The sequence below is a fragment of the Paraburkholderia rhizosphaerae genome, from assembly GCF_004366595.1.
GTDB classification, from domain to species: domain Bacteria; phylum Pseudomonadota; class Gammaproteobacteria; order Burkholderiales; family Burkholderiaceae; genus Paraburkholderia; species Paraburkholderia rhizosphaerae.
Map to the genome: position 1 here is coordinate 57672 of NZ_SORE01000016.1, position 57671 is coordinate 115342.

Annotated in this window: 51 protein-coding genes and 1 other RNA gene (1 of these 52 only partly in view); 23 read left to right on the forward strand and 29 right to left on the reverse strand. The window is 63.2% G+C overall.

Features of this window, described 5'->3' with window-relative positions; all coding sequences use genetic code 11:
* Positions 1–164: 164 nt before the first annotated feature.
* Entirely contained in the window at positions 165–1655 is a 1491-nt protein-coding gene (locus BX592_RS20665) for a cobyric acid synthase (RefSeq protein WP_208327940.1), read from the reverse strand.
* Between the two features lie 198 nt (positions 1656–1853).
* Here BX592_RS20665 and cobU point away from each other — a divergent pair, with 198 nt between their 5' ends.
* The 4 genes from cobU to BX592_RS20685 are packed head-to-tail and all read left to right on the forward strand — an operon-like array spanning position 1854 to position 5491.
* Positions 1854–2429 (forward strand): bifunctional adenosylcobinamide kinase/adenosylcobinamide-phosphate guanylyltransferase, encoded by a 576-nt coding sequence (gene cobU / locus BX592_RS20670; RefSeq protein WP_134193959.1) that lies wholly within the window; start codon positions 1854–1856, stop codon positions 2427–2429.
* A gap of 2 nt (positions 2430–2431) precedes the next feature.
* A complete protein-coding gene (gene cbiB / locus BX592_RS20675; RefSeq protein WP_208327938.1) occupies positions 2432–3367 on the forward strand; it encodes an adenosylcobinamide-phosphate synthase CbiB in 936 nt (311 codons plus the stop codon).
* Between the two features lie 56 nt (positions 3368–3423).
* A complete protein-coding gene (cobD, locus tag BX592_RS20680; RefSeq protein WP_134193963.1) occupies positions 3424–4476 on the forward strand; it encodes a threonine-phosphate decarboxylase CobD in 1053 nt (350 codons plus the stop codon).
* 19 nt (positions 4477–4495) lie between these two features.
* Positions 4496–5491 carry a cobalamin-binding protein gene (locus BX592_RS20685; RefSeq protein WP_134193965.1) on the forward strand — a complete coding sequence of 332 codons (996 nt, stop codon included), beginning with the start codon at positions 4496–4498 and terminating at the stop codon, positions 5489–5491.
* A 67-nt stretch (positions 5492–5558) separates the two neighbouring features.
* Here BX592_RS20685 and cobC read toward each other — a convergent pair whose 3' ends face one another.
* From cobC to BX592_RS20710, 5 genes are all read right to left on the reverse strand, one after another.
* Positions 5559–6149: an alpha-ribazole phosphatase family protein gene (cobC, locus tag BX592_RS20690; protein WP_134193967.1), complete on the reverse strand. Its 591-nt coding sequence runs from the start codon at positions 6147–6149 to the stop codon at positions 5559–5561.
* Positions 6134–6892 (reverse strand): adenosylcobinamide-GDP ribazoletransferase, encoded by a 759-nt coding sequence (locus BX592_RS20695; protein WP_134193968.1) that lies wholly within the window; start codon positions 6890–6892, stop codon positions 6134–6136. Before BX592_RS20695 ends, cobC begins: the two co-directional genes overlap by 16 nt.
* A 108-nt stretch (positions 6893–7000) precedes the next feature.
* Positions 7001–8053 carry a nicotinate-nucleotide--dimethylbenzimidazole phosphoribosyltransferase gene (cobT, locus tag BX592_RS20700; RefSeq protein WP_134193970.1) on the reverse strand — a complete coding sequence of 351 codons (1053 nt, stop codon included), beginning with the start codon at positions 8051–8053 and terminating at the stop codon, positions 7001–7003.
* Positions 8054–8076: 23 nt separating this feature from the next.
* On the reverse strand, positions 8077–8952 hold the full coding sequence (locus tag BX592_RS20705; protein ID WP_134194141.1) for an ABC transporter ATP-binding protein: 876 nt from the start codon (positions 8950–8952) through the stop codon (positions 8077–8079).
* A complete protein-coding gene (locus BX592_RS20710) occupies positions 8949–9956 on the reverse strand; it encodes a FecCD family ABC transporter permease (RefSeq protein WP_134194143.1) in 1008 nt (335 codons plus the stop codon). The genes BX592_RS20705 and BX592_RS20710 overlap by 4 nt, the downstream gene beginning before the upstream one ends.
* A gap of 752 nt (positions 9957–10708) precedes the next feature.
* Here BX592_RS20710 and BX592_RS20715 point away from each other — a divergent pair.
* The 5 genes from BX592_RS20715 (at position 10709) to BX592_RS20735 (ending at position 13137) form a co-directional block, all read left to right on the forward strand.
* Positions 10709–11071 (forward strand): ATPase, encoded by a 363-nt coding sequence (locus BX592_RS20715; protein ID WP_134193972.1) that lies wholly within the window; start codon positions 10709–10711, stop codon positions 11069–11071.
* Positions 11068–11382, forward strand: a complete 315-nt coding sequence (locus tag BX592_RS20720) for a cell division protein ZapA (RefSeq protein WP_134193974.1) — start codon at positions 11068–11070, stop codon at positions 11380–11382. Before BX592_RS20715 ends, BX592_RS20720 begins: the two co-directional genes overlap by 4 nt.
* A gap of 47 nt (positions 11383–11429) precedes the next feature.
* Positions 11430–11611: non-coding RNA, 6S RNA (gene ssrS / locus BX592_RS20725), on the forward strand.
* A 128-nt stretch (positions 11612–11739) separates the two neighbouring features.
* Positions 11740–12210, forward strand: coding sequence for an EVE domain-containing protein (locus BX592_RS20730; RefSeq protein WP_134193975.1), 471 nt, complete (start codon positions 11740–11742; stop codon positions 12208–12210).
* Positions 12211–12405: 195 nt separating this feature from the next.
* Positions 12406–13137, forward strand: coding sequence for an SIMPL domain-containing protein (locus BX592_RS20735; RefSeq protein ID WP_134193976.1), 732 nt, complete (start codon positions 12406–12408; stop codon positions 13135–13137).
* A 175-nt stretch (positions 13138–13312) separates the two neighbouring features.
* On the opposite strand, the gene lgt is transcribed toward BX592_RS20735, so the two are convergent.
* Together lgt and BX592_RS34520 are read right to left on the reverse strand one after the other, a co-directional pair.
* Positions 13313–14227, reverse strand: a complete 915-nt coding sequence (gene lgt / locus BX592_RS20740; protein WP_134193979.1) for a prolipoprotein diacylglyceryl transferase — start codon at positions 14225–14227, stop codon at positions 13313–13315.
* 96 nt (positions 14228–14323) lie between these two features.
* Positions 14324–15496, reverse strand: coding sequence for a LysR family transcriptional regulator (locus BX592_RS34520; RefSeq protein ID WP_243849645.1), 1173 nt, complete (start codon positions 15494–15496; stop codon positions 14324–14326).
* Positions 15497–15662: 166 nt separating this feature from the next.
* On the opposite strand from BX592_RS34520, the gene ilvD reads away from it, so the two are divergent.
* Together ilvD and BX592_RS20760 are read left to right on the forward strand one after the other, a co-directional pair.
* On the forward strand, positions 15663–17336 hold the full coding sequence (ilvD, locus tag BX592_RS20755; protein WP_134193981.1) for a dihydroxy-acid dehydratase: 1674 nt from the start codon (positions 15663–15665) through the stop codon (positions 17334–17336).
* A 214-nt stretch (positions 17337–17550) separates the two neighbouring features.
* Positions 17551–17892: a c-type cytochrome gene (locus tag BX592_RS20760; RefSeq protein ID WP_134193983.1), complete on the forward strand. Its 342-nt coding sequence runs from the start codon at positions 17551–17553 to the stop codon at positions 17890–17892.
* 91 nt (positions 17893–17983) lie between these two features.
* On the opposite strand, the gene BX592_RS34525 is transcribed toward BX592_RS20760, so the two are convergent.
* From BX592_RS34525 to BX592_RS20775, 3 genes are all read right to left on the reverse strand, one after another.
* Positions 17984–18466, reverse strand: coding sequence for a DUF2486 family protein (locus BX592_RS34525; protein ID WP_134193985.1), 483 nt, complete (start codon positions 18464–18466; stop codon positions 17984–17986).
* A gap of 133 nt (positions 18467–18599) precedes the next feature.
* Positions 18600–19016, reverse strand: coding sequence for a DNA polymerase III subunit chi (locus tag BX592_RS20770; protein ID WP_134193987.1), 417 nt, complete (start codon positions 19014–19016; stop codon positions 18600–18602).
* Positions 19017–19092: 76 nt separating this feature from the next.
* Positions 19093–20604: a leucyl aminopeptidase gene (locus tag BX592_RS20775; protein WP_134193989.1), complete on the reverse strand. Its 1512-nt coding sequence runs from the start codon at positions 20602–20604 to the stop codon at positions 19093–19095.
* A gap of 134 nt (positions 20605–20738) precedes the next feature.
* On the opposite strand from BX592_RS20775, the gene lptF reads away from it, so the two are divergent.
* The 3 genes from lptF to BX592_RS20790 are packed head-to-tail and all read left to right on the forward strand — an operon-like array spanning position 20739 to position 23459.
* Positions 20739–21860: an LPS export ABC transporter permease LptF gene (lptF, locus tag BX592_RS20780; RefSeq protein WP_134193992.1), complete on the forward strand. Its 1122-nt coding sequence runs from the start codon at positions 20739–20741 to the stop codon at positions 21858–21860.
* Positions 21861–21863: 3 nt separating this feature from the next.
* Positions 21864–23012 (forward strand): LPS export ABC transporter permease LptG, encoded by a 1149-nt coding sequence (gene lptG / locus BX592_RS20785; protein ID WP_134193994.1) that lies wholly within the window; start codon positions 21864–21866, stop codon positions 23010–23012.
* Positions 23013–23042: 30 nt separating this feature from the next.
* Entirely contained in the window at positions 23043–23459 is a 417-nt protein-coding gene (locus BX592_RS20790; protein WP_134193996.1) for a sirohydrochlorin chelatase, read from the forward strand.
* 92 nt (positions 23460–23551) lie between these two features.
* Here BX592_RS20790 and BX592_RS20795 read toward each other — a convergent pair whose 3' ends face one another.
* From BX592_RS20795 to BX592_RS20810, 4 genes are all read right to left on the reverse strand, one after another.
* On the reverse strand, positions 23552–24928 hold the full coding sequence (locus BX592_RS20795; protein ID WP_134193998.1) for a DUF1996 domain-containing protein: 1377 nt from the start codon (positions 24926–24928) through the stop codon (positions 23552–23554).
* Positions 24929–25052: 124 nt separating this feature from the next.
* On the reverse strand, positions 25053–26177 hold the full coding sequence (locus tag BX592_RS20800; protein ID WP_134194000.1) for an aminotransferase class I/II-fold pyridoxal phosphate-dependent enzyme: 1125 nt from the start codon (positions 26175–26177) through the stop codon (positions 25053–25055).
* 148 nt (positions 26178–26325) lie between these two features.
* Positions 26326–28062 carry a flavin-containing monooxygenase gene (locus BX592_RS20805; RefSeq protein ID WP_134194002.1) on the reverse strand — a complete coding sequence of 579 codons (1737 nt, stop codon included), beginning with the start codon at positions 28060–28062 and terminating at the stop codon, positions 26326–26328.
* A 69-nt stretch (positions 28063–28131) separates the two neighbouring features.
* Positions 28132–29091, reverse strand: coding sequence for an AraC family transcriptional regulator (locus BX592_RS20810; protein WP_134194004.1), 960 nt, complete (start codon positions 29089–29091; stop codon positions 28132–28134).
* A gap of 36 nt (positions 29092–29127) precedes the next feature.
* Here BX592_RS20810 and BX592_RS20815 point away from each other — a divergent pair, with 36 nt between their 5' ends.
* Positions 29128–29484, forward strand: coding sequence for a carboxymuconolactone decarboxylase family protein (locus BX592_RS20815; protein WP_243849646.1), 357 nt, complete (start codon positions 29128–29130; stop codon positions 29482–29484).
* An 88-nt stretch (positions 29485–29572) separates the two neighbouring features.
* Here the strand turns inward: BX592_RS20815 and cobA are convergent, their stop codons facing one another.
* From cobA to BX592_RS20845, 6 genes are all read right to left on the reverse strand, one after another.
* Positions 29573–30349 carry a uroporphyrinogen-III C-methyltransferase gene (gene cobA / locus BX592_RS20820; protein ID WP_134194006.1) on the reverse strand — a complete coding sequence of 259 codons (777 nt, stop codon included), beginning with the start codon at positions 30347–30349 and terminating at the stop codon, positions 29573–29575.
* Positions 30350–30449: 100 nt separating this feature from the next.
* Positions 30450–31763, reverse strand: coding sequence for a sulfate adenylyltransferase subunit 1 (locus tag BX592_RS20825; protein WP_134194008.1), 1314 nt, complete (start codon positions 31761–31763; stop codon positions 30450–30452).
* Between the two features lie 21 nt (positions 31764–31784).
* Positions 31785–32747 carry a sulfate adenylyltransferase subunit CysD gene (gene cysD / locus BX592_RS20830; protein ID WP_134194010.1) on the reverse strand — a complete coding sequence of 321 codons (963 nt, stop codon included), beginning with the start codon at positions 32745–32747 and terminating at the stop codon, positions 31785–31787.
* 102 nt (positions 32748–32849) lie between these two features.
* On the reverse strand, positions 32850–33590 hold the full coding sequence (locus BX592_RS20835; RefSeq protein WP_134194012.1) for a phosphoadenylyl-sulfate reductase: 741 nt from the start codon (positions 33588–33590) through the stop codon (positions 32850–32852).
* On the reverse strand, positions 33587–34129 hold the full coding sequence (locus tag BX592_RS20840; RefSeq protein ID WP_134194014.1) for a DUF934 domain-containing protein: 543 nt from the start codon (positions 34127–34129) through the stop codon (positions 33587–33589). The genes BX592_RS20835 and BX592_RS20840 overlap by 4 nt, the downstream gene beginning before the upstream one ends.
* Positions 34130–34161: 32 nt before the next feature.
* Positions 34162–35841, reverse strand: a complete 1680-nt coding sequence (locus BX592_RS20845; RefSeq protein ID WP_134194016.1) for a nitrite/sulfite reductase — start codon at positions 35839–35841, stop codon at positions 34162–34164.
* 234 nt (positions 35842–36075) lie between these two features.
* Between BX592_RS20845 and BX592_RS20850 the strand changes: the two genes are divergently transcribed.
* The 3 genes from BX592_RS20850 (at position 36076) to BX592_RS20860 (ending at position 38664) form a co-directional block, all read left to right on the forward strand.
* Positions 36076–37017, forward strand: coding sequence for a CysB family HTH-type transcriptional regulator (locus BX592_RS20850; protein ID WP_134194018.1), 942 nt, complete (start codon positions 36076–36078; stop codon positions 37015–37017).
* 154 nt (positions 37018–37171) lie between these two features.
* Positions 37172–38344, forward strand: coding sequence for an ABC transporter substrate-binding protein (locus BX592_RS20855; protein WP_134194020.1), 1173 nt, complete (start codon positions 37172–37174; stop codon positions 38342–38344).
* 62 nt (positions 38345–38406) lie between these two features.
* Positions 38407–38664, forward strand: a complete 258-nt coding sequence (locus tag BX592_RS20860) for a hypothetical protein (protein WP_134194022.1) — start codon at positions 38407–38409, stop codon at positions 38662–38664.
* A 128-nt stretch (positions 38665–38792) separates the two neighbouring features.
* Here BX592_RS20860 and BX592_RS20865 read toward each other — a convergent pair whose 3' ends face one another.
* The 7 genes from BX592_RS20865 to BX592_RS20895 form a co-directional block, all read right to left on the reverse strand.
* Positions 38793–39932: a Gfo/Idh/MocA family protein gene (locus tag BX592_RS20865; RefSeq protein WP_134194024.1), complete on the reverse strand. Its 1140-nt coding sequence runs from the start codon at positions 39930–39932 to the stop codon at positions 38793–38795.
* Positions 39933–39991: 59 nt separating this feature from the next.
* Positions 39992–41041, reverse strand: a complete 1050-nt coding sequence (locus tag BX592_RS20870) for a sugar phosphate isomerase/epimerase family protein (RefSeq protein WP_134194026.1) — start codon at positions 41039–41041, stop codon at positions 39992–39994.
* A 73-nt stretch (positions 41042–41114) separates the two neighbouring features.
* Entirely contained in the window at positions 41115–42080 is a 966-nt protein-coding gene (locus tag BX592_RS20875; RefSeq protein ID WP_134194028.1) for a substrate-binding domain-containing protein, read from the reverse strand.
* 152 nt (positions 42081–42232) lie between these two features.
* The gene (locus tag BX592_RS20880; RefSeq protein ID WP_134194030.1) at positions 42233–43249 is read right to left on the reverse strand and encodes an ABC transporter permease; all 1017 of its coding nucleotides are present in this window, start codon (positions 43247–43249) and stop codon (positions 42233–42235) included.
* A complete protein-coding gene (locus BX592_RS20885) occupies positions 43230–44717 on the reverse strand; it encodes a sugar ABC transporter ATP-binding protein (protein ID WP_134194032.1) in 1488 nt (495 codons plus the stop codon). The genes BX592_RS20880 and BX592_RS20885 overlap by 20 nt, the downstream gene beginning before the upstream one ends.
* Positions 44718–44742: 25 nt before the next feature.
* The gene (locus BX592_RS20890; RefSeq protein WP_134194034.1) at positions 44743–45807 is read right to left on the reverse strand and encodes a LacI family DNA-binding transcriptional regulator; all 1065 of its coding nucleotides are present in this window, start codon (positions 45805–45807) and stop codon (positions 44743–44745) included.
* A 184-nt stretch (positions 45808–45991) separates the two neighbouring features.
* On the reverse strand, positions 45992–50992 hold the full coding sequence (locus BX592_RS20895; protein WP_166676410.1) for an RHS repeat-associated core domain-containing protein: 5001 nt from the start codon (positions 50990–50992) through the stop codon (positions 45992–45994).
* 775 nt (positions 50993–51767) lie between these two features.
* Between BX592_RS20895 and BX592_RS20900 the strand changes: the two genes are divergently transcribed.
* From BX592_RS20900 to BX592_RS20915, 4 genes are all read left to right on the forward strand, one after another.
* Positions 51768–52421 carry a protein-L-isoaspartate O-methyltransferase family protein gene (locus BX592_RS20900; protein WP_134194037.1) on the forward strand — a complete coding sequence of 218 codons (654 nt, stop codon included), beginning with the start codon at positions 51768–51770 and terminating at the stop codon, positions 52419–52421.
* Positions 52422–52486: 65 nt separating this feature from the next.
* Positions 52487–52810 carry a rhodanese-like domain-containing protein gene (locus tag BX592_RS20905; RefSeq protein ID WP_134194039.1) on the forward strand — a complete coding sequence of 108 codons (324 nt, stop codon included), beginning with the start codon at positions 52487–52489 and terminating at the stop codon, positions 52808–52810.
* Positions 52811–53004: 194 nt separating this feature from the next.
* Complete coding sequence (locus BX592_RS20910; RefSeq protein WP_243849647.1) at positions 53005–53475, forward strand: DUF2844 domain-containing protein; 471 nt, start codon at positions 53005–53007, stop codon at positions 53473–53475.
* Positions 53472–55037, forward strand: a complete 1566-nt coding sequence (locus BX592_RS20915; protein WP_243849648.1) for a DUF3443 family protein — start codon at positions 53472–53474, stop codon at positions 55035–55037. Before BX592_RS20910 ends, BX592_RS20915 begins: the two co-directional genes overlap by 4 nt.
* A 110-nt stretch (positions 55038–55147) precedes the next feature.
* Here the strand turns inward: BX592_RS20915 and aptA are convergent, their stop codons facing one another.
* Positions 55148–56476: an omega-aminotransferase AptA gene (aptA, locus tag BX592_RS20920; RefSeq protein ID WP_134194041.1), complete on the reverse strand. Its 1329-nt coding sequence runs from the start codon at positions 56474–56476 to the stop codon at positions 55148–55150.
* Positions 56477–56978: 502 nt separating this feature from the next.
* Between aptA and urtA the strand changes: the two genes are divergently transcribed.
* Positions 56979–57671, forward strand: partial view of an urea ABC transporter substrate-binding protein gene (gene urtA, locus BX592_RS20925; protein ID WP_134194043.1) — the 5' portion only. Its footprint extends 606 nt past the window's final position; the window shows 693 of its 1299 coding nt (coding positions 1–693); it begins with the start codon at positions 56979–56981; its stop codon lies off the right edge, out of view.

Sequence of the window (57671 nt, forward strand, 5' to 3'; positions counted from 1 at the left end):
GTCATCGCTGGAAACCGACTGTATTCGAACTGAATCGCACGAAAAATTGCGTCCAACGCTTAGATTATTTCCAACCAGGAATGAATCGGCGACTGATCACCGGCTGGCTGGAGTGGGTTTTGGCGTCGGATCCGCATCGCTCGCGGTGCTCAGCGCAACTCCGCTCAGCCCATCGCCCCGAACAGCTTGGACAAATCGAGATGCGCGGCGAGCGTGTCCGCGAGCCGATCGAGCGACGCTTCGCGCAGCGCGGGGTAATCGAGCGGCGGCGCGTCGGCAAGCCCCGCCCATTTCAGCAGCGCCGCACACGCGGCCGGCGTGTCGAACAAGCCATGCACGTAGGTCGCGAGAATCTGCCCGTCCGCTGACATTGCGCCGTCGGGGCGCGTGTCGCCGTCCGGCGTGTCAAGCCGCACCGCCGGCGACGCCAGCGCCGCACCGTCGGTCTCGCCCATATGAATTTCGTAGCCGGCCAATGCCGGCGCGCCCGACAGCGCGAGCCGGCCGGTCACGTTCTTCAGCGTTTTCTCGCGCGTGAGGGTCGTCGACAAATCGAGCCAGCCAAGGCCCGCCATGCTGCCGGGCGCGCCTTCGACGCCATGCGGGTCCGCGACCTCGCGGCCGAGCATCTGCATCCCGCCGCACACGCCGATCACGCGGCCGCCGTAGCGCAGATGCCGCTGCAGCACCGCATCCCACCCCTGCGCGCGCAGGAACGCGAGGTCGCCGCGTACGTTCTTCGAGCCCGGCAGGATGATCAGATCCGCGACAGGCGGCCGCGCGCCGGCTTTGACATAGTGGAAGTCGACTTGCGGATGCGCGCGCAGCGCGTCGAAATCGGTGTGATTGCTGATGTGCGGCAGCGCCGGCACGACCACGCGCAGGACCTGATCCGACGATGCATCGGCGCCGCGCGCATCGCCCGCGTCAGCCGCCGCGGCGCGCAATTCGCGCGGCAACATGTCTTCCGCGTCGAGCGTCAAGCCGTGCAGATACGGCACGACGCCGAGCACCGGTTTGCCGGTGCGCGCTTCGAGCCAGTCGAGTCCCGGTTTCAGCAACCCCGGATCGCCGCGAAACCGGTTGATGATGAAGCCGCGCACCCGCGCCTGCTCGCTCGCGGAAAGACACGCGAGCGTGCCGGTCAGATGCGCGAACACGCCGCCGCGATCGATATCGGCGACCAGCACGACCGGGCAGTCGACGGCTTCCGCGAAGCCCATGTTCGCGATGTCGCGTTCACGCAGGTTCACTTCGGCCGGGCTGCCCGCGCCTTCGACGAAAATCGTGTCGTACGACGCCTTCAGCCGCGCATACGACTCGAGCACCGCTTCGAACGCGACCGGCTTGTAGTCGTGATATGCGCGTGCGTCGAGGTTCATCCGCGCCTTGCCGTGGATGATCACCTGCGCGCCGCGGTCGCTGGTCGGCTTGAGCAGCACCGGGTTCAGATCCGTATGCGCGTCGATGCCGGCCGCGATCGCCTGCAATGCCTGCGCGCGGCCGATCTCGCCGCCATCGACCGTCACCGCGCTATTGAGCGCCATATTCTGCGGTTTAAAAGGCGCAACCCGCACGCCGGCGCGGCGCGCGAGCCGGCACAGGCCCGCGACGAGCGTGCTCTTGCCCGCATCCGATGTGGTGCCCTGGATCATCAGCGTGCCGCGCGGCACGGCAAGCGCGCCGGATTGGACCGGGGGCTGAGACTCGGACTGAGCCACCGACTGAACCTCGGGCCGAACGGATGAAGAAGAAGTGATTGCAGTCACGAAGCGACGGGCGCAACGTCAAGCGTCGCGCGCTAAAGGCGAAGCGAAGGCCGCATTATCCCATCGCGCCGGTACAATCACGCGATGATTTCACCCGACGTCACCTTTATCGTCGGCGGTGCGCGCTCCGGCAAAAGCGCGCACGCCGAACGGCTGGCGAGCGACAGCGCCCGCCCCGTCACCTACATCGCGACCGCGCGCGTCGCCGATCACGAATTCGCCGCGCGGGTCGCGCTTCACCGCGCACGGCGGCCCGCGCACTGGCGCGTGATCGAAGCGCCGGTCGATCTGGCCGGCACACTCGCGGCCGCGGATGCACCCGGCCACTGCATATTGATCGACTGCCTGACGCTGTGGCTCGCGAATCTGCTGTGCCCGCCCGACGATACCGCACCCACCGAAAGCTACCGACAGCATTTCGACGCATTCGATACGGCGCTGTCCGCCGCGGAAGCAAAAGTGATCGTCGTCAGCAATGAGATCGGCCTGGGCGTCGTGCCGCTCGGCGCCGCGACGCGCCTGTATGTCGATGAACTCGGCCGGCTCAACCAGCGCATCGCCGCGCGCGCGAATGCCGTGACGATGATGGTCGCGGGCCTGCCGCTCGTGCTGAAACCCGCCGCGCCAAACGCAGCGGCAACCAACGCGAGCGGCCGCTGATCATGCTGTCGATGCCCCTGATCGCTGCCTGCGCGACCGCCGGCATGGTTGTCGACCGCTGGTTCGGCGAGCCGCGCCGCCATCACCCGCTCGAAGCGTTCGGCCGCATCGCGATGCGGCTCGAGGCGCACTACAACACCGGCCGCCGCGGCCGGCCTGTCGGCCTGTTCGCATGGCTGCTCGCCGTCGTTCCGCCGGTCGCTGTGTCGTGGGTGCTGGTCGAGATTCTGCCGGTCACCCTCGCCTGCGTGCTGCACGTTGCGCTGTTGTGGTTCGCGCTCGGCGCGCGCAGCCTGCGCGAACATATCGCGCCGATTGCGCACGCGCTCGCGCGGCGCGATATCGATGAAGCGCGCGCGCTGACCGCGCGAATCGTCTCGCGCGAAACCGCGCATGCGGACGAAGCGGCGCTGTCACGCGCGGCGGTCGAATCGGCGCTCGAAAACGGTAACGACGCGGTGTTCGGCGCGCTCTTCTGGTTCGTGCTGCTTGGCGGCCCGGGTGCGCTCGCGTTCCGGCTTGCGAACACGCTCGATGCGATGTGGGGCTACCGGACGCCGCGCTACCTACGCTTCGGCTGGGCCGCCGCGCGTATCGACGACGTGCTTAACTGGGTGCCGGCGCGCCTGACCGCGACGAGCTACGCGCTGCTTGGCGACACGCGCACCGCGTGGCGCTGCTGGCGCGAGCAGGCGGCGCGTTGGGACAGTCCTAACGCCGGGCCGGTGATGGCCGCGGGCGCGGGTAGCCTGAATGTGCTGATCGGCGGGCCCGCGGTCTACAACGGCGAGATCGAGCGACGGCCGACGCTGGGCGCGGGTCAGCCAGCCACCGCCGCGCATGTGAATGCGGCGCTCGCGCTGGTCGAACGCACCGGCATTCTGTGGCTCGCAGTGCTGATCGTGCTCGCGCTGTTGAGCGTACCGCTCCAGGTATGAGATCCACGCATAAGCGCCGGAAAGCAACCCGGCCATCGACTACCTTGCATTCGCCCATGACCGACACCCCTGCTCACCCGATCACGCACGGCGGCAATCTGCACGAAGCCGCGCGTCTGTATCGCATTGCGCATGACCAGTGGCTCGATCTGTCGACGGGCATCAATCCGCACGGCTATCCGGTACCGCCAGTCCCGGCCGACGCATGGCGCTGCCTGCCCGACGACGGCGATGGTTTTGCCGCGCGGGCCGCGCGCTACTACGGCGCGCCGGATGAGTCGCACGTGCTGCCGGTCGCGGGCAGTCAGGCGGCGATTCGCGCGCTGCCCGCGTTGCTGCCGCGCGCGACAGTTGGAATCGCACCGCTCACGTACAGCGAATACGCGCCGGCGTTCGCGCGCGCCCGACACGAGGTCGTGCCGCTCGATGCGGCGCATGCGACGTTGCCCGAAACGATTACTCATGCGGTGATCGTCAACCCGAACAATCCGACCGCTGACTACGCGAGTGCTGACACGCTGCTCGATTGGCATGCGCAGTTGTCGGCGCGCGGCGGTACGTTGATCGTCGATGAAGCGTTTGCAGATGCCATGTCGGCGTCTACGTCTACGTCTGCGTCGCTTGCATCATTTGTCGCGCGGCCGGGGCTGGTCGTGCTGCGTTCGCCAGGAAAATTCTTTGGTCTTGCTGGAGTGCGAGCGGGCTTCGTGCTCGCGCAACCTGCGCTGCTCAGCCCGCTGCGCGACACGCTCGGCGCATGGACGGTCAGCGGTCCCGCGCGACACGCGGTGTCGGCGGCGTTTGCCGATACACAATGGCAACAGCAGATGCGCGCACGGCTTGCCAAAGAAGGCGAACGGCTTGCGACGTTGTTGCGCACGCAACGGTTCACCGCGCATGCCACGCCGCTGTTCGCGTGGACCGCCGATCCACGCGCACACGAGTTGCATCGCGCGCTCGCGGAGCGCGGCATCTGGACACGACTATTCGCGCAGCCGCAGCCCGCGAGCGTACGCTTCGGTCTGCCCGCATCGGAAGACGAATGGACGCGGCTGGAACTCGCGGTCGAAGAAAGTGTGGGCGCAATCGATGCGCATCGCGCACGTTAAGACCATGCGCGCGCATTACATGTTTTCCCTCGCCTACACCCACATCGCACGCATCTCACGCATCTCACGCATCTCACGCATCTCACGCATCTCACCCATCACGCGGCTCGCCTGCATCGCGTGTACCGCTGTCGCGAGCGCACACGCGTCGCTCGTCGCAGCGGCACCGATCACCGTCACCGACGACACCGGCGCCGCGGTCACACTCAACGCTCCCGCGCAACGCGTGATCAGCCTCGCGCCGCACACGACCGAACTGCTGTACGCGGCAGGCGGCGGCAAGAAGATCGTCGGCGCGGTCAGCTATAGCGACTATCCGCCGGCAGCGAAGCAACTGCCACGCGTCGGCGACAACAAGGCGCTCGATCTCGAGCGTATCGTCGCGTTGCGGCCGGATCTGATCGTCGTCTGGCGACATGGCAACGCAGCGCGGCAGATCGAACAGTTGCGCGATCTGCACGTGCCGCTGTTTTTCAGCGAGCCGCGTGATCTCGACGATATCGCGAGCACGCTGACGAAGCTAGGCAAACTCCTGGACACCACCGCCATCGCCGACAAAGCCGCAAGCGACTATCGGCAGCGCATCGCACAGTTGCGTGCGCGCTATGCGGGCAAGCCGCCAGTGAGTGTGTTCTACGAAGTATGGGACCGCCCGCTGATGACATTGAACGGCACGCATCTGATCAGCGATGTGATCGCACTATGCGGCGGACACAATGTGTTCGCACACCTGGAACCGCTGGTGCCCACCGTGTCGACCGAGGCGGTGCTGGCAGCGAACCCCGAAGCGATCGTCACCGCAGCGCCGGGCGCCACCGCGCCGAATACCGCATTGCCTCAGCTCGACAGTTGGCGCGAGTGGCCGGCCATCACCGCGGTCGCGCGCAACAACCTGTTTGCGATCGATGGCGACCTGATCAACCGGCCGACACCGCGACTCGCGCAAGGTGCCGCACGATTGTGCGAGGACTTCGACGTCGCGCGTTCACGCAGGCCAACTCCGCAGCGGCCGTAGACCGATCGGCGACGTGAGTCGAGGCGCGGGTAGAGGCGCAGGTCAAGCGCACATCAATGCGCAGCAATCACGCATTCCACCGCACGATCGCCCACTTCATCGTCGCGTCGTTGCGCCTGAGCCAGACGAGCGCACCCGAATCGAGCACCCACGGCAGACACGCATCGATGCCAAGCCCCAGCGTCAGCGCCGCGATCACCCGCATTACGCCCGCATGCGTGACGACATACGCGGGGCTCAACTCGCGCGTCTGCTCGAACACATCGAACCACGTACGCACACGCGACACAAACTGCGCAACGCTCTCGCCACCGTGCACCCGCGCGCCTTCGAAATCCTCGGCCCATGCATCGAGCAGCGCACGATCGATATCGTCCCAGCGCTGCAGTTCCCATGTGCCGAAGTGCATCTCTTTCAGGCTGTCGTCGCTGCTCACGCTACAACCGAAGTTGGCGGCCAGCGACGCGGCGACGGTCGCGCAGCGCGTCAGCGGACTCGTCAGCACGACACGCGGCGCGGGCACCTGCAAGGTCGCCAAACGTACCGCGAGCGCTTCGGCCGACACATCAGGCCCGGCTGCCAGTGGCACGTCACTGTCGCCGTAGCACACACCCGCATCGACGTTCACCGCCGGATGACGGATCAGGACCACATCCATGCGACCCCCGTCAGGTAGATAGCCAGTTCGAAGATCTGCTGCGCAAAGCCGAGGCAATCGCCGGTATAGCCGCCGATGCGGCGCAGAAAATAGCGACCCAGCGCGATACGCAGTACGAACAGTACGCCTGCGATCAAGCAACCTTCGCGCCAGTCAGGCCAGAACAGCCACGGCACGCCCAGCATCAGCGCGCACGCGAACGCGCTGTGCGTCATCCGCTGCGCGACCGGTTTGGCCTTGCCTTCCGCACGCACGTAATCGAACGTAACCAGGTAGCTGATCGCGCATGCACGGCTTGCCGCGTGTGCGGCCACCATCAGCCATGCCGCGCGCAGCGGCGGCAACACCGCGAGCGTTTGCCATTTGAGCGCGAGCGCGATCATCAGAGCGATCGCGCCGAAAGCGCCGATCCGCGAGTCTTGCATGATGCGCAATACATCATCGCGCGAATAGGCACCACCGAACGCATCGGCGCAATCCGCAAGGCCGTCCTCATGAAATGCGCCGGTGACGAGAAGCGTCGCCGCCATCGACAGCAGCACCGCAATGCCAGCAGGAAAGAAACGCAGCGCCGCGAGATAGACGAGCGCACCAAGCGCGCCGACCAGCACACCGACCAGCGGAAAGTAGCGCGCCGCGCCGTTCAGATAGTGCGGCTCGTAGCCGACCCAGCGCGGCACCGGCACACGCGTGAAATAACCGAGCGCAGTCAGGAAGTAACGCAATTCAGCGAGTGGGTTCATCGTCGCGCACCTTCGCATCCGTTCCAGCCGGTGCGAATGCGCACGCTGCGCGAACGTTCACTCGACTGCGCGTGCGCCCGTTGATGCAAGCACGCAACGTATGACGGTTCACGCATCGCGATTCGCCACGCCGGCCGCTTCGAAACTCGCCATCTCGTTGACGAACGCGACGGCTGCGCGCAGCAGCGGCATCGCGAGCGCCGCACCGGTGCCCTCGCCGAGCCGCAGATCGAGCGCCAGCAGCGGTTCGGCGCGCAGATGCTCGAGCATCCGGCGATGTCCGGTTTCGTTCGACGCATGCGCGAACACACAGTACTCACGCACGGCCGGCGCCAAAGCCAATGCGACCAGCAGCGCGGCAGTCGCGATAAAACCGTCGACCACGATCGTCATGCGCGCTTGCGCGGCAGCCAGATAAGCGCCCGCCATCATCGCGATCTCGAAGCCGCCAAAAGTGGCGAGCACGTCGAGCGGCTCGATCGCGTTCGTATGACGTTCGAGCGCGGCCGCGAGCACGTCGCGTTTCTTCGCGAGCCCGGCATTGTCGAGACCGGTGCCGCGCCCGACGCACGCATCGATCGGCAGCGCACAGAGCCGGCTCATCAGGCATGCGGCGGCCGATGTGTTCGCAATACCCATCTCGCCGAAGCCGATCACGTTCGTGCCGAGCGCCGCGTGATGCCGAACCCGCGCCGCGCCTGACTGCAATGCGCTTAGCGCTTGCTCGCGCGTCATCGCCGGCTCTTGCGCGAAGTTGCGCGTGCCGTTAGCGACCGGAATATCGACGAGTTGACCAGAGGCCGGCAGCGGCATTGCGACGCCCGCATTCACCACTTCGAGCGTCACGCCCGCGACGCCGGAGAACGCGTTGATCGCCGCGCCGCCCGCGAGAAAATTCACCACCATCTGCGCGGTGACCGCCTGCGGATATGGGCTCACGCCGGCCGCCGCGATGCCGTGATCGGCAGCGAACACGATGATTACCGGACGTTCGATGCGCGGGCGCGTCGTGCGCTGGATCAGGCCCATCTGCAGCGCGAGCGCCTCGAGTTGGCCGAGGCTGCCCGGCGGCTTCGTCTTCGTATCGATGAGGTGCTGCAGTTGGGCACGCATCGTCTGGTCGAGCGGTTCGATGGCGGGCAAGATGGTCGCGAGAGTCATTGGGTCAATTCGAGTCAGGATCGTCAACAGGATGAAGCCGGTGAGTCGCCATCGCGAGCCGGTGGTGGGTTCGAGCGGGTTACCGCATCAGGCCGTAGCGTGGGAATCAGCGCTTCGTGGTCGCCGTCGCGAATCAGCGCGAGCGGATAGCCGAACGCGCGGCTCGCCAGTTCCGGGGTCAGCACGTCGCGCGCCGGCCCCGTCCAGGTCGCGCCGCGGCCATCCAGCAGCAGCGCATGCGTCGCAAACCGCCGTGCGAGATTCAGATCGTGGCATGAAAACAGGACTGTGCGCGCGGCGTCGTTCGTCCGCTCGTGCATCCATGCGTCCAGCGCTTCGAGGCAACCGATCTGATGATGCAGATCGAGATGCGCGAGCGGCTCATCGAGCAATAGCAGCGGCGCGTGCTGGCACAGTACCGCGGCCAGCGCGACACGCTGGCGTTCACCACCCGATAGCGACAGCACGTCGCGCCGCGCGAAGTCCGCGAGACCGAGCCGCGCAAGCGCGGCCTGCGCGGCCGCGCGATCGGCCGCGCGCTCCCAGCCCCAACCGGTCAGATGCGCAAAGCGGTTCAGCAGCACGACATCGAGCACGCTGGCGCTGAACGCATCGTGCACGCTCTGCGGCATCAGCGCGCGCCGTTGCGCGAGCCGCGCGGGCGGCCAGTCGGAAGCGCGCACGCCGTCAAGCTCGACATGTCCGGCAGCCGGACGCAACAGCCCCGCGAGCGTCGCGATCAAGGTGGTCTTGCCGGCGCCGTTGGGCCCGGCGATGCACCAGCTCTCGCCGGGATAGAACGTGTGCGTGAAATCTTCGACAAGCGTGCGCGCGCCGGCGCGCAAGGTCAGATGATGTGCGCGCAGCGTGGCAGCCGCGCCGGATGCATGCGCGTTCACCCGCGCCGCCTGTGCAACAGCATCCACAGGAACACCGGCACGCCGGCGAGCGCGGTGATCACGCCGACCGGCAATTGCGCGGGCGCGATCACCGTGCGCGCGACGAGGTCCGCGCCCATTACCGCCGCGCCGCCGCCGAGCGCGGCCGCGGGCAGCAGCATCCGTTGGTCGTTGCCGAACGCGAGGCGCAGCATATGCGGCACAACCAGACCGACAAAGCCGATCGTGCCGCCGGTGGTCACCGCGGCAGCGGTCGCCAGCGATGCGACGAGGTACACGCGCAGACGCAAGCGCACGACCGGCACACCAAGCGCACGCGCCGCGGCGTCGCCACGCAGCAGCACGTTTAATTGCGGTGCGACGGGCACGATCATCGCCAGCGCGAACACGGCTGCCGCGAGCGCGGCCCATGGCAGCGTGCCGCCGTTCAGGTCGCCGGTCAGCCAGAACAGCATCCCGCGCAGACGGCTTTCCGGTGCGACGGTCAACAGCAGCGTGATGACCGCGCCCCAGCCGGCGGCAATCACCGCGCCCGTCAGCAATAGACGCGGCGACGTGTCCTGCGGCTCGCCCCGCCACAACTCGCCACGTGCGAGTCCGAGCACGACGAGGATCGACGCAAACGCGCCCGCGCATGCGCTCGCGTCGACGACCCACCATGCGCAGCCGGCGATCATCGCGAACAACGCGAATGTGGCGGCGCCGCCCGATACACCGAGCACATACGGTTCCGCAAGCGGATTGCGCAACAGCACCTGCAATAGCGCGCCGGCAAGCGAGAGCAACGCGCCGCACGCAAAGCCCGCGAGCGCGCGCGGCAGCCGCAGCGAGCGGACGATTTCGCCGGCGAGATCGTCCGGTCCGCCATGCGACGACGACACGAGCGCGGCGAGCACGCGCGCGGGCGCCACCGGCACGCTGCCGAGTGCAAGCGACGCGACGAAGACCGCGAGCACAAGCACGCCGAGCGCCGACCAGATCGTGGCCGCACGACGCGCGGTCATTGCATGCGCAACTTTCGTTGCGGGCCGGTTTATCTGCGCGAGTTCAGTCACCGCGGTTGCACGCATTGGGCGCGCGCCGTCTGGATTGTGGAGTCGGCTGGATCCGCAAGCCGGGCCCATGGTCGCTGCCGGTCCGCAAGCCAACGCGCGCGGCGCGTGCAAGTGCGGTATGTGAAGGCAGGTTCATCGTCATTGTCGAAGAGGTTTCATGATGTTGTGCCACGACAGATCGGACCAGCTTGCAGTCGCCTTCCAGGTGCGGCTGAAGATGCCCATAGCCGAGATAGTAACTGTTTGCCCCGCGGCCATTGGAATACCCACGAGTCGCTAATCTGGCTGCGCGAGAGGCTTGCTACGCATCTCGCCTGCCGTGTGCGAACGGGCAAACCATCGGTATATGACCGTGCCGATGGCGCGCGATGGCGGGTGATGAATGGAGGGGGTCCACCGTCCGGATAGATCGGCAGGCCGAACGGATCCGTACGATAGCCACGTCGCGCGGCCCGCGCTTTGCTGGTTCATCGTGCGTCGCCAAACGCAATCCTCTGTTCGATGTCACAGCGATCACACATTGCCCCCTGCAAAAAACACGTATACGTTGAGTGTTTTGCGCATCGCGCGTACTGCACCCGCGACGCCTGATACGCAATCACCCCCGTACAAAGCGCTGCTGTTACGTCTCGAAACGAGACAAATGCCCGTACGCCGGGCATTCCGCGCTAAAATGCCCGGGTCTTTAGAGGACGCAGCCCATGCTCACCGAACTCGAAACCCTGTCAAAGAACATCGGCCGCCTGATCCAGATCAGTCATCGCCATCAGGAAGCGCGCGCCACACTCGAGGCGCAGCTCGCGCAGTCGCGTGCCGAATGCGACGCCACGCGCGCGGAACTCGAGCAGCTTCGCGAAGAGCGCAATGCGTTGCAAGCCGAACGCGATACGCTGTCGGCCAAGATCGACGACGCGCAGGTGCGCCTTAACGCGATCCTCGAAAAGCTGCCGCGTGCTCGTGCGCAAGGCGAGCCGGACAACCAGCTCGACCTGCTCGCCCCTGAGCATCACGAAGAAGCGCACGAAAGCGCGCACGACGTGACCCGTCACGGAGAAAACGCATGACCACAAAGCAGATCGAAGTGTCGATTCTCGGCCAGTCATATCGCCTTGCCTGCTCGCCGGAAACCGAAGCCGACCTGCTCGAAGCGGTCGCACGCGTCGACGCCGAAATGACGAAAATCCGCTCGAACAGCAACGTGCGCGGCCAGGACCGGATCGCGGTCATGGCGGCCCTTTCGCTGGCATCGGAACTGCTTCAACTGCAAACGAGTGTTCGCCATGGGGAATCATTTCCCGCCGAAGAAATCCGGCGTACAATGGCGCAAATGAACGAGCAACTCGATGCAGTGATCGAGCAATACAGTGCCCACTAACGTATCTGCGAGCACCGTTCAAGTGGTTTGAGCTTCACCTGGTTTTAGCTTCCCTGCCTGGTTCGCCAAGGTCATATATTCCTTGAACCAATGCCATGTGCACGGTTGCGGAAATTTGTAGCACGGGCGTGCGCGTCACTCTGTCTGATGTACCCGAAGTGCTGCTAACTGCGACCAATTCTGAACCTCCGGTTCAGGATGCCGGCCTAGCGGCTATGGCGGGGACCTATATCAAACGGCATCGGACAATCGTCCGATGCCGTTTTTCATTTGGGTGTTGCAATCAGGGGGGTGCGATCACGGTGTTGTGATCGGTGCCGCCCCACGAGGCCCTTAACGTCACGTTCCCTTCGACTTATGCGCTACTGGCTAATGAAGTCCGAACCGGACGAAGCAAGCATCGACGATCTCGAGTCCGCGCCTCGGCGCACGCTACCGTGGACCGGCGTGCGCAACTATCAGGCGCGCAACTTCATGCGTGACGTGATGACGGTTGGCGACGGCGTGCTGTTCTATCACTCGAGCTGCCCTGAACCGGGTATCGCGGGGCTCGCCGAGGTGTCGTCGACGCCCTATCCCGACCCCACGCAGTTCGATCCGAAGAGCCCGTACTTCGACCCGAAGTCGTCGCAGGAAACACCGCGCTGGATGCTCGTCGATGTCGTGTTCAAAAAGAAGGTGCAGCTGATTCCGCTGGCCGCGCTGCGCGAGCACGGCGAACTCGCGGACATGCGTGTGCTCGCAAGAGGCAACCGCTTGTCGATCACGCCGGTGACCGACGCCGAGTGGAAATTCATTACGAAGCGGCTCGCGAAGCCTGCTGCATAACGGCGCGGTGCTCGCACACCGCTGTCCGGCATCGTCTGGCGCGTTATCGAGGACCAGCTCGAGCATCATTCGGGAACCAGATCGTCAAGGTTACCGCCTAACGGGATCGCAAGGGACCTGCAAGCTCGCATTAGCATGCATCACATCGCATCGCCGCGTCTGCGAGCGCCCTCGCCTAACCTAGGAGTCGAAGCCATGATCAAAAAAACCAGCCTCGCATGGACGCTCGCCGGAACCTGCGTCGTACCGCTGCTGTTTTCACTCGCGCCGATCGCTGCACACGCGCAAACCATCGTGCCGCCGCAGCCGTCCGGCGTGCTGTCGCTCAATGCACAAGCGAGCGCTGAAGTGCCGCAGGACGTCGTCAATATCACACTGTTCTTCGAACAGGAAGCAAGCGACCCATCGTCGCTGACGAACACGCTGAACCAGCGCGCGGACGCCGCGTTGCAAAAGGCCAAAGGCGTCGCCGGCGTGACCGCCCGCACAGGTTCGTTCTCAATCTTCCCATCGACCGATCGCGACGGCCGCATCTCCGCATGGCGCGGGCGCACCGAGGTCGTACTCGAGTCGCGCGATTTCGCGGCCGCGTCGAAGCTCGCGGGGCAGATGGCGCCGGGCATGCAGGTCGGCAACGTGCAATTCTCGTTGTCGCCGGAAGCGCAACGCACGGCAGAGCAGAAGCTGACCGGCCAGGCGATTGCGTCGTTCCGGCAGCAGGCCGCGTCGTCCGCACAAGCGTTTGGCTACAACAGCTATTCGATTCGCGAAGTCAACGTCGGCCAAAGTGGCCTGATCCAGCCGCGCCCGATGATGATGATGAACGCGCGCGCGATGTCCGCCGACGCGAAAGCCGCGCCGCTACCGCTCGAAGGCGGCATGTCGACGGTCACCGTGAACGTATCGGGCTCGGTGCAGATGAAGTAGTGAAGTGACGCGCGCTGTATGACACGTGGGCTCCGTTGCTACACGTGCATCGTGACAACGCCGCAACGGCAGCGGAAACAAGCGAAAACGCCACGGCATGCCGTGGCGTTTGTTCATCATGGCCATGCACGGCTATCGCCGCAAGCCGCACGCCAACCGACCCGTCGGGTCTGCGTCACGAACTTCCGCTCGCATTCACCGGCTGCTGCGCCTGCCGTCCCGCGCGCCGATACGACCATACGAGCATCACGATGCCCGCAACGATCATCGGCAGCGACAGCCACTGGCCCATCGAGAACCCAAGCGCCAGCAAGCCGAGAAAATCATCAGGCTCGCGTGCGAACTCGACAATAAAGCGCGCAAGACCATAGCCGATCAGGAACACCCCCGACACGGCGCCGACCGGCCGCGGTTTGCGCGAGAACAGGATCAGCACGAAAAACAGCGCGACGCCTTCGAGCGCGATTTCATAAAGCTCGGACGGATGACGCGGCAGCAGATGATATTGCGCGAACACTTCGTTCAGGTGCCATTGCGCGGCCTGCTGCGGATGCGCCGCGAGCCATGCGGCGTCGTCATTCGCGGCGCCCGGAAACAGCATCGCCCATGGCGCGGACGGATCGGTCACACGGCCCCACAACTCGCCGTTGATAAAGTTGCCGAGACGCCCAGCCGCAAGACCGGTCGGCACCATCGGCGCGACGAAGTCGGTCACCTGCATCCATGTGCGGTTGCGCTGCCGCGCGAAGATCGTCATTGCGATCACGACGCCGAGAAAGCCGCCATGGAACGACATGCCGCCTTCCCACACCTTGAAGATCTCGAGCGGATGCGCGAAGTAGAAGCTCGCCTTATAGAACAGCACATAACCGAGCCGGCCGCCGAGTATCGTGCCGAGCACGCCGTAGAACAGCATGTCGTCGATATCCTTGGCGGTCCAGCCCTGCGCGGCCACATGCGGCAGGCGCAGCCGCAGCCGCGCAACGACGATCGCCGCGATAAAGGCGACGAGATACATCAGGCCGTACCAGCGCACGGCGAGCGGCCCCAGGTGGATGGCGACGGGATCGAAATTCGGGTGAATAAGCATCGTGTGGATTATCGAAGTTCGGTTCTGGAAGATAGAGTCGGATGAAGGGACCGAGTTGTTGGACCTGAAGTTGGAGCCGGCCAGTTGCGCGGGCGTTCAATCGCGCCCCGAACCCGCCGCATGCGCACGCGCGATCTCGATGAAACCGGCCAGCACCGGACTGACCGCCTGGGTACGCCATACGAGCCCCGTTTCGATCGCCGGCACCGCCTCGGTCAACGGCCGGTACACCACACCGGTGCGCCGCAGATTACGCAGCGATTGCGGCACCAGTGCGACGCCCATGCCGGCCGACACGAGGCTTACGATGGTTTGCATCTGGATCGCTTCCTGCCCGATGCGCGGTGTGACGCCGGCGACGCCGTAGCAATCCATAATGATGTCATAAAAGCCTGGCGCCAAACGCCGCGGGAAGATGACGAGCGGTGCATCGGCCGCATCACGCAAACTGATCGGCGTGTCGCGCCATTCGGCGGGAACCGGCAACGGATGCTCGCCTCCGTTTTCCTCAGGCGCTCTACGGGCCGCCTGCACGCGGGCCTGCTGAGTGGCCTTCTGGATGGTCTTCTGGGTAGCCTTCGCGTCGAGTCGCCCAGTGGTCCGCGCACTGCGATCCTTTGTGCTCTTCGCGTTGCGTTCGTCAGCGACGTGCGCGCTGCGATCCTCTGTCTGTTTCGCGTTGCGCTCCTTAACCGCATCAATTTGGGCCTCGATCTGCGCCGCCATCTGCGCGGACATCGCGATCACCAGCGGCTCGCGCGCAATCGGCAGCCACGACAGCTGCGCGGCATACCGCGGCGGCAGCGGACCGATCACCAGCCCCGCGTCGATATGGCCCGCGACCAGTTCTTCGAACTGCACGTCGCTGGTCGCTTCGGCGAGTTGCAGCCGCACGCGCGGATGGCGCACGCCAAAATCGCGCAACAGCGGGGGCAGCAACCCGTAGTCGGCGGTCGACACAAACGACAGCGACAGCCCGCCCGATTCCCCGCGCGCGAGACTCTGCGCGAGCGGCCGCAACGCCTCCGCGCTCGCCAGCAGACGCCGCACTTCGGGCAGCAGATCGACACCGACCGGTGTCAGTTCGACCGAGCGCTTCGTACGGGCGAACAGTTCGACGCCAAGCGTTTCTTCGAGCGCGCGGATCGCCTGCGACAGCGGCGGCTGCGTCATCGACAGACGCGCCGCCGCGCGGCCGAAGTGCTTCTCTTCGGCGACCGCGACGAAATAGCGCAACTGCCGCAGATCCGGCATGACCGGGGTTGTCATCGATGGATCCTTTGATACGTTTTTCGACCTAATAAGCCATCAATAATATATTGGACATTCTTTCGTGAAAACTGCATTCTTGCGCGACGCGCGCGGCCTACACTGCATCTGACCTGTGCACGCAGCCGCCGGCGCACCGATCACAACAAACCGGATGGAGCTCCTCATGTCGTACAACCGTCGTTCGAAGAACATCACGCAAGGCGTCGCCCGCTCGCCGAACCGTTCGATGTATTACGCCATCGGCTACAAGAAGGATGACTTCGACAAGCCGATGATCGGCGTCGCCAACGGCCATTCGACGATCACCCCGTGCAACGCCGGCCTGCAGCGGCTGGCCGACGCGGCCGTTGCCGCGGTCAAGGGCGCCGACGCGAACCCGCAGATTTTCGGCACGCCGACCATTTCGGATGGCATGTCGATGGGCACCGAAGGGATGAAGTACTCGCTCGTGTCGCGCGAAGTGATCGCCGACTGTATCGAGACCTGCGTGCAAGGCCAGTGGATGGACGGCGTGGTCGTGATCGGCGGCTGCGACAAGAACATGCCGGGCGGCATGATCGGTCTCGCGCGCTCGAACGTGCCGGGCATTTACGTGTACGGCGGCACGATCAAGCCGGGCAACTGGAAGGGTCAGGCGCTGACGATCGTTTCGTCGTTCGAGGCGGTCGGCGAATTCACCGCGGGCCGTATGTCCGAAGCCGACTTCGAGGGCATCGAACAGAACTCGTGCCCGACCACCGGTTCGTGCGGCGGCATGTACACGGCGAACACGATGAGCTCGTCGTTCGAAGCGCTCGGCATGTCGCTAATGTACTCGTCGACGATGGCGAACCCGGACCAGGAAAAGGTCGACTCGGCCGCCGAATCGGCGCGCGTGCTGGTCGAAGCAGTGAAGAAGGACCTGAAACCGCGCGACATCATCACGAAGCAGTCGATCGAGAACGCGGTCACGCTGATCATGGCAACCGGCGGTTCGACCAACGCGGTGCTGCACTATCTTGCGATCGCGCACGCGGCGGAAGTGGACTGGAAAATCGAAGATTTCGAGCGCATCCGCCAGCGCGTGCCGGTTATCTGCGACCTGAAGCCGTCGGGCAAGTATGTCGCGACCGACCTGCATCAGGCCGGCGGCATCCCGCAGGTGCTGAAGATTCTGCTCGACGCAGGGCTGCTGCACGGCGACTGCATCACGATCACCGGACGCACGCTCGCAGAAGAACTGAAGGATGTGCCGTCGCAGCCGCGTAAGGATCAGCACGTGATCTTCCCGGTCGACAAGGCGCTGTACAAACAAGGTCACCTTGCGATCCTGAAGGGCAACCTCGCGGAAGACGGCGCAGTTGCGAAGATCACCGGCCTGAAAAACCCGGTGATCACCGGCCCGGCGCGCGTATTCGACGACGAGCAAAGCGCGATGGACGCGATTCTCGCGGACAAGATCAAGGCCGGCGACGTGCTGGTGCTTCGCTATCTCGGCCCGCAAGGCGGCCCGGGCATGCCGGAGATGCTGGCGCCGACCTCGGCGATCATCGGCAAGGGTCTGGGTGAATCGGTCGGCCTGATCACCGACGGCCGGTTCTCCGGCGGCACGTGGGGCATGGTGGTCGGTCACGTCGCGCCGGAAGCGTTCGTCGGCGGCACGATCGCGCTGGTGCAGGAAGGCGATTCGATTACGATCGACGCACACAAGCTGCTGCTGCAACTGAACGTCGACGACGCGGAACTGCAACGCCGCCGCGCCGCGTGGAAGCAGCCGAAGCCGCGTTATACGCGCGGCGTGCTCGCGAAGTTCGCGGCGCTCGCACAGCCGGCGCACAAGGGCGCGGTAACCGGCTAAGCGGCATTTCGGCGGGCGCCGCCGCGTGCGGCGCCGTTCGAATTCCGCGGTTTCACTGCCGGTACGCGCGGGTACTGCGTTACCCGAAAGCAAAGGGGCACACGACAAAAAAGTCGTGTGCCCCTTTGCTTTTATAATGCCGGCACCCGGTACGAGCAAAACGAACAGAACCGCGGGCACCCTAAGCCACGCGCCGTTGCCGGTGGAGACCACGATGAAATCGAAGGCGTATGCGGCAATGGGGTGGGCAGGCGCGTTGGCGTTGGCCGTGGCGTGGTTCGGACCGGCCGCGCGCGCTGAAGCGTCGCCGGGCCTCGCGCTCGCTCGGCAGGAAAACTGCCTGAGCTGCCATTCAGTCAACCGGCACGTGATGGGGCCGTCGCTGCACGATATCGCCGCGCGCTACGCGGCGCGCAGCGATGCGTCGCAATACCTGGCGCATAAGATTGTCGAAGGCAGCACGGGCGTGTGGGGCAAGGTGCCGATGCCCGCCAATACGCAGGTCACGCCGGACGAAGCCGCGCAGCTCGCAAGCTGGATTCTGTCGCTCAAGTAAGCTTAAGCAAGCTCGAGTAGGCGCAAATGAGCGCAAATAAGCGTCGTCGCAGCAGCCACGACAGCTTCGGCGCGCGGCGCTTGCCCGGTCGCTAGCTTGCGCCGCGCAGCTTCAGCTCTTCGCGAATGGCCTCGCGAATCCAGACCGCCATCTCCGTTTCCAGTGCAAACGCCACTTCGCGCGTGATCTGGTTGATGAGCCACGTCGTGTGGTCCTCGATCGCATCGCGGCAGCGTGCTTCGATCAACGTGCGCCCTTCTCCGGTCAGATAGCTTGCGAAACGGCCACGCAGCCGCTCGGCGATCAGATCGGCGTCGTAGTCCGGTGTGGAAGGCGCGGTGGGCGCAGTGGACGCGGCAGTTGCAGGCGCGCCAGAGGCTGGCGCGGCAGCGGATGCGGCAGGCGCAGTCTGCGCCTGCGCCGAGGCCGGCGGCGTCACGAATGCGGGCTCCTCCGACAAAACGTCGGAGAGTTCGGGCAAGTCACGCGCCTGCGCCGGATCGCCCTGTACGATCACCTCGCTCAGAACGGGAATCGCGGTCTCGGGAGAAGAAGGATCGTTGGGATGGGACATAGGTGCACTCCGTCGATAAGTCGGACGAACCGATGAGCCAGAACCAGGCCCGGCGGGAGAAGCCCGTGATGTGCTGCAGGTCGGGCGTGTCGTTGGTGCTTGCCTTCGTGCCCGCAATTCGCGGGCCTGCGGGCTAGCCGCCCTGCTTGTAGTTATTCAGAGCATAGCCGCGATCGCGGTAAAAGCGATACCGATCGCGACCGGCCGCCAGTTCGTCCGGCGCATTGCCGACCACTTCGAGCAACCGCTCGAAGCGCGCAAACTGCGCGGGAACCGTCGCGCCCAGGTTCAGCAGGATCTGATGATGCGGCGCTTCGTCGAGATTCGCGGCGAGCACGACCGGCGTATCGGCGGCCAGCGCGCTACCGGCGATGCAATGCGGCACGAAGTCGAGCGGCGAGAACGTCCACAACTGCTCGTCGAATGCGCGCAGCCGCGGCGGCTCGGCCAGCACCACGAGCGGCTGGCCGGCCTGATACGCCTTGCGCACAAGGCGGCACGCGTACAACAGCGAATCGCCGACGTTCGAATGGAAGTCGATGCGCGTCATGCTCGCCCTCGCCGTTCGCCCGCGCCGTCCAGGCTGCCCGACTGCGCCCGGACATGCGAAGCAACTGCGCGCTGCGTCATTGTGCGGCGCGGTCGATCAGGAACTGCGACAGCAGCGGCACCGGACGGCCAGTCGCACCCTTTGCCGCACCGCTTTTCCATGCGGTACCGGCGATATCGAGGTGCGCCCACGGATACGCTTCAGTAAAGCGCGCGAGGAAGCATGCGGCGGTCACACTGCCGGCCGGACGCCCGCCGATGTTCGCGACATCCGCGAAATTCGACTTCAGCAGGTCCTGGTATTCGTCGTCGAGCGGCATCCGCCATGCGGGGTCCGAGGCTTCCTTCGCCGCGTCGAGCAACTCACCGGCCAGTGCGTCGTCCTTCGCGAAGAGGCCGGTGTTGTGATGGCCGAGCGCGATGATGCAGGCGCCCGTCAGCGTCGCGATATCGATCACCGCGGCCGGCTTGAAGCGCTCGGCATACGTCAGCGCGTCGCACAGGATCAGCCGCCCTTCCGCATCCGTATTCAGCACTTCGATCGTCGTGCCCGACATGCTCGTGACGATGTCGCCCGGCTTCGTCGCATTGCCCGACGGCATGTTCTCGCAGGTCGGAATGATGCCGACCACATTGAGCTTCAGACCCATCTCGGCGACCGCGCGCAGCGTGCCGAGCACCGAGCCCGCGCCGCACATGTCGTACTTCATTTCATCCATCGAGTCGCCCGGCTTCAGCGAAATGCCGCCGGTATCGAACGTGATGCCCTTGCCGACCAGCACGACCGGCGCCGCCTTCGCCGCGCCGCCCTGGTACTGCAGCACGATGAACTGCGGCGGCTCGATCGAGCCTTTCGCGACCGACAGGAACGAGCCCATCTTCAGCGCTTCCATCTGCTTCTGGCCGAGCACTTCGACCTTCAGTTTCCAGTCCTTCGCGAGCTTTTTCGCGGCGCTGGCCAGATAGGTCGGCGTGCAGACGTTGCCCGGCAGGTTGCCCAGATCGCGCGTGAGGTCCATGCCGTTCGCGAGCGCCGCACCCTGCTTCGCGGCGACCTTCGCGAGCTTCTCATCGACCGGGTCGACCGTAAACACGATGCGCTTCAGCGCGCGCGCGGTCGTGTCCGGCTTGCTCTTCATCTGCGTGAACTTGTACGTGAGCTCACGCAATGCAAGGATCGCCGCGCGTACTGCCCAATCCGACGTGCGCTCCTTGATCGGCGCCTGTGCGAGCGTGAACGTGACTTGCACGATCTTCGTGCCGAGAATCGCGCGCCACGCGGCGCGCACTGCGTCGCCGTAGGCCTTTTGCGTGAACCCATCCTGTTTGCCAAGACCCACCAGCAGCACGCGCGACGCGCCAATGCCGGACACTTCGTGGAGGAACAGCGTGCTGCCATTCTTGCCGTCCATGTCGCCCGCCTTGATGATGCGGGTCAGCAGACCTTTGGTCGCCGTGTCGATTTCCAGTGCGGCGCCGGACAGCGTTTGCGACTCGAAAACACCGATCACGATGCAATCGGATTTTCCGGTCAGGAACCCTTGGGTCGAGCCTTTGCTCCAATCACAGGCTTTTATGCTAAAGTCCATCGCGCTTGTCCTCGGATAAAATCTGGGCTTAGGATGAAAGCCGCAATTATCCGCTATTTTTCCCGTGGCCGTCGCTTCGGAGGCACGTACTACGCATACGGCGCCCTGTCGAGCGCGCCCTCCCATCATCGACAATGATCTTTGAACGCTCCCTCCAGCGCGAACTGGCATACACGGCCGGCGCCGTGTTCATGGTCCTGCTGACGCTCGTGCTGACAACGATGATGATCCGCATCGTCGGTTTCGCCGCGTCCGGCGAGATCGATCCGCGCGACGTGCTGGTGCTGATCGGCCTGACCGTGATCGGTTACCTCGCGATCATGCTGGTCGCGACACTGTTCGTGTCGATCCTGTTCGTGCTCACGCGCTGGTACCGCGACTCGGAAATGGTCGTGTGGCTGTCGTCGGGCGTGAGCCTCACGCAGTTCATCAAGCCGATCGCCGTCTTCTCGACGCCGATCATCATCCTGATCATGTTCTTTGTGTTCGTCGGCTGGCCGTGGTCGAACGCGCAGAACAAGCTGATCCGCGCGCGCTTCCAGCAGCGCGACGAGGTGTCGCTGCTCGCGCCCGGCCAGTTCCGCGAATCGGCGGTCAGCCATCGGGTGTTCTTCATCGAGAAGATGACGCCGGACCAGTCGAAGGTCGAGAACGTGTTCGTGACAAGCACCGAGGGCGGCAAGGTGAATGTGGTCGTCTCGAGGTTCGGTCACACCGAAACGCACGCGAACGGCGACCGCTTCGTCGTGCTCGAAAACGGCCGGCGTTACGACGGCGAACCGGGCCACCCGGATTTCCGCATCATGGAATTCGAGCGCTACGGCATCAAGATCCAGAGTCAGCCGGTGGTCAGCACACCGACCACTACCGGCACGCCGACGCTCGAACTGTTGCGCAACCCGACGCGTGAGAATCTCGCCGAGTTCGCGTGGCGCGCCGGGCTGCCACTGATCGCGATCAACCTGATGCTGCTCGCGATTCCGCTCGCCTATCAGAACCCGCGCCGCGGCCGCACGATCAACCTCGTGATGGCGGTGCTGATCTATCTGACCTATTCGAACGTGCTGAATGTAGTTCAGTCATGGATCCAGCAAGGGAAAATGTCGTTCCCGGTCGGGCTGGTCGGATTGCATATCGTGGTCGCGCTGATCATCGCGTTTATTTTCTGGCTGCGCGTGCGCAACCGGCCGCTGGTGTCGCGTGCGATGTTTAGCCGCGGCGCCGGCGGTTCGCCGTCACAGTCGCAAGGAGCCTGACCGATGCGGATCTATGAGCGGTATTTCGCGCGTCAGGTCTATCTGTCGTTTATCTTCATTCTGTTCGCGTTTTCGGGCCTGTTTTTCTTCTTCGACCTGATCAACGAGCTCAATTCGGTTGGCCGCGGCAACTATAACTTCAGCTACGCGGTGCTGCGCGTCGCGCTGCAAACGCCGTCGCGCTTCTATGAAATCATTCCGGTCGCCGCGCTGATCAGTGCGATCTACGTGTTCGCGCAGATGGCCGCGAACTCCGAGTACACAATTTTCCGCGTATCCGGTCTCGCGACCAATCAGGCGCTGCGTTCGTTGCTGAAGATCGGCATCCCGCTCGTGCTGTTGACCTATCTGATCGGCGAAGTGATCGGACCTTATACGGACCAGTTGTCCGAGCGTGTACGGCTCGAGGCGCTCGGTTCAGCGGTGTCGAGCAACTTCGAATCGGGCGTGTGGGTGAAAGACACGCTGACCGCGCGCGCGGACGGCGAGCAGGTCACGCGCTTTGTGAACGTCGGCGAGTTGCGTCCCGACGCGACCATCAGCAATGTACGCATTTATGAATTCGACTCGCAGTTCCGGCTGACGAATGTGCGAATCGCGAAGTCCGGCGTGTATCAGCCGCCCGGACACTGGAAGCTGACCGACGTCACCGATACTCAACTGATCGATGTCGTGCCGGTTGGCGCCACGCCAACCGATGCGCTGAACCCGGTCTATCGCGCGAAGCAGATCACGCTGCCCGAGTATTCGCTGCGCTCGGAACTGACGCCGCAGATTCTGTCGGTGCTGCTGGTGTCGCCGGACCGGATGTCGATGTTCAACCTGTTCCGCTATATCCAGCATCTGACTGAAAACCATCAGGACACGCAACGCTACGAAATCGCGCTGTGGCGTAAGCTGCTGTATCCGTTTGCGGTATTCGTGATGCTGGTGCTGTCGTTGCCGTTCGCGTATCTGCATACGCGCGCGGGCGTGGTCGGCATGAAGGTGTTCGGCGGGATCATGCTCGGCATGAGCTTCCAGCTGTTCAATACGCTGTTCTCGCACATCGGCAACCTGAACACGTGGCCGGCGCCGCTCACCGCCGCGACGCCGGGGCTTGTGTACCTGGTGCTGGGGCTGGTCGGTCTGAAGTGGGTTGACCGGCACTAGCCGCCGCGCAACGGTCCGTTCGAGGATGTAATGGCAACTGATCCGGCGAAATCCACAGATACCGCAGCAGGCATCGTGCTATTTGCACATGGCGCGCGCGACGCGCGCTGGGCGGAGCCGTTCGAACGGCTCGCCGATACGCTGCGCAGTCTACGTAGTGCGCCGCGCGGTGGTCCGGTCAGTGGCCCCGTCACGCTAGCGTTTCTGGAACTGATGGAACCGGACCTGCCGACCGCCGTCACGCACCAGGTGGCAGCGGGTTGCACGACGGTGACCATCGTGCCGGTGTTCTTCGGCCAGGGCGGACACGTCCGGCAGGACCTGCCGGTTATCGTCGATCAGTGCCGGGCTGCCCATCCCGGCATCGAGATTCGTTGCGCGACGCCTGTCGGCGAAGACAGCGCGGTTATTGATGCGATCGCGCAATATTGTCTGCGGCAGGTTTAGCTTCATTCCGCCCAGGCTCGTAAATGGGCTGACCGCGCAAAAGCAATAAATAAACAGCAAACACCGGAATACCCGTCAGGCCCGACCGTCGGTTAGCGAAGAAATAGCGCCGGCGAAAACGCGCCGTCCCGCGACGAGAATACCGCCGTCGTCCCGGTATTGTTACGCATACATATGGCGATCGTCGGCTCACCAGCCGCGATTGCATTCTTGACATAGCTGGTCACGTCATTCAGGCGAGTCTGATTGGTACTGTCCAGATAGATGCCGCCAATATGCTGCGTCGTGCAGTTTGCTGTCGTCGGTGGTGTGCTGCCGTCATCCCAGTTGGTCGACGCGCCATACAGATCGAGCATCACCGCGTTCGCATCCGTCACGTTTTGTCCAAGCGTTTGAAGGTCCGCTACGTCCCACGGGTAATCGCCGGTGTGCGGCGGCGTCGGAAATTTCATCAGGATCAAGTCGCCGGGACCGACCTGCAAAGAGGGGCCGGTCGTCGTCGTGGCGCCCGCTCCATTAATCCATACGTCGGCGGTCGCCGGCGAATAGTAAAGCGGAATGTTGTTGCTGCAAGCGACGTCGGCATTGCTGCATTTGTCGATCGCGTATTGCATGCTTTCGATTTTCCACGCATCGATGAAGTCTCCATGCGCGGTATAGAGCGAGCCCCACTGCGGCACCAGAACGCCATCGACGAGCATCGGATCCATCGACAACTGCGCCGTCGACAAATCGGGATCCTGCCCTAGCGAATACTGAACGTTAAGCTGAAGTTCCGGAATTTTCACGGGGAAACCGGATGGGCACGTGCCATCGGCATTACGATACGCCATGTAGTCCATCATGCTCGAATAGCGCATCGCGGCCGCCGGGTGAGCATCGCCGCCCGAAGTGTCGGGCTTGATTTTTTTGCCGTTCCAGCAATCCGGGAAGTGCACTGAGATATCGAGCTGCGCATACGTGCCGCTGTCGTCCGTCACAACCGGGCAGTTGGTTGGCGCGGTAGTCGTATATCCGCCGCCGCGGCACAGGTAGTTAATCTGCGGTTTCGGGCCGGTCCCATTATGGTCGCCGGCTAGCAATTGGAGGCCGGCTGGAATCGGACTGAGCGGCACGACAGGCTGATCGTTCTTGTAGTAGATCTTCGCGAAGTCGGGCACGATGACGCCGGATGCGCGCTTCAGTTGCGGCACCCAGTAGGCGGACACGTCCGCTTTCGAGTCGCAGGTCGTAAGCTTGTTGCCACTCAAGGTCTGGTAGTCACTATAAGCGTCGGTGCCGGTGTTGCCGAAGAAGTCATGCACCATTGCCTGCCCGGGCTGATTCGGCCACACGATCGAGTCGTCGGGCTTCGTGTGCGAGTACGTGCAATTGACAGCAAACTGACCGCCGGCGAGGCACGATGTCGCATAACTTTGCAATCCAAAGCAAATCAGACAAGCAAAGACGGCGAATTTATTGTTTCTCATCATCGGCTCCTTCAACAGCACTCATGCACAGGCGCGTCAGATATATGAATAATTCAAGTTTTCCGTCTTTTCAATGTAATCAGTCGACTCACACAATAGCAATACGCGCCGCGTTGATCCTCAGTTAACGTGTGCCGCCAGGCTTGCCAAGGTAGTCATCCACGATCGGCAGAATCTGCGGCAGATTCTTGCGGCCGAATCCAATGCGGAAGTTCGCATCGCCGTAGTCGAGCAGCGTGCTCGGCAGTAACAGTACGCCGGTTTGTTCAAGCAGTGTTTCGCAGAACTCATACGCCGACAGATTCCTCAAACGCGGAAATGCGATCGTGCCGGCGAGCGGCTTACGCCATTCGAACATCGCCTCGTGCCGCGCGAAAAACGTGTCCAGCACCTGCAGGTTTGCGCGGGTAATGTCAGTGGCCCTGCGGGTCAATGCATCGGTTTGGCGGACCGCGATTGTCGCAAGGTATTCGCTCGGCGCGCTATTGCTGATCGTCAGATAGTCTTTGAAAAGACTCATGCGTCGCAACACCTCGCGATCGCGCGTTGCGACCCAACCGATGCGCAAACCCGCGAGTCCGTGCGACTTCGCGAGTGCGCCCAGCGATACCGCGCGTTCGTATACGTCACATGCGGCAGGCAACCGATGCGCGGGATCGAGTTCGAGACCCCGATAGACCTCATCGCTGAAAAGCATCAAGCCATGGCGCCGCGCGAATTCGATGATCGCGTCGAATTCGTCAGTACTCGGCAGATAGCCGGTCGGGTTGTGCGGAAAACAGACCACCAGCGCCTTCGTCTCCGGGCGAATCAGCGTCGCAAGTTCGTCGATATCGAGCGCCCATCCCGACGACTCGCGCGCCATCCACGGCGTCACAGCGAGACCGCGATCCTGCGCGGTCGAATAGTGCGATTGATAACCGGGCATATGCACGATCAGATGGTCGCCCGGTTCGAGTACCGCGTTCATGAACGAATAAATCGCTTCCTGCGCGCCGGTGTGGACGATGATCTGGTCGCTTTGCGTCGCGGTGTAGAGTTCCTTCGCAAGTTGCACACGCAACGCGGGTGCACCTGGGTATTCGGTGTACCCGAGCCATGTTCGCGCCAGGCCTTCAGACGAACCCGGCTCATACGCAAGCAGGTCGCTTACTGACATCGACTCGGGATCCGAACTGCACAGCAGATAGCGAGCCGTGAACTCGTGTTGAGCGAAGTAGCGTTCGAGTTTGAAGGGGGTAAACGTCATGGTGGCCTCGCTCGAAAGGGGGCGGCTGGACAAGGGGAATCGTGCAGTCTGATCGGGTCGACTCGATAAGAAAAGCTAATTTTCCTAATACCGTTTTAGAAAAATTAATGCCGGCCGCTGCGATCAACGTGTGCCCCATCGCGACCCGCTACGGCTGAAATACGCTCACCGCCAGCCCCTCAAACCGCGCCTTCAACTGCAGCGCAAGAAACTTCGAATGAAATCGCGCCATCTGGAAATTGCCGCCGTGGAACCACAACCCCGGTTGCCGCGTCGGTTTCCACATATTGCGCAACTCGCCTTCCCAGGGCCCCGGGTCGCCATCGAGCCCGGAGCCATAGCCGTACACGCGTCCGATCGCTGCCGCGACCTGCGGCGAAATGAGCTTCGCGATGACCTCGTTCATTGGCCGGAAACCGGTTGCATACACAATGTCGTCGGCGTCGACGCGCGAGCCGTCGCTCAGCACGACGCACGAACGCTCGATACGTAGCGCCTGAACGCCGGACTTCAGCTTGATCCTGCCATTGGCGATCAGCTCCGACGCGCCCGTGTCGATGTAGTAACCGCCCCCCTTGCGCAAGTACTTCCCGACAATGCCGGCCCCGTCCTCGCCAAAGTCGAGCCTGAAACCCGCCGCCGCGAGGCGCTGATAAAACGCGTCATCCTCGCGCGCGATCTTTTCCATCGTCGGGCGGAACACCACGGGCAGCATACGCATCGGCAATGCCGCGCGCTGCAGGTCCGCCCGCTCGGCGTCGAGGCCGCGGGCCACGGCCTCTTCCGAGTAAAGCGAGCGCATGATCTCGAGCACGCGCGGCTGGCGAATCACGTGCGTCGACGAGCGCTGGATCATCGTCACATCCGCGCCGTGCGCGAGCAGCTCTTCGCAGATATCGTGTGCGGAGTTGTTCGAACCGAATACGACCACCTTGCGGCCACTGAACCGCTCGCCGCCCGCATACGCGCTCGAGTGGCACTGCATCCCTGCGAACGACGCCGCACCGGGAATCGAAGGGATAAAAGGGTCGCCGCTCAAGCCGGTCGCGAAGACAAGATGGGTCGGCTGCAGCAGCGTTTCATGACCGCCTCGCACAATACGCGCGCGCCATTGACCGCTTGCCGGATCGTATTGCGCGCCGACGCATGACGCGCGATGCCAGATATCGAGTTCCATGATCCGCGCATAGGACTCCAGCCAGTCGCCGACTTTATCCTTGGCGGCGAATACCGGCCAATGATCCGGAAAGCTCAGATACGGCAGATGATTCGACCACACCGGATCATGCAACTGCAGCGACGGGTAACGCGACCGCCAGCTGTCTCCCGTGCGCGCATGGCGATCGACGATCAGCGCCGGCACGCCGAGCAGTTTGAGCCGCGCCGCGATACTCAATCCGCCGTGTCCGCCGCCGACGATCAGCACATAAGGCTGTTTCGCCGCATCAAAATTGCCGACATTTGCCAACGGTTGTTCGTGACCGGACACGCGCCGGCGTCGAGTCGGTTCTTCGAACCCCTTCAGTTCTCGCAGCGCGGTGAGCAGCGTCAAACAACGGCCCTGCGCGTCAAGGCGCACATAGCCATCGCAGCGGCCAAGCGCAGTGTCGAATGAAATAAAGCCGTCGGTCGCGCCAGCGCGCACGGGTTCGGCAACGGCCCATTCGTGCGGCCTGATCGACGCGAGCGTCGCATCGAGCATCGCGCGAATCGCATCACGCCCTTCCAGCGTGCGAATGTCCCATGTGAACGCGACCAGATCGCGCCAGAAACAGGTACCGCCGAATAGCGCGACGATATCGTCCACGTTGCCCGCGGCTATCGCGCGCGAGAATGCATCGAGCCAGGAAGCGAGTGTCGTGTGCTCCGGGGTTGGCTGGGTCATCCGATCGAATCTCCGTCAGGCTGGTTTACGGCCGCGCGGCCGCAGGCAGGCAGCGCAAACAGCGACACGCTACCCGATAAAACGGTTCGTCGATCGCGACTGATGCCTGAACCGAGTCGGATCCACTTTATAAAGGCGCTGGAACGCAACGGAAAAATTGCTACGACTCGACAGCCCGACCGCCCTTGCCACTTCCGACACCGGCATGGTTGTGGTCGCAAGCAATTCGGCCGCCTTGCGAAGCCGTACGACTTTGAGCATCGCCATCGGCGACTGATCGAACGCTTTCGCAAACTGCGCGGCAAATGCCGAACGGCTCATGCTCGCTTCTTCAGCGAGCCGCTCGACCGACAGCGGGCTCGCATAGCGCTCGAACATCGCTTCGAGCGCCGCCGCGAGGCGCGCATCGGCCAGACCGGCGGCCCACGGAAAATCCACCCCGCCGTCGTCGATATGACGCCTGAGCGCCATCACGAAACACTGCTTGAGCAGTGCTTCAACCAGCACGCGCGAGCCCGGCCCCGGACGCGCCGATTCCGCAAGCAGCATCACGAACTGGTTCCGCAAGCCTCCGGCCGCGTCGAAGCGGGTAATGAGAGGACGGCTCAATGCCCTGAACGGATCAACGGTAAAACTCCGATCGATGCTCAACTCACCGCAAGCCGTGACGACGCCCTGCGCTCCTTCGCCGACCTTCACGGTCGGCGCCGTCTCGCGGACGAGTCCATTGCCGACCCGCGCGCGCTTCACCGTGCGCGCGGCCGTCGGGCTCGCCACATCGATCCGGTAAGCGACACCCGGCGGCAACAGCACGAAGCTATGCGCATCGAGCATCATGCGCCCGGCGTCGCCCAGCACCAGCGTGCCGCTTCCCGCGAGACAGTAGTGCAGGCTTGCGGTGCTGCAGGCTTCGAAGCTCACACCCCAACCGTTGCGCACATCGCATACCGAGAAGTTCGCGACGCCGAGATCGAGTGCCGCAAGGAGATGGTCGAGCACATGCTCGCCGGATCGGGACAAGGTGATCATTGGACGATTTGGAACCAGAACGAGACCACTTCGAACATGACCCTGACTACCATGGCATACGAAATCCCCTTCCTGATGGAGACATCCATGTTCGACATGAAGCATCTTACCCGACTGAAGCACCTGGACGAAAAAGCACCAGATGTGATGAAAGCCTTCTGGGCCTTCGACACTGCTGCATTTACCGCGGGCGCGCTCAGCGAGCAGACCAAGCAGATCATCGCGGTCGCGGTCGCGCTGACGACTCAGTGTCCGTACTGCATCGAGTTGCACACGAAGGCGGCGCGCAAGGCCGGCGCCACCGACGAGCAGCTGACGGAAGCGGCACTGGTGGCTGCGGCGATGCGCGCGGGCGCATCGGTGACGCACGCGACGCATCTGTTCAAGGACTGAATCACACGAACGAGCACGCAACAAAAAAGGCGCGATTGCTCGCGCCTTCCTTTGTTTCTGACTGACTCGCTGCGCCGATCAGCCGGACTCACGCCACGCGGCGAATGCCTTTCTCGTCGCGGCTCGCGTCGCCTTCATCTTCTGTGCGCGCGGTGCGCTGCCGCTGCGCAAACGCGTCGCCGATCATCAGCAGACTCGGCTGCGACGCGTCCAGCCACGGTTGCGCGTCGCCAGAGGCCAGCCCTTCGAGCGTCAGCGTCAGCGTCCGCTCGCGCGGCGTGCTGCACGCTTCGACGATCGCGACCGGCGTGGACGCTGGACGCCCCGCGTCGATCAGCTGCTGCGCGATTTCAGGCGCGCTGTCGCGGCCCATGTAGAACACCAGCGAATCCGCATTCACCTGCTCGCGAATCGCGTCGGTGTCCGCCGCGCGGCTGTGCGTCGCAAGCGCGACGCTGCGCGACACGCCACGCAGCGTCAACGATCGCTGCAGCGCGGACGCACCCGCAAGCGCGGCTGTGATACCCGGCACGATTTCATATTCAATGCCGGCTGCCTCGAGCGCACGCATCTCTTCATCGGCGCGGCCGAACAACATCGGATCGCCGCCCTTCAGTCGCACGACGACATCATGCTCGCGCGCCGCGTCGACAATCTGCTTGTTGATAAAGTGCTGCGCGGTCGAGCGCTGCCCGCAACGCTTGCCGACCGCGATCTTGCGCGCACGCGGCGCGTGCTCGAGCATCTCCGGCTCGATTAGCGCATCGTGCAGCACGACATCGGCGATGCCCAGCAAACGTGCGCCGCGCACCGTAATGAGGTCCGCCGCACCAGGCCCTGCACCGATCAGATACACCTTACCCATTTGCTCCCACTCCGTTCGTCCGATCCGATGAAAACCGCGCTATACAACGACCGAGGCTCACGCTGCGTTCATTATCGTCGGCGCGAGCCCCACAGGCCTGTCACGCAGAAAACGCACGAATCATGCCCGCGGCGACCGTGTGATGCGTTGCTTCGTCGATCAGCACGAATGCACCGGTCCCCGGATGCGTATCATACTCGTCGCAAACGAGCGGCTTTTGCAGCGTCAGCGAAACCCGGCCGATGTCGTTCATCGACAGCTCCTGACGGTCGGTCGCGTGCGACAGCGTATGCACGTCGAGCACCTGTTTGATTGCGCCGACGCGCGCAAATACCGTGTTGGTGGTCTGCTTCAGCAAATACTTGCGCTGCGTCGACAACGGCGCGTCGTCGAACCAGCACAGGTCCGCTTCGAGCTTCTTCGCCGGCTGCGGCGTGTCGCCCGCGCGCACGAACGTGTCGCCGCGCGACACATCGACATCCTGGTCGAGGCGGACGGTCACCGTCTGGCCAGCGAATGCGCGGTCCACCTGCGCGGTGCCGCCCGGCACCGGTGCGATGATTTCCGCGACGGTCGCTTCGCGATTGGCCGGCAGCACCACGATCGTGTCGCCCACTTTCACTTCGCCGGACTCGACACGGCCCATATAGCCGCGGAAGTCGTCCGCCTGACTGCCGTCCTGACGCGCAACCCACTGCACCGGAAAGCGCAGCGTGTCATTGCCCTCAGTTTCGACCGGCAGCGCTTCGAGCACATCGAGCAGCGGCTCGCCTGCGTACCACGGCATCCGCTCGCTCGCGCTCACGATGTTATCGCCCTTTAACGCCGACACCGGCACAAAGCGCACATTGCTTAAACCGAGCTGGCGCGCCAGTTCGACATACGCATCGCGAATCTCGTTGAAGCGCGTTTCGCTGAAGTCGATCAGGTCCATCTTGTTGATCGCGACGATCACATGCTGCAGGCCGAGCAGCTTCACGATCGCGCTATGGCGCTTGGTTTGCGGCAGCAATTGCGCAACGCCGTTTTCGAGCGTCACGCGCGTCGCATCGACGAGAATGATCGCCGCATGCGCGGTCGACGCGCCGGTCACCATATTGCGCGTGTACTGCTCGTGCCCCGGCGTATCGGCGATGATGAACTTGCGCTTGGCGGTCGCGAAGTAGCGATATGCGACGTCGATCGTGATGCCCTGCTCGCGTTCAGCTTCGAGGCCGTCGGTCAGCAGCGACAGGTCGATCTCATCGCCGACCGTGCGCTTGTTCTTCGCGCGCGACAGTGCGGACAGTTGGTCCGACAACACGGCCTTGCTGTCGTACAGCAGGCGGCCGATCAGCGTGCTCTTGCCATCGTCGACGCTGCCGGCGGTGATGAAACGCAGCACGCCGAGGTCTTCCGGTTGATGAATGCTCATGACTGTCTTACCTCGTGTGCTTCAGAAATAACCTTGCTTCTTGCGCTGTTCCATCGCGGCCTCGGACGTCTGGTCGTCCATCCGTGTTGCGCCGCGCTCGGTAATCTCGGTCACCGCCGTTTCGGCAATGATCTTCTCGACGGTATCCGCGTCGCTTGCGACCGGGCACGTGCAGCTGATGTCGCCGACCGTACGGAAGCGCACCAGCGCCTGTTCGCTGGTCTCGCCTTCGCGCATCGGCGTAAGCGGCGTAACCGGCACCAGCAGACCGTTGCGGCGCACGATTTCGCGGTGATGCGCGTAATAGATCGACGGCAGTTCGAGCTGTTCGCGGGCGATGTATTGCCATACATCAAGCTCGGTCCAGTTCGAGATCGGGAACACGCGCAGGTGCTCGCCCTGATGCAGGCGCGCGTTATACAGGCTCCACAGTTCCGGGCGTTGCGCCTTCGGGTCCCACTGACCGAATTCGTCGCGGAACGAGAAGATGCGTTCTTTCGCACGCGCCTTTTCTTCATCGCGCCGCGCGCCGCCGATCATCGCGGTATAGCCGTATTGCTCGATCGTCTCGAGCAGCGTGACCGCCTGCGCCGCGTTGCGCGAATCGGTCTCGCGGCGCAGGCGCACGGTGCCGCGCTTGATCGAATCTTCGACATGGCCGACCACCAGTTGCGCACCGATTTCGTTCGCGCGGCGATCTCGGAAGTCGATCACTTCTTCGTAGTTATGGCCGGTGTCGATATGCACGAGCGGAAACGGCAGCACGGTACGACGGTTCGCGCCCAGGCCGAACGCCTTCAGCGCGAGATGCAGCACCACCACCGAGTCCTTGCCGCCCGAGAACAGCAGCGCAGGCTTGCTGCATTCGGCGACCAGCTCGCGCAGGATATGGATCGACTCGGCTTCGAGCCAGTCGAGATGGTCCATCCGGTTGCCCGTGTTGGCGAGCGGGGCGGTGACAGTCGATTCGAGCGTCGTGCTCATAGTTCGGGTCCTTCGTTGATTCGTCTGGCGAGCGGCGCAGCCGGCTCGCGGTATCGATAAGACTTGGCGCTGCGGCTTACTGGGGCGGTCTGCCTGCGACGCTTAAGCAGACGCGCTTTCCGTACTCACCGCAATCGGAATGGTGGTGATGTGCAGTCCGCATTCCTTCGTATCGCGCGATTCCCACCACCAGCGTCCGGCCCGGCTGTCTTCGCCCGGCCGGATCGCCCGCGTACAGGGCTCGCAGCCGATGCTCGGATAGCCGCGCGCGTGCAGCGGGTTGACCGGCACATCGAACGCAGCGAGGTACGCCCACACGTCCGCTTCTGTCCAGTCGGCGAGCGGGTTGAACTTCGCGATATGGCGTGCGGCGTCGTGTTCTTCCTCGTGCAGTTCCGCGCGCGTCACCGACTGCTCGCGGCGCTGTCCCGTCACCCATGCGCTGACGCCCGAGAGTGCGCGGTTCAGCGGCTCGACCTTGCGGATCTCGCAGCAGCGCTTGCGCAGATCGATGCTTTCGTAGAACGCGTTCAGACCATGCGCGGCCACGTATTCGTCGACCGCGGCCGTCTGCGGGTGGAACTGCTCGATGTCGTAGCCATAGCGTGCGCGCACGCGATCGAGCATGCCAAGCGTTTCCGCATGCAGGCGGCCCGTATTCAGCGTGAAGATGCCGATCTTCACGCCACGCGACAGGATCGCGTGCGTGAGCAGCATGTCTTCCGCGGCGAGGCTGCTCGCAAACTTGACGTCGATGTGCCGCGCGGCGATCGAATCGAGCAGTGCATCGAGCCGCTCGATCTTCGCAGCCAGCTCGGGCGCCAGGTTTTGCACGTCGCTCATGCCGGGGCCTTTTGTGCGGCGGCCGCTTCACGGCGGCGGAACAGCGGACGCGGTTCGTCGAACGCGCCCTGGTACTGCACCGTAAACTCGGTGAATGCCTTCAGCGCGTCGTGAATGTCCTTGTCGGCGCGCAGCGCGTAAGCGTTGAACCCGCAGCGCTCGTAGAAGCGCAACTGGTCACGCAGCACGTCGCCGATCGCGCGAATCTCGCCTTGGTAGCCATAGCGCTCGCGCAACAGACGCGCAATGCTGTAGCCGCGGCCGTCACGGAACACCGGGAAATCGACCGCGATCAGCGCGATCTTGTCGAAATCGCTAACGATGTCGGCCGGTTCGCTGTCGCCAGCCAGCCACACGCCGATTTCAGCAGCGCCGCGCGCCGCCGTCAGCGCATCGCGCGCGCTTTGCCACAGCGCGAGCGGCACCAGCACCTTGCCGGCCGGCAACGCGTCCACTGCGGGCAGCGTGCCGTCTTCAGCGGCGCGCACCACCGTCCAGTCATCGTTGACGATCGCGCGGTCCTTGATAATCGAAGCCATCTGCAAATTCCTTGATTTGGCAACTGGGCCGGTTACGCGTGAGCGGGTTGGCGCGATGCGTACACGCGCTCCTTGAACGGCGTGATGCCGATGCGGTTGTACGTGTCGATAAAGCGCTCGCCATCGGCGCGGTGCTCGACAAACGTATCGATCACCTTCGCGACCACGTCCGGCATTTCTTCAGCCGAGAACGACGGGCCGATCACGCGGCCCAGATGCGCGCCGGTCGCACCGGTGCCCTGCTCGCCGCCCAGCGACACCTGGTACCATTCGGCGCCATCCTTGTCGACGCCCAGCACGCCGATATTGCCGACGTGATGGTGACCGCACGAGTTCATGCAGCCGGAGATATTCAGCGACACTTCGCCGAGGTCGTAGACGAAGTCCATATCGTCGAAACGCTGCTGGATCGCCTTTGCAATCGGAATCGACTTCGCATTCGCGAGCGAGCAGAAATCGCCGCCCGGGCACGCAATGATGTCGGTCAGCAGGCCGATGTTCGGCGTCGCGAAACCGAGCGCCTTCGCCTTTTCCCACAGCGCGTGCAGATCGCGCTTCTTCACGTTCGCGAGAATCAGGTTCTGCTCGTGCGACACGCGGATTTCACCGAGCGAATATTCGTCGGCGAGATCGGCGACCGCGTCCATCTGCGCGTCGGTGGCATCGCCCGGCGCGACGCCGTGCGGCTTGAGCGACAGCGTGACGGCCGCGTAGCCGGACACGCGGTGCTGACGCACGCTGCGTTCGACCCAGCGAGCAAACGCACGGCTTTCGAGCAGATGCTTTTCGAACGTCGGTTCGTTATCCGGCAGCTTGTCGTACTGCGGCGGCTGGAAGTACTGGGACACGCGGTCCAGTTCGGCTTGGGTGAGCGTCGACGGGCCGTCCTTCAGGTGCTGCCACTCTTCCTCGACCTGCTGCGCGAACTTCGCCGGCGACAGCGCCTTCACGAGAATCTTGATACGCGCCTTGTACAGATTGTCGCGGCGGCCATAGCGGTTGTACACGCGCAGCACCGCTTCGCAGTAGGTCAGCAGATGCTGCCACGGCAGGTTTTCGCGAATGATCGCGCCGATGATCGGCGTGCGGCCCAAGCCGCCGCCCGCGAGGATGCTCGCGACCACTTCGCCGTCGGCATTCTTCGACAGATAGACGCCGAGGTCGTGAATCTGCACGGCCGCGCGGTCTTCCTTCGAGCCCGACACCGCAATCTTGAACTTGCGCGGCAGCCATGCGAATTCCGGGTGGAACGTCGACCACTGACGCAGAATTTCGGCCCAGGGACGCGGGTCGACCGTCTCGTCGGGCGCGATGCCCGCGAACTGGTCGGCGGTGATATTACGGATACAGTTGCCCGACGTCTGGATGCCATGCATCTGCACCGACGCGAGCTTGCGCAGAATTTCCGGCGTTTCCTCGAGTTCGACCCAGTTGAACTGGATGTTGGTACGCGTCGAGAAGTGGCCATAGCCGCGATCGTGTTCGCGCGCGATCGTCGCGAGCATACGCATCTGGTCGCTGCGCAGGTTGCCGTACGGAATCGCGATCCGATGCATATAAGCATGGCGTTGCATGTACAGGCCGTTCTGCAGACGCAGCGGGCGGAACTCTTCTTCGCTCAATTCGCCCGACAGCCGGCGGCGAACCTGGTCGGCATACTGCGCGACGCGTTCGTCAACGATGGTCTGGTCGTACTGATCGTATTGATACATTCGGGGACCCCAGTTTGTTTGTCTCAACCCACCCGGCGTTCCGGTTACGCCGCGCGATGGAGATCGCTGTCCGTTTCATTAGTAAGGCAAGTCAGATGAATGAACAAAGACCCGCTCGTGATTTGCTAATGACGAAAAGAGATATCCATATTGGAAAAGTTGGAGAAATCGTAATAAACTCGCCTTATATTTCAAACGACTAAAAAATTCTGTTGATATGCGGCGAGGTTATATATGAACCTGCATCAGTTCCGCTTCGTCCGGGAAGCGGTGCGCCAGAACTTCAACCTCACCGAAGCGGCCAAGGCGCTGTATACGAGCCAGCCGGGGGTGTCGAAGGCGATCATCGAGCTCGAGGACGAACTGGGCGTTGAGATCTTCACGCGGCACGGCAAGCGCGTGCGCTCGCTGACCGAGCCGGGGCGGATCATTCTGGCGTCGGTCGAGCGGATTCTGCAGGAGGTGGAGAGCCTGAAGCGGATCGGTAAGGATTACGCGGCGCAGGACCAGGGCAACCTGGTGATTGCCGCGACCCATACCCAGGCGCGCTATTCGCTGCCTGCCGCGATCGCGGAATTCAAGCGGCGCTACCCGAAGGTTCACCTTTCAATTCTGCAAGGCAGTCCAAGCCAGGTCGCGGAGATGGTGATCCACGATCAGGCGGACGTCGCAATCGCAACCGAAGGGCTGTCGAACTATAAGGAACTGGTGTCGCTGCCCTGCTTCACCTGGCACCACGTCGCGATCATGCCAGACGACCATCCGCTGCTCGAGCGCAAACAGTTGTCGCTCGACGATCTGTCGCAATACCCGCTGATCACCTACGAAAACGCGTTCGCGGGCCGCGCGAAGATCAACGATGCGTTCCGGCTGCGCGGCTTGCAGCCGGACATCGTGCTGGAAGCGATCGATGCGGACGTGATCAAGACTTACGTCGAGCTCGGACTTGGGGTCGGGATCATGGCGGATATCGCGTTCAACGGTGACCGCGACCGGCACTTGCGCGCGATGCCGGTGGGTCATCTGTTCGGTAGCAATATCACGCGCGTCGGGCTCAAACAGGGCGCGTACCTGCGCAGCTATGTCTACACGCTGGTGGAACTGCTGTCGCCGAGCATGAACCGCAAGCTGATCGAACAGGCACTCAAAGGCGAGAGCGAGTCATACGAGCTTTGATGTGCCGCCACGTGCACTTTCGTTGTTTTCCAACACTTTCCGTCAGCCTCGACACCATCGATTGCGCGTGTTGACGAGACGGCATGTTGCGCGCGGTCGAAGTATGCCCGGCGTCGCTGCCGACTTCCAGCGCCCCAGTCACGGAGTTTTTTGCATGACGTCCTATAAGAACAACCTGCGCCGCTTCACGTCGGTCACGGCCGCAGCCGGTGCATTCCTGCTCGCGAGCGCCGCGCACGCGGACCTGAAGGTCGGCATCGACCTGTCGACCACCGGACCGGCCGCCGCGATCGGCATTACCAGCAAGAACGCGATCCTGATGTGGCCGAAAACGATCGCCGGCCAGAACGCACAATACATCGTGCTCGACGACGGCTCCGACCCCGGCGTCGCGGTGCGCAACATCCATAAGTTGATCAACGAGGACCATGTCGACGTGATCGTCGGCCCGAACGTGACGCCGGCCGCGCTGGCGGCGCTCGATCCGGTCGCGCAAAGCCAGACGCCGATGATCACGCTGATCGGCAGCGCAGCCGTTGTCGAACCGCAGGAAGGCAAACGCGTATGGGCATTCAAGATGGCACAGACCGATCGCGCGATGGCCGACGTGATGACGCGCTATATGGCGAACCACGACGTGAAGACGGTCGGTTTTATCGGTTTTGCCGACAGCTACGGCGACAGCTGGCTCAACGAATTCACGAAGTTCGCGGCGCTGCGGCACATTCGGATTGTCGCGACCGAGCGCTTCAACCGGACCGACGCCAGCGTGACCGGCCAGGTGCTGAAGCTGATTGCGGCGAAACCGGATGCGGTGCTGATCGCTGGCGCCGGCACGCCGAGCGTGCTGCCGCAGCGCACGCTGGTCGAGCGCGGCTACAAGGGCGCGATCTATCAGACGCACGGCATTGCGACGCCGGAGTTCGTCAAGCTCGGCGGCAAGGACGTCGAAGGCACGCTGTTTCCGACGCAGCCGGTCGTGGTTGCGCGCACGCTGCCGGCCGATCATCCGGCCAGGCAGGCGGCGCTCGCGTTCGTGAGCGCTTATGAAGCGAAGTACGGGCCGGGCACGGTCACGCAGTTCGCAGGCGATGCGGCGGGCGTGTATCCGCGGCTGCAGGATGCGGTCGCGCGCGCGTTGAAAGCCGCGCAGCCGGGCACCGACGCGTTTCGCGTCGCGTTGCGCGACGAGCTCGAGCATGCGCATGAACTGGTCGTGCCGAACGGCGTGGTCAATACGAGCGCACAGGACCACGTCGGGCTCGATCAGCGCGCGAGCGTGATGGGGATCGTGAAGGATGGGAAGTTCGTGTACCTGAGCCAGTGATGCGGTTGTTAAAGTTAAAGTAGAAGCCTTTCGTTGCTCTATCGCGTTCCGCGTTCCTGACCATGCGCACTACCCGAGCCACCCACGCCGTCGAACGGCTGAAGACCCGCAGCGGCAACCCGCGTTATGCGGCGATCGCACTGTCCGGCGGCCTGTTCTATCTGGTCGACCGTTCGAGCGGCGCCGATCAGAAAGTGTCCGAGCCGTTGCCGCTCGACGAATTCGTGAAGTTCGTCGACGATTTCGGGCCGAAAAAGCCGCGCAAGGTCAGCAAGCTCGACCTCGCGTTCGAAGAGCAGATCAGGAAGAGCAAAGGTTAAGCGCGGCGCGGCAGCGACGATGGGTGTCACGCGCCGCCGTCGCGCCGTCAGCGCATCGCGCGGGTCAGATCTCGCGCGGGTCAGATCTCGCGCGGGTCAGATCTCGCGCGGGTCAGATCTCGCGCGGGTCAGATCTCACGCCACTGCCCGCCGGCCGCGCTGCTCGCGAGCATCGCATCGATAAAGCGCAAACCGGCGACCCCGTCGTCGACCGTCGTCAGAAAGCGGCTTTCCGGCGGCAGCGGTCGACCCGCGTCGAGCGCTTCAATCTGCAGCGCGGCGTCCTTATACAGCTGCGCGAACGCCTCGAGATACCCTTCCGGATGTCCCGGCGGCACGCGCGTCGCATGCGCGGCGGCCGCCCCCTGTACGCGCCCGCGCGTCAACCGCTGCGCCGCGCCGCCCAATGGCGTGAACCACAGTTCATTCGGTTCTTCCTGATCGAACGCGATACCCGCCTTCGTCCCATACACGCGCAGCCGCAGCGCGTTCTCCGCGCCGCTCGCGACCTGGCTTGCCCACAGCATCCCGCGCGCGCCGTTCGCATAGCGCAGCATCGCCTGCACATGATCGTCGAGCCGGCGTCCGGGGACGAACGTATGCACGTCCGCCGCGAGCGCCGCCGGTAGCATGCCGGTGATAAAACCCGCGAGGTGGTACGCGTGCGTGCCGATATCGCCAAGGCACCCAGCCGGGCCGGACAGCTTCGGGTCGGTGCGCCACACCGCCTGTTTGTTCGTGCCGCTCTGCTCGATCGGCTCGGCCAGCCAGTCCTGTGCATATTCGACCTGCACGACGCGCAGGTCGCCGAGTTCGCCCGCTTCGATCAGTTCGCGCGCGTGCCGCACCATCGGATAGCCTGAATACGTATGCGTGAGCGCAAAGAGCCGCCGCTTTTCGCGCGCGAGCCGCGCCAGCGCGTCGCCTTCGGCGAGCGACACCGCGAGCGGCTTGTCGCAGATCACATGGATACCCGCTTCGAGAAACGCGGTCGCGACCGGCGCATGCAGATGGTTCGGCGTAACGATCGCCACTGCGTCGATGCCGTCGTCGCGCGCGCTTTCCGCACGCGCCATCTCGCGCCAGTCCGCGTAACTGCGCGCAAGATTCGCTTCGGCGGCACTCGCCTGCGCGCGCTGCGGGTCGGACGACAACGCACCCGCGACCACTTCGAAGCAATCGTCCAGGCGCGCGGCAATCCGGTGCACCGCGCCGATAAACGCGCCCTGGCCGCCGCCGACCATGCCCAGCTTCAGTCTTCCTGCCATCGTGTGCTGCTCCTTACGATGCGGCCGCGCAATCGTTGCGTGCGCAACCGGATAATCGATCAGATGCCGAGCACGCGCTGCAATTGCGCGCGATCGACGCCGCTTTCCGCAAAGTCATCGAACGCGCGGTCCGCGACGCGGATGATGTGCCGCCTGATAAACTCCGCGCCTTCGCGCGCGCCGTCCTGCGGGTGCTTCAACGCGCATTCCCATTCGAGCACCGCCCAGCCCGGGTAGTCGTACTGCGCCATCTTCGAAAAGATCGCGCTGAAGTCGACCTGCCCATCGCCCAGCGAACGGAAACGCCCCGCCCGCTCGACCCAACCGCTATAGCCGCCGTACACGCCCTGACGCCCGGTCGGACGAAACTCCGCGTCCTTCACATGGAACGCCTTGATGCGCTCGTGATAGATATCGATAAATTCGAGGTAATCGAGTTGCTGCAGCACATAGTGGCTCGGGTCGAACAGAATATTCGCCCGCGGATGATCGTTCAGCGTCGCGAGAAATCGTTCGAATGTGACACCGTCGTGCAAGTCCTCGCCCGGGTGCAGTTCGTAGCAGACGTCGACGCCGGCTTCGTCGAATGCATCGAGAATCGGCTTCCAGCGGCGTGCGAGTTCGTCGAAGGCTGCTTCGACCAGGCCTGCCGGCCGCTGCGGCCACGGGTAGATATACGGCCACGCCAGCGCGCCCGAAAACGTCACGTGCGTGTTCAGGCCGAGGCGCTGCGACGCCTTGGCGGCAAGCTTCAACTGCGCAATTGCCCATTCGGTGCGCGCCTGCGGATTGCCGCGCACCTGCGGCGCGGCAAAGCTGTCGAACAGTACGTCGTACGCGGGGTGCACAGCAACCAGCTGACCCTGCAAATGCGTCGCCAGTTCGGTCACCGTCACGCCCGCATCGGTCGCGATGCCGAGCCATTCGTCGCAGTACGTCTGACTCGCCGCCGCCTGCTCCAGATCGATCAGTTGCGACGCAACCGGCACCTGAATGCCTTTGAAGCCGAGCCCCGCGGCCCAGTTGGCCATATGGGCGAAATTGTCGAATGGCGGATCGTCGCCGAGAAACTGCGCGAGGTAAATTGCCGGCCCTTTGATGGTCTTCATCGTGCGTCTCCGTCAGTGGTCGAGCCTACACGGCGCAGCATCCTGCATGCCGCGCCGCGCGACTTCACCTCGCCTAGAACGGCGAGTCCGGGAAGTAGAACTGCTGCGCGTTTTCCTTCGTGATCAGCACTGACGGGATGATCGTCGTCGGCGGCAGCGACTGGCCCTTGAGCCTCGCTTCGGCGGTCAGCTTGATCGCGTCGTAGATAAACTTCGGCGAGTACGACACATCCGCCGTGATCATCGGCGCGCCGTCCATCACGTTCTTGATCATCCCTTTCGAGCCCGCGCCGCCGAATACGATCTTGATGTCGCTGCGTTTGGCCTGATCGATTGCCTTCAGCACGCCGACCGCCATGTCGTCATCCGACGCCCACACTGCGTCGATATGCTTGAAGCGTGTCAGATAGTCCTGCATCACCTTGAACGCGTCGTCGCGGTTCCAGTTCGCGTATTTCGCATCGAGAATCCTGATGTTCGGATACTGCTTCATCACCGACGTAAACGCGGTCCACCGTTCGTTGTCGAGCGTGGTCGGAATGCCGCGCAGCGCGACGATATCGCCCTTGCCGTCGAGCGCCTTCGCCAGATACTCGGCCGGGATCTTGCCGAATGCGGTGTTGTCGCCGGCCACATACGCGTCCTGCGCGCTGGTATCCGTCAGGCCGCGGTCCACCACGGTCACGTACACGCCTTTCTTCTTCACCTGCGCAACGGGCTGCGTCAGCGACGCGGACTCCTGCGGGAAAATCACGAGCGCGTTGATCTTGTTGACCGTCACGAGGTCCTGCAACTGGTTCGCCTGCTCAGGCGCATTCGCCGCGGTCTTCACGATGATCTTCAGCCCCGGATGCTCTTTCTCGAGGTCGGTTTTCGCCTTGTTCGCCCACCAGACGATGCCGCCCGTAAAGCCGTGGTCCGCCGTCGGAATCGCGACGCCCAGCGTGACCTTGTCGTCGGCGCGCGCGGCGCCCGCGGTGATCCCCAGCATCGAAAGCGCCAGCATGCCGGCACCGACCGTTCGTATGACGTGTTTCATGGTGTTGTCTCCAGAACTGTATGGGCGCTATGCGTGCGCCGGATTTCGTTGTAGAACCACTGAAACGCCTGCTGCCTGTTGCCTGCCTTCCGCGTTGCTGCCTTCCCTGCGCTAATCCCCCCTTTGAAGCCGCGCGACTCCGCGGACACGCGCTAACGCCGCCCCCGCTGCAAGAACGCGACGACGATAATCACCACGCCCTGCACCGCCGCGTTCAGATACACACTGATGATGCTGGTCAGATTCAGGATGTTCGCGATCACCGACAGCAGCACCGCGCCGATCACGGTGCCGATCACGCGGCCCTCGCCGCCCTTGAGCGCGGTGCCGCCGACCACCACCGCGGCGATCGCTTCGAGTTCCCACAGCAAGCCGGTGGTCGGCGTCGCCGATCCGAGCCGCGGCACGTACAGCACGGTCGCGACACCGACGCATACGCCGAGCAGCACGTATGTGACGATCTTCACCGTATCGACGCGAATCGCCGCATAGCGCGCAACCTGCTCGTTCGAACCGATTGCCTGCACGTGCCGGCCGAATGCGGTGCGATTGAGGATCAGCGCGCCCCCCGCCGCGACGACGAGGAACACCCAGATCGGCACCGGCACGCCGAGCAGACTCGCGTAATAGACCGGGCCATACAGATCGGACAGATTGTTATCGAGCGTCAGCGCGCCGCCGTCGGCGAGCCACGTGAGCACCGCGCGAAAAATACCGAGCGTGCCGAGCGTGACGATAAACGGCTCGATGCGTCCTTTGGTGATCAGCAAGCCATGCGCGCAGCCGAATACCGCGCCGAGCACCAGCGCGCAAACGATGCCGATCGCCACGATCGCGAGCGGCGCGAACGTGTGGCCACCCAGACCGGCCGCGAGCCCGTTCATCAGCCAGATCATGATCCCTGCGATCAGCGCGGCCATCGAGCCGACCGACAGGTCGATGCCGCCCGAGATGATCACAAAGGTCATGCCGACCGCGATGATGCCGATAAACGACGTGCGCGTCAGCACGTTCATCATGTTGTCGACGGTGGCGAAGTCGCCGTTCAGCAGCGTGCCCGCGATGCACAGCACGATCAGGCCCGCGAGCGGACCGAAACCGTACAGCACGTGTGCGACTCGCAATGCGCGCGGCGTCGGCGCGGAGGTATCAGTGGGTGCCGGTCGCATGAGCGATCAACTCCTCTTCGGTCAGGTGTTCGAGGCCGAGCGTCGCCTGTAGCTTGCCGGCGCGCATCACCGCGACGCGATGACACAGGCCGATCAGTTCGATCAGCTCGGACGAGATCACGATCACCGCCCGCCCTTCCGATGCGAGCCGGTGAATCAGGAAGTAGATATCGCGTTTCGCGCCGATATCGACGCCGCGCGTCGGTTCGTCGAGCACGATCACGTTGGGGTTCGGCTGCAGGAATTTCGCGAGCGCGAGCTTTTGCTGGTTGCCGCCCGACAGCATCCGCGCGCGGCTGCTCAAATCTCCCGTGCGGATGCCGAACTCGCGCACCGCTTCGCTCAGCGCCGCACGCCCCGCCTTCAGATCAAGCAGCGGATGCGTGTAGCGATCGAGCGTCATTAACGTCAGGTTGTCCTGCAAGCTCAGGTTCACATGCAGGCCCTTGCCTTTGCGGTCCTCGCTCAGATACGTGAGGCCATGCCGCATTGCGTCGCGCGGGTTCTTCAGGTCCACGCGGCGGCCGGCAATCTCGATGTGTCCCGCGCTGCGCCGGCGCAGACCGATGATCGCTTCGAACGCTTCGGTGCGCCCCGCGCCGACCAGGCCCGCGAAGCCGAACACTTCGCCGGCGCGCACCTCGAAGCTCAAACCGTCGACCCAGTCGGGCACGCTCAGGCCTTCGACGCGCAGCGCGAGCGGCGCGTCGGCCGCAATCAGTGTCTTGTCCGGAAACATGTCGGACAGTTCGCGGCCGACCATCAGGTTCGCCATCTGCTGCCGCCCGAGCGCCGCAGTCTCGCTACGCGCGACGAAGCGACCGTCGCGCATCACGATCACCTCGTCGGTGATGCGTTCGACCTCGTCGAGCTTGTGCGAGATATAGACGATCGTCGCGCCATCCGCCTTCAGTTTCGCCATCAGCGCGAACAGGCGTTCCGTTTCGGACGGCGTGAGCGTCGCGGTGGGCTCATCCATGATCAGCAAACGCGCCCGGCGCGATAGCGCCTTCGCGATCTCGACCATCTGCTTTTCCGCGACGATCAGGTCGCGCACCTTCGTATCCGGATGCTTCGTGAGGCCGACTTGCGCGAGATAACGCTTCGCTTCGGTGCGCATCGCCGCGTCATCGAGCAGCAGGCCGCGGCGTTTTTCGTGACCGAGATACATATTCTGCGCGATCGTCAGATGCTCGGCCAGATTGAATTCCTGGTGAATCAGCACGATGCCCGCGGCCTCCGCCGCGCGCGAGCCGTCGAAATGCTGTGCCGCGCCGTCGATCAGTATCTCGCCTGATGTCGCGTGCTCGTAGCCGGCGAGAATTTTCATCAGCGTCGACTTGCCCGCGCCGTTTTCGCCGAGCAATCCGTAGATGCGGCCGGGCGCGAGTTCGAAGCTCACGCCGTGCAGCACGCGCACCGGGCCGAAGTCTTTGCGGATATCGTCGAAGCGGACAGCGAGGCTCATCGGGTTCGCGCTCCTCGGACGCTCATCACGCGCTTGCGCGCACCATCAGCCGATGCGGCAGCAGCACGCCCGGCACGTTCGCAGTACGGTTTGCGAGCCGCTTTAGCAGCAAGCGCGCAGCGGTCTCGCCTAGCTCGCGCATCGGCTGCGCGATCGTCGTCAGCGGCGGATCGATTTGCGCGGCCAGCGAAATGTCGTCGAAGCCGACCACCGCGACATCGTCGGGCACGCGCCTGCCGATGCTGCGCAAGCCTTTGACCACGCCGATCGCGAGCGTATCCGATACCGTGAAGATTGCGGTAGGCGGTTCGCTTTGCGCCATCAGGATCGCGGCCGCGGATGCGCCCGCTTCGTAATCGAGGCTGTCCAGATGGACTTGCCAGCGCGGGTCCGGGTCGATGCCGGCGTTATGCAGCGCATCCAGATAGCCGCGCTCGCGTTGCTGCGCGAACAGATAGCCGTCGCCCGAATTGATCAGCGCGATGCGCTTATGGCCACGCGACAGCAGATGCATGACCGCGTCGCCAGCCGCGCGGTAGTTGTCGATGCCGACATACGGCACACCAACGTCCGCATCGAACTCGCAGCATGCAACCCACGGCAAGGTGTTCAGTTCGTCGGACAGCGCCTGCTGCGCGGCGGCCGGATCGAGACAGATCGCGCCGTCCGCGCGGCGCCGGCGCAGCATCTCGAAGTAGCTGCGCTCGCGGCCGGGATCGGCGCCGGTATCGCACAACAGCATGAAATAGCCGTGCTGACGCGCGACGCTGTCTATACCACGCACGATTTCCGCGTAGAACGGGTTGCCGAAGTTCGGCACCATCGTCAGCAGCAGACGGCTCTCCGCGGTGCGCAGGTTGCGCGCCAGCTCGTTGACGCGGTAGCCGCTCTGTTCGACTGCGGCGAGCACTTTTTCGCGGGTCTCCGCGCGCACATTCGAATGGCCGTTCAGCACGCGCGATACGGTCGCGACCGACACACCGGCCTGCTCGGCGACATCGTCGATCGACATTTCTTTCGACGGACGCGGCGATGGACGCGCACGCTCCGGTTGCAAGGTCGTGGAATCGTGTTGAGACGATCGGGCCATCGCCGGCTTCCCCGTGTAATCGATTACATGTCCAGCTGAATTCTCGCGGACGAACACGGAAATCTCAAGGCGAATGCGCTAGGGATTTGTACTGAGGTCATCACACGTCGCCAGCGGTTGACCTGTTCATTCCACGCCAGCTTCGACCGCCACGCCCGGCACAGCCCGGATCACGCAGCCCGCATCACGCAGCCCCGAACGTCATTGCCTTCGGGAACCAGCGCCAACCGTAAGTCGTGACGTTCGACTGTGCGGGTGCGTTCGGCACCGTGCCCCAGTGCGCGCGTACCGTACTGCTCGGGAATGCCGTAACCGTCCGGTTCGAAAACGCCGCGACCGCCCGCGCGTTGTTGATCGCACCCGCACGCGTTCCGCCGCACGCGATCAGAAGGATCGGCCCGTCGGTATCCCTGAACTCGCGGGCAAGCAGCCGGTTCAGCTGGAAACCAAACGCGCGCGACGTGAGGTTAGACGCTTCAAATCGCGTTACGCCATTGGCATTCGCAGCAACCGGAAACTGGAGCCATCCCGGCTTGCCATGCGTCGACACGATGCGGACATTACCCTCGATGCCCGGCACTTGAACGCGTGCCGAGCTGACCTGGAAGTCAGTCCCGGGGTACCTTTTGAATTGAGCTTGGGCGCTCAAGGTCCGCGCTGTGGAGACGCGGTCCACGAACCGCCACGCAAGCATGCCCTTCCCCAGCACGAACCCCAACGACAGAAGTTGCACCACGCCGCTCAAACCCGATAAGACGCTACTGGCCAAAGTCAACTGGCCGGCGGTTTTCTCGTCTTCGACCAGTGCGGCGCCCAGCCCCGTCGCCCCGCCAGCCAGCCCGACCACACCGCCGGTGAAGGCCAACCCGCTCGTCAACGCAAGCGCGCCGCCGGCCACCGCCCACGCGCCGATCCCAAAGCTCGCAAGACCTAGCAGAAAGCCGATGGCGGCGACTACCGGCGCGATGACCCACGTTTTGTTGTTGCCGGACGCATCGAGGAACGTGACCGGATCGCACTCGCAATAGACGTAGGGGTTCAGGCCGCCTGCGCCGAACGGACTCTGCGCGTCGTACTGCAGAAAGCGCATCAGCAGCGCGCTGTCATAGGCGCGCATGCCGTCGCCCAGGTGATACAGATAAGTCAGCGGGTCGTAGCGCTGGCCCTTGAAGCGCACCGGATCGTACGACCAGTCAAAAGCGCCGCCGACATAGCCGTATGGGCTATAAATGGCCGGCTCGATGTTGGTGCCCGCGACCGGGTCGACCGAACCATACACGCTCCCCGACGGATCGCTGAACAGCATCTGCGACGACTTCGTGTAGCTGCCTGCGCTGCCGCGTGCGCACTGGATCGCATCGACGCTGCTCGCGCCGCTCAGGTACGACGCGAACTGCACGTCCGCGTCGCCAGCCGCCTGCTTGCGCAGCGACGCGATGAAATGGCCGTCGCAGTAACCAAAGGCGGTCGGGCGCAAGGTGCTGAGCGTGTCACCTTCCTTGATCGTCATCTTTTCACTGCGCAGCTTGCCCTGGCTGTTGTAGGCGAAATACACCTTCGGCTCGCGCCAATTGGGATCCGACGGCTTCGACCTTGTATGCGCGCGCAGCTTTTCGTAGCAGTCGTAAGTGCAAGTGGCGACTACTCCGTCCGCTCCGGTCACTCTCGCGACATTGCCCGATAAGTCGTATGTGATCTCGACCTGCTTCGGTGCCGCGGAACCGCGCGTGATCGTCTGCTTCGTCAACTCGAAGACGTTCTTGCCGTCGTAACTGCATGCGCCGCTGGTCACCTCCCCCGTCTCCTTTACTGTCGTGCTCCACGAGGTCATGTTGTTGTACTTGTCATAGCCGAACGTGAACGCGCTGACGTTGTTGCCGCCCGGATCCTTCGGATACACGGTCGTCGCATCGGTCGCTTTGGAATCGGTCAGGCGGCCAGCGTAGTCATACTGGTTCTGCAACACCGTCGTGACTACCGCCGCACCGACGCGTTGCTCGTTCACCTGATTCAGGCCGTTGTACAGGATTTCACCGCTTGCGCACTCGGCGAAAGCGCCATCGGCGCCCATACGCAGATACGTCTTCTTTGTCAGACGCATCTTCGTATCGTACGAAACGTCCATCCGGAATGTCGCGGTGGGCGCACCGGCCGGCCCGAATTCATAAGTCGCCGACTTCAGCAACTCGCCGCCGACGTAGTCCATCGTAATTTTGAGTGCCTGCGCGCCGCCGTTCAGAAACGTGATCGCCGCCACCCGGCCCGCGCTGTCGTAACGGTACGACGCTTCATCATTCGGGTAGCTACTTGCCGATGCGGTGATCGACGTCACCATGCCCAGCGCGCACCGCGTAAAAGTGTTTGCGCAGGTAACCGAAATGCCGTCGCTGCGGTTCAGGCTCGACGTCTCGCTGCCAGGTAGCGCATTGCTATCGTATGTGAGCGTCCTTGTCTCAGTCACTCCCGCCAGCGTGTAGGTCTGCGTGACCAGCTTGACGGTGTCCTTGTCGTACTCATACGCGAGCGAAGCCCCTTTGTCCGACGGTGGGGTGGTTTTCGTCGGCACGCCGCCGAGTTCCGCGCAGTACTCGTGAGCGATCGCTACGCCACGCGGCGTGGTCTCGGTAGCTGGCGTCACGTAACCGGACGAGTACGTATAGACCGTCACACTCTCGCCAGCGTTGTCCGGGTTCCGGTCGACCTGCGTCAGGCGTCCGACTCCATCGAAACTTCGCGTCGCGACGGTCCTGTTGTCCACTGACACGCTGGCGATTTGCGGTTCGAGACCGTATTCCCAGTACTTCAAGCCCGTCACGCGCGCGGGCTGGCTGTTGTCGTCGTAATCGGTCACCGATGCGATGCGATCGAAGAAGTCATAGCCGAGTTCGACGTGCGTCTGCTTTTGCGTGGCCGCATCGACAACTGTCGTCTCTCGCAGACGGAAAAATTCGTCGTAGCTGTAGGTCGTCGTGCTGATCCGCGTTTTATCGCTGATGCCATATTCCGTCACCGTCGTGGGCAGCAACGTGCCTGGGTCGTGGCTGGTTCGCGTGAAGTTGTACCGCTTCACGACGTCCGCTGGCTCACGCTTGACCGGAACATTCGTGTACTCGGTCAGCACCGCGCTGCCGATATTGAAGTGGCGGCGGTTTTCCCGGTTGTCGTGATAAATAGCCTGTGTCAGCTCGCCGAAGCCGTCATAGCCATAGGTATTCGCAAGGTCCAGCGTCGCCGTCGTCGTACCGTCCGCGGCGGGCACTTCGTAGTCGTACCGGTGTTCGGCGACCAGCCACCCTTGCGTGTTGTATTCAGCGGTGTGCGCGATCTTGTCACCGACCTCTTTCTTCACGACGTTGCCCAACGCATCGGTCGTGACCTTGACGCTGTTCACAGACGGTTCCGCAGTGGTATTCGAGTGCAGCTTGCTGGTGGCATCGAACGCGTAGCCATACGTAACGGTGCGCTCGAACGCGGTTCCCGGCGCGCGCTTGTGCGATATCACCCGTCCGAACTTGTCGTATGCGAGCGTGGTAGACACGCCAAGATTGTCGATCAACTCGGCGGGCAGCCCCGTCAGGCGCGAAATCGCCGTCCGTTCAGTCAGCGTGCTCCCGTCGACACCGGTCTCCGTTGTCGCGATATCAAGTCGCGTGTCACCAGCGGATAGCGCGTACACGTAACTTGTCGTCACACCGGTGCCGTTGCTGAGCATCAATAGGCGGGACTTTAGGCGGCCACGCTCGATGCCGGTGTCGCTTTCCGCGTTGAAATAGTCGAATTGCGTCTTCTTGAAGTCGCTGCTTTCGGCCGACGCGATGATTCTTTTTTCCTCTTCGATCGCGAGTACGGTGTAGCTGGAGCCCTCCTTCATCGAGGTCGGCGTGTAGGTGCGCGTCGTTGTGATGCAATCGGCGGTCTCGCTTGTCTTGTACTTTTTCGACGTTTTCAGAAACCGCACGAATCCGTTCGGCTCGGCCGGACAACTGCCGGATTCGCCGGCAGCCGGATAATACGTATAGTCGACTGTCAATCCGCCACTCTGAATCTCCTGCAGCTGGTTGCCGTATTCGTCATAGCTGAAATACTGATCTGTGGTGCGCTCATCCGTCTTCGACTTCCCCGACGACACCGTCGTGGTTTCGCTAAATTTCGTATAGATACGGTTTGGCAGTTTGTATTGCGGCGGTAAGCTGAAATATTCGGTTGAGGTTAGCCCGGGATAGTAATAATCCACCTTTATCTTGCGGCCGGTTATTCTTGCCGTATCCGGAACCGATGTTTCTTCCGAATACAACCGGTGGTATCTGTCATAAACCCGTACTGTCGTAGAAGCCGTCGTGCCGTCGATATCGAGTGTCTCGGTGGTCCGGTATTGATAGGTTGTCTCGCGGCGGTACAGATTATCGAGCGCCACCGGGTCCCACCGCGCATCCTTCTGGTAGCCGAGGAAGTTGTTGAAATCCTTATCCTCCTCTTTCTCCGGTGTATCGTCGCCATATTTATAGGTATGCACTTCGTATTTGCTCTGCCCTGTACCCGCTGACGTCATTGACAGCGTGTACGAGTTGACCACCGGGAATGTCGTCCATGGAAAACCGTCCGGCAATTTCAGGCTATCCTGGTAAAATATCTGTTCGAGTGCTGGACCGGCGAAATTGCTCGCGACCGCCGAAATGACGCGAAAACCGATCGTTGCATCCGGACTCAAGTAACTGAAACTCAGGGTCTCTATAGTGTCCGACTCGGTGAGCGCGACATTGCATGTTCTCAGGCATAAACCTGTCGAAGCGTCATCGCTTATAGCCAACGTCATTTGGCTCGCAAAGTCTGCATTATCCTTGTATAACTCGATCACGCATGTGCGCGATGCCCGGCCGGTCGCTTCGTCGGTGGTGTTTGTCCGCGTTATGTCGATGAGGTTCGTCCCCGATTCATCGTAGACTCGCGTGAGCGCGGCGCGATCGTATGAATCGCCATATTCGAGAAAGAGCTTGTACCCGTTTTCATGCAGTATCTGTGTCACGTAATAACCGACACCGATTTTTGTCAGAGTCTCGGTAATGCCATTTTTGTATTTGATCAGGTATCCGTCAGGGTCGCTCGATTTCTGCAGAATCAGGTCCTTGATATAAACCGTGTCGGGGACGATTGCGAGCGTAGTCGGATCCTGTCTCAGATTGATCATCCGGCCATCGGTCAATACGAGCTGCAACCGCGAATTATCGAATGTCACCTTGCTCAGTTGCGGTGACCAGCCCAAGCCGAACCCCTCGTCGACGCCGCTGAAATGATCATAGCCAAGCGTAAGTTCCAGCGTTGGTCCTGACCGGGAATTTCCGGTTACCCTGGCAATCGGAATCTGATAATTGAAAGTGCCCGTACGCGGGTCGACTTCACCGCGCTGAAAAGACCAGAATGAAACCGCGTCAGACTGATTGAAAACGGCACCTTCATCGCTGCCGCGCGATGCCGGTGCCGGTTGCGTCGGACGCTGCAGAGCCGTTCCATGATTTTCTTCCGCATTCGCGACTTCCTGGATAGTTTTCATTTGATCTCTATATCGGCAACGCGCTTTTCATAAATTGCAATGCACCGGCATTCGCTCGGCCTGAATCCCGACGGTGGCACGTCCTACGAATATATAAAGCACAGATGCAAAATCAATGTTTGAGATCGAAAAACCAGATGCACTGCAATCCGGCTTATTTACAAGCGAGCACACGCTAAAAAAACGACATTTAACGTGGCAATACGGTATTGATTGCGGACAAACAGGAGTGGTCAGAAATGACCGGCACGCGGGGTGGGTCTGCTCGATTATCGAGCCACCCGGCTGGTCCGAGGCCTTGCCCTGTGCGAGCGGCGTTCGCGTTTTGGTACAATTTCGGTCGATTCACCGGCGGTGTCAGCCGTGCTTGCGCCGCTCACCGTTTCCACCTCTATCACCGCAGAACGATCCCATGAACATCGAGCAAGCGCGCTTCAACATGATCGAACAGCAGATTCGCCCCTGGGAAGTGCTCGACCAGGACGTCCTGAACCTGCTGTCCATCGTCAAGCGCGAGAACTTCGTCCCTTCCGCGTACCGCGAACTCGCTTTTGCCGATCTGGAAATTCCCCTGCCAGCTGGCCAGCACATGCTGGCGCCGCGCGTCGAAGCGCGCGTGCTGCAGGAGTTGGCCGTGAAAAAGCACGAAAGCGTGCTCGAAATCGGCGCCGGTTCGGGTTACATGGCGGCGCTGCTCGCGCATCGCGCACAGCACGTGCTGACGGTCGACATCGAGCCGGAGCTGGCCGAACTGGCCAAATCGAACCTCGCGACAAACGGCGTGCTCAACGCCGAAGTGGTGACCGGCGACGCCGCGCGCGGCTGGGCTGCTGCCGCACCGTACGACGTGATCTGCGTGTCGGGTGGCCTGCCGGTGCTGCCGCAAGAAATGCTCGAACATCTGAAAGTCGGCGGGCGCCTTGCGGCGTTCGTCGGTACGCTGCCGGTGATGAAGGCGCAGATCATCACGCGCGTCGACGAAAAGCAGTTCCGTGTTGCCGATGTGTTCGAAACCTACGTCGAGCCGCTGACGAATGCGGTGCAGCCGCCGCGCTTCAAGTTCTGACGCGAGCGCCGAAGTATCGCTCGCTCGCCGTTGGCTTTTTGAATTCAACCGGAAACGTATCGCTGATGCAAAACCTGTCTGCTCCCGCGCTGGCCGAATGGCTCGCCGATCAATCCCGCGCCGCGCCGGTCGTGCTCGACGTGCGCGAGCCATGGGAAATCGAAACGGCGAAAATCGCCGGCAGCGTGTCGATTCCGATGCGCGAGATTCCGGCGCGTAGCGAAGAACTCGACGATGAAGCACCGATCGTCTGCGTGTGCCATCACGGCGCACGTAGCGCGCAGGTCGCGATGTTCCTCGAATCGCGCGGCCATGCGAATGTGTTCAACCTGCAAGGCGGCATCGACGCATGGTCGCGACAGGTCGATCCGTCGGTACCGACTTATTGAGTTTCACGCACTGATCGATCAAGAAGAAGACGCCGGCATTGTCCGGCGTTTTTTTTCATCCCTCCTCTTCCGTTTGCACATTTCCGCGCGACGCATCACGGAAGCGCTTTCCTCGCATCGAATCCGAATTTTCGTAAGCCATCCTGACTGCATCGTCTGGCACCATGCTTCGATCTTTTTCCGGAGCCTGAGTGATGACCCGATGCTCGTCGATTGCAGCCTGCGCAATGGCCGCGCTGCTGCTTTGTTGCGGCGTATCTCACGCGACACTGGGCGGCAAACCGTCAACGCCTGCTTCAGGCACACCGGATCGACCTGTGCTGCGGGGTGCCGCTCAGGCGAGCGTTGCCGCAGCACCGTACATCGTGCATCGCACGCGGACTGACGATGGCGTCACCGTGTGTGAATACACGTCTTCGTCGAATGGCGTCGTGTTCGCGGTCACGTGGAGCGGCCCGGTGCGCCCCGATATGACCGCGCTACTCGGCAGCTACTTCCCGAACTTTGTGTCGGCCGCGCGCCAGGGCGCGCGCGGCACAGGTCCGCTCATCGAACGACGCGGCGATCTGCAGATCGAGTCGATCGGTCATCAAGGCTGGTTTGTCGGTAAGGCCTGGGTGCCACGGCTCCTGCCCGCGCAGGTCGATCCTGGCGAACTGGAATGAATGAGGACGCAACGATGTTCAAGATGAGGAAGCACGTGAAGACGATCCGGTTTGACCACTCGCTGTGCGCGGCGACGTTTGCGGCTGTTGCGCTTTCGGCGTGTGGCGGCAGCGGAAACGACGATTCGTCCGGTTCGCAATCGTGGCTCGGCAAACCGGTCGAGCAAGTGGCTAACACGACCGTCAACAATGCGGTCAATGGTGGAAGGCCAGGTAGTGCATCGAACGGTGCAAGGCAGAACGGTTCGGCGGGAAGCGGCACGGCGGGGAATAACACGTCGAGCGGCGGCACTGCCAGTAGCGGCACTTCCGGTAATGGCCCATCCACCGTTACTCCGCCCAGTGGCGGTACCACCGATACGTCCGGCACCGGCTCGTCAGGCGGCTCATCGTCCGGCGGTGACACGCCAGCGGGCGGCGGCACCCCCGACACGCCCCCCGCTGTCGCCGTGAACACCGCGCCCATCGTCGTCGACAACGCGCTCGGCGTGACCGTGAATCAGCCTTATGTCACGGTCACGCTCTGTCCGCCCAATGCGCGAAGCGGCGACGCATCGTGTGTGACGCTCGACCATATGCTGCTCGATACGGGCTCGATCGGCGTACGCGTGTTGTCGAGTTCGCTCGGCGCATCGCTCACCGCACGCCTGCCGCGACAAACCGGCGCGTCGAACGACTCGACCGGCTCGGCGCCGCTTGCCCAATGCACGCTGTTCGGTTCCGGATATCTGTGGGGATCGGTGCGCCGCGCGGATGTCACGATTGGCGGCATGACGGCGCGCGATCTACCGGTGCAGATTGCCGGCGACGCCGCATTGCCGACGACACCCGACGACTGCATCGCACGCGGTGGAGCGGACCTCGGGTCCATCGACGCGCTCGGCGCGAAAGGCATCGTTGGCATCGGCGCTCGCGCACGCGACTTTCCGCTGGCCGCGCAGACGCCGCTCGCGGCGAACTACTACTTCTGCGCGAGTGGCGCGTCGTGCAGCGCGGCGTCCGTGCCGCTCGAGCGTCAGGCGACGAACCCGGTCGCCGGCTTCGCGACCGATAACAACGGCACGCTGATTCGCCTTCCCGCGCTGCCGCCGAACGGGCAGCGCAGCGTGACCGGCGAACTGGTCTTCGGAGTCGGCACGCGGTCGAACAACGCACTGCCGGCAACCGCGAAGATTCTCGCGGTCACCGGGCAAGGCACGCTGACCACGCTCTATGGAAACCGCTCGGTACCTGGCATCGTCGACACCGGCACGAATGGCTTCGTGTTCCGCGACACGTCGATCGCAGTTGGCGTGAATGACTGGTACGCGCCGCAGAACACACTGAGCCTCGCGGCCACGCTGATGTCGACGACCGGGCTGCAAGCGGCGGTGCCGTTTTCAATTGCGAATGCCGAGCGGCTGCTTGAGATGGACTACGCGGCGCACGACAACCTCGGTGCATTGTCGCTATCGTCGAATATGTTTATCTGGGGGCTGCCGTTCTATTACGGGCGCAGTGTTTATACGGTGCTGAGCGGCGCGCAGGCTGGTGGGAAGACCGGGCCGTTTATCGCTTTTTGAAGTCGCGGGCCGGCGCACCGAACGCGTCGGAACCGCCACGCTTTACCGCGCCGCGCCGGCGGCACGACAACACACACGTCCGTCCGGCGCGTTCTTCAGAATGTTCGATATCAATCCACTTCGTTCAACACCTCACCCACCGTCTTGAACAACTCGGCAATCTGCTCCGCTTCAATAATGAGCGGCGGCGAAAACGCGAGAATATCCCCCGCCATCCGCACCAGCACGCCCTTCTGGAAGCAACGCACGAACGCATCATAAGCACGCGCGCCGGGCGCGCCATCGCGCGACGCGAGTTCGATGCCGCCAATCAACCCGATATTGCGAATATCGATCACATGCCGCGTGCCGCGCAGCGCATGAATCGCTTCCTCGAACACCGGCGCCATCTTCGCGGCCCGCGCGAAGATCTGCTCGCGTTCATATAGATCGATCGTTGCGCACGCAGCGGCAGCCGCAATCGGATGCCCCGAATACGTGTACCCATGAAACAGCTCGATTCCCGCGGGCGCCCCATTGATGACCGTATCGTGGATACGCTTGCTCGCGGCCACCGCGCCCATCGGCGCAGCCGCGTTGTTGGTGCCCTTCGCCATCGTCAACAGGTCGGGCGTCACGTTGAAGAACTGCGCGGCGAACGGTGTGCCCAGACGCCCCCAACCGGTGATCACTTCATCGAAGATCAGCAGGATGCCGTGCTTGTCGCAGATCTCGCGCAGCCGCTGTAAATAGCCTTGCGGCGGAACCAGCACACCGGTCGAACCGGCAACCGGCTCGACGATCACGGCCGCGATCGTCGACGCATCGTGCAGTGTGACGAGCCGCTCGAGTTCATCGGCCAGATGCGCGCCCCACGCGGGCTGCCCTTTCGAATACGCGGCTTCCTTGATGTTCAGCGTATGCGGCAGATGATCGACAGCCGGTAGCATCGCGCCTGAATACGCTTTACGGTTCGCCGGAATGCCGCCCACCGACGTGCCGCCAAAGCCGACACCGTGATACGCGCGCTCGCGGCCAATAAAGCGTGTGCGCTGCCCTTCACCGCGCGCGCGGTGATACGCGAGCGCGATCTTCAGCGCGGTATCGACCGCTTCCGACCCCGAGTTCACAAAGAAGATGTGCTTCAGGTCCCCCGGCGTGTGCTTCGCAATTTTCGTCGCGGCTTCAAATGCTTTCGGATGGCCCATCTGGAACGTCGGCGCGAAGTCCATTTCGGCCGCCTGTGCCTGCACCGCCGCGACGATCTCGTCGCGGCAATGTCCGGCATTCACGCACCACAGGCCTGCGGTGCCGTCGAGAATGCGCCGCCCGTCGTCCGACGTGTAGTACATCCCTTTCGCTTTCGCAAGCAACCGCGGCGCGCTCTTGAACTGGCGGTTCGCGGTGAAGGGCATCCAGAACGCGGACAGGTCCTGCATGCTGGCAGCGCGGTCATTCATCTTGTGTCTCCTCGTCTCTACAAGTGGGTTGATGGTCGAATGGGTTGCTCAGTTGGGTCAGTTGCGTCAACCCAATGGCTCCAGCCGATGTCCCGGCCAGAACCGTTTCAGCGAGACCTTCCAGTGTATGCACGCGCACGCCTGTGCACAACCTGGCGGCGGCGCTGCACCGATCGCGCGCAGCGGGCTCGTGCTCTGCCGCGACCATGCTTCGTTGCGGCGCGGCACGCACCGCAACGAAGCGCACCGTGCGCCGATGCACCGCTTTCGCCCTTATCGCGCATATCGCGTGATCGGGCGCGCGTCGCCCGCACCCGTATCGCAGCGCCCACGACGCCCATTCGGTGCTGCTTTGCAACGTTGGCATATGCCTTGCAGTAACACGCGCGGCCCGTGATGCACTACGCAAGCGCAAGCCGGTCGGCAGCCTCGATCCATCGCCGCGCGCACCACACGGCCGCGACACCCAATAACACGCATCATCCAGGACAAGGGGTAGCACATGAAACGTCGCAGTCTTCTGAAGCTCGGCTCGATGTCGGGCGCGCTCGCGCTGGCGGGCAAGGTGCCGTTCGCACACGCACAATCCAGCAGCGGACCGATCAAGGTCGGCATCCTGCATTCGCTGTCCGGCACGATGGCGATTTCGGAGACTTCACTGAAAGACACCGCGTTGATGACGATCTCGGACATCAACAAGAATGGCGGCGTGATGGGCCGGCAGATCCAGCCGGTCGTCGTCGACCCGGCGTCGAACTGGCCGCTGTTCGCCGAAAAGGCGCGTGGCCTGCTGACCCAGGACAAGGTTGCATGCGTGTTCGGTTGCTGGACGTCGGTGTCGCGCAAGTCGGTGCTGCCGGTGTTCGAGGAACTGAATGGGCTGCTCTACTACCCGGTGCAGTATGAAGGCGAGGAAATGTCGCGCAACGTGTTCTACACGGGCGCCGCGCCGAACCAGCAGGCGATTCCCGCGGTCGAGTACCTGATGAGCAGCGAGGGCGGCGGCGCGAAACGCTTCTTCCTGCTTGGCACGGACTACGTTTACCCGCGCACGACGAACAAGATCCTGCGCGCGTTCCTGCATTCGAAGGGCGTGCAGGACAGCGACATCCAGGAGGTCTACACGCCGTTTGGCCACAGCGACTATCAAACGATCGTCGCGAACATCAAGACGTTCTCGCAAGGCGGCAAGACC

Coding starts and splice junctions, on each gene's coding strand:
- BX592_RS20665 (WP_208327940.1), bottom strand. CDS start 1,655: ATGATCCAGGGCACCACATCGGATGCGGGCAAGAGCACGCTCGTCGCG.
- cobU (WP_134193959.1), top strand. CDS start 1,854: ATGATTTCACCCGACGTCACCTTTATCGTCGGCGGTGCGCGCTCCGGC.
- cbiB (WP_208327938.1), top strand. CDS start 2,432: ATGCTGTCGATGCCCCTGATCGCTGCCTGCGCGACCGCCGGCATGGTT.
- cobD (WP_134193963.1), top strand. CDS start 3,424: ATGACCGACACCCCTGCTCACCCGATCACGCACGGCGGCAATCTGCAC.
- BX592_RS20685 (WP_134193965.1), top strand. CDS start 4,496: ATGTTTTCCCTCGCCTACACCCACATCGCACGCATCTCACGCATCTCA.
- cobC (WP_134193967.1), bottom strand. CDS start 6,149: ATGGATGTGGTCCTGATCCGTCATCCGGCGGTGAACGTCGATGCGGGT.
- BX592_RS20695 (WP_134193968.1), bottom strand. CDS start 6,892: ATGAACCCACTCGCTGAATTGCGTTACTTCCTGACTGCGCTCGGTTAT.
- cobT (WP_134193970.1), bottom strand. CDS start 8,053: ATGACTCTCGCGACCATCTTGCCCGCCATCGAACCGCTCGACCAGACG.
- BX592_RS20710 (WP_134194143.1), bottom strand. CDS start 9,956: ATGACCGCGCGTCGTGCGGCCACGATCTGGTCGGCGCTCGGCGTGCTT.
- BX592_RS20715 (WP_134193972.1), top strand. CDS start 10,709: ATGCTCACCGAACTCGAAACCCTGTCAAAGAACATCGGCCGCCTGATC.
- BX592_RS20720 (WP_134193974.1), top strand. CDS start 11,068: ATGACCACAAAGCAGATCGAAGTGTCGATTCTCGGCCAGTCATATCGC.
- BX592_RS20730 (WP_134193975.1), top strand. CDS start 11,740: ATGCGCTACTGGCTAATGAAGTCCGAACCGGACGAAGCAAGCATCGAC.
- BX592_RS20735 (WP_134193976.1), top strand. CDS start 12,406: ATGATCAAAAAAACCAGCCTCGCATGGACGCTCGCCGGAACCTGCGTC.
- lgt (WP_134193979.1), bottom strand. CDS start 14,227: ATGCTTATTCACCCGAATTTCGATCCCGTCGCCATCCACCTGGGGCCG.
- BX592_RS34520 (WP_243849645.1), bottom strand. CDS start 15,496: ATGACAACCCCGGTCATGCCGGATCTGCGGCAGTTGCGCTATTTCGTC.
- ilvD (WP_134193981.1), top strand. CDS start 15,663: ATGTCGTACAACCGTCGTTCGAAGAACATCACGCAAGGCGTCGCCCGC.
- BX592_RS20760 (WP_134193983.1), top strand. CDS start 17,551: ATGAAATCGAAGGCGTATGCGGCAATGGGGTGGGCAGGCGCGTTGGCG.
- BX592_RS34525 (WP_134193985.1), bottom strand. CDS start 18,466: ATGTCCCATCCCAACGATCCTTCTTCTCCCGAGACCGCGATTCCCGTT.
- BX592_RS20770 (WP_134193987.1), bottom strand. CDS start 19,016: ATGACGCGCATCGACTTCCATTCGAACGTCGGCGATTCGCTGTTGTAC.
- BX592_RS20775 (WP_134193989.1), bottom strand. CDS start 20,604: ATGGACTTTAGCATAAAAGCCTGTGATTGGAGCAAAGGCTCGACCCAA.
- lptF (WP_134193992.1), top strand. CDS start 20,739: ATGATCTTTGAACGCTCCCTCCAGCGCGAACTGGCATACACGGCCGGC.
- lptG (WP_134193994.1), top strand. CDS start 21,864: ATGCGGATCTATGAGCGGTATTTCGCGCGTCAGGTCTATCTGTCGTTT.
- BX592_RS20790 (WP_134193996.1), top strand. CDS start 23,043: ATGGCAACTGATCCGGCGAAATCCACAGATACCGCAGCAGGCATCGTG.
- BX592_RS20795 (WP_134193998.1), bottom strand. CDS start 24,928: ATGAGAAACAATAAATTCGCCGTCTTTGCTTGTCTGATTTGCTTTGGA.
- BX592_RS20800 (WP_134194000.1), bottom strand. CDS start 26,177: ATGACGTTTACCCCCTTCAAACTCGAACGCTACTTCGCTCAACACGAG.
- BX592_RS20805 (WP_134194002.1), bottom strand. CDS start 28,062: ATGACCCAGCCAACCCCGGAGCACACGACACTCGCTTCCTGGCTCGAT.
- BX592_RS20810 (WP_134194004.1), bottom strand. CDS start 29,091: ATGATCACCTTGTCCCGATCCGGCGAGCATGTGCTCGACCATCTCCTT.
- BX592_RS20815 (WP_243849646.1), top strand. CDS start 29,128: ATGACCCTGACTACCATGGCATACGAAATCCCCTTCCTGATGGAGACA.
- cobA (WP_134194006.1), bottom strand. CDS start 30,349: ATGGGTAAGGTGTATCTGATCGGTGCAGGGCCTGGTGCGGCGGACCTC.
- BX592_RS20825 (WP_134194008.1), bottom strand. CDS start 31,763: ATGAGCATTCATCAACCGGAAGACCTCGGCGTGCTGCGTTTCATCACC.
- cysD (WP_134194010.1), bottom strand. CDS start 32,747: ATGAGCACGACGCTCGAATCGACTGTCACCGCCCCGCTCGCCAACACG.
- BX592_RS20835 (WP_134194012.1), bottom strand. CDS start 33,590: ATGAGCGACGTGCAAAACCTGGCGCCCGAGCTGGCTGCGAAGATCGAG.
- BX592_RS20840 (WP_134194014.1), bottom strand. CDS start 34,129: ATGGCTTCGATTATCAAGGACCGCGCGATCGTCAACGATGACTGGACG.
- BX592_RS20845 (WP_134194016.1), bottom strand. CDS start 35,841: ATGTATCAATACGATCAGTACGACCAGACCATCGTTGACGAACGCGTC.
- BX592_RS20850 (WP_134194018.1), top strand. CDS start 36,076: ATGAACCTGCATCAGTTCCGCTTCGTCCGGGAAGCGGTGCGCCAGAAC.
- BX592_RS20855 (WP_134194020.1), top strand. CDS start 37,172: ATGACGTCCTATAAGAACAACCTGCGCCGCTTCACGTCGGTCACGGCC.
- BX592_RS20860 (WP_134194022.1), top strand. CDS start 38,407: ATGCGCACTACCCGAGCCACCCACGCCGTCGAACGGCTGAAGACCCGC.
- BX592_RS20865 (WP_134194024.1), bottom strand. CDS start 39,932: ATGGCAGGAAGACTGAAGCTGGGCATGGTCGGCGGCGGCCAGGGCGCG.
- BX592_RS20870 (WP_134194026.1), bottom strand. CDS start 41,041: ATGAAGACCATCAAAGGGCCGGCAATTTACCTCGCGCAGTTTCTCGGC.
- BX592_RS20875 (WP_134194028.1), bottom strand. CDS start 42,080: ATGAAACACGTCATACGAACGGTCGGTGCCGGCATGCTGGCGCTTTCG.
- BX592_RS20880 (WP_134194030.1), bottom strand. CDS start 43,249: ATGCGACCGGCACCCACTGATACCTCCGCGCCGACGCCGCGCGCATTG.
- BX592_RS20885 (WP_134194032.1), bottom strand. CDS start 44,717: ATGAGCCTCGCTGTCCGCTTCGACGATATCCGCAAAGACTTCGGCCCG.
- BX592_RS20890 (WP_134194034.1), bottom strand. CDS start 45,807: ATGGCCCGATCGTCTCAACACGATTCCACGACCTTGCAACCGGAGCGT.
- BX592_RS20895 (WP_166676410.1), bottom strand. CDS start 50,992: ATGATCAATCTGAGACAGGATCCGACTACGCTCGCAATCGTCCCCGAC.
- BX592_RS20900 (WP_134194037.1), top strand. CDS start 51,768: ATGAACATCGAGCAAGCGCGCTTCAACATGATCGAACAGCAGATTCGC.
- BX592_RS20905 (WP_134194039.1), top strand. CDS start 52,487: ATGCAAAACCTGTCTGCTCCCGCGCTGGCCGAATGGCTCGCCGATCAA.
- BX592_RS20910 (WP_243849647.1), top strand. CDS start 53,005: ATGACCCGATGCTCGTCGATTGCAGCCTGCGCAATGGCCGCGCTGCTG.
- BX592_RS20915 (WP_243849648.1), top strand. CDS start 53,472: ATGAATGAGGACGCAACGATGTTCAAGATGAGGAAGCACGTGAAGACG.
- aptA (WP_134194041.1), bottom strand. CDS start 56,476: ATGAATGACCGCGCTGCCAGCATGCAGGACCTGTCCGCGTTCTGGATG.